This is a genomic window from Aestuariibaculum suncheonense, assembly GCF_014596935.1.
GTDB lineage: Bacteria > Bacteroidota > Bacteroidia > Flavobacteriales > Flavobacteriaceae > Aestuariibaculum > Aestuariibaculum suncheonense.
Genome location: NZ_JACVXC010000005.1, coordinates 133964 through 191634 on the forward strand (window position 1 = coordinate 133964; position 57671 = coordinate 191634).

General features: G+C 35.7%; 55 protein-coding genes and 1 tRNA gene (2 of these 56 running past the window's edge). 19 read left to right on the forward strand and 37 right to left on the reverse strand.

Going from position 1 to position 57671, the window contains the following annotated elements; genetic code table 11:
* A protein-coding gene (locus ICJ84_RS13275; protein ID WP_188216898.1) for a M48 family metalloprotease crosses the window boundary here: on the reverse strand, nt 1-463 show its 5' portion. The gene continues 311 nt to the left of window position 1, outside the view; the window shows 463 of its 774 coding nt (coding positions 1-463); it begins with the start codon at nt 461-463; its stop codon lies beyond the left edge, outside the window.
* Nucleotides 464-511: 48 nt separating this feature from the next.
* A complete protein-coding gene (locus ICJ84_RS13280; protein ID WP_188216899.1) occupies nt 512-967 on the reverse strand; it encodes a GNAT family N-acetyltransferase in 456 nt (151 codons plus the stop codon).
* 321 nt (nt 968-1288) lie between these two features.
* Between ICJ84_RS13280 and ICJ84_RS13285 the strand changes: the two genes are divergently transcribed.
* Nucleotides 1289-1361: transfer RNA gene (locus tag ICJ84_RS13285), tRNA-Gly, on the forward strand.
* 135 nt (nt 1362-1496) lie between these two features.
* On the opposite strand, the gene pepE is transcribed toward ICJ84_RS13285, so the two are convergent.
* Entirely contained in the window at nt 1497-2204 is a 708-nt protein-coding gene (gene pepE, locus ICJ84_RS13290) for a dipeptidase PepE (RefSeq protein WP_188216900.1), read from the reverse strand.
* Nucleotides 2205-2461: 257 nt separating this feature from the next.
* Here pepE and ICJ84_RS13295 point away from each other — a divergent pair, with 257 nt between their 5' ends.
* From ICJ84_RS13295 to ICJ84_RS13320, 6 genes are all read left to right on the forward strand, one after another.
* Nucleotides 2462-3259, forward strand: coding sequence for a hypothetical protein (locus tag ICJ84_RS13295; protein WP_188216901.1), 798 nt, complete (start codon nt 2462-2464; stop codon nt 3257-3259).
* A gap of 139 nt (nt 3260-3398) precedes the next feature.
* Nucleotides 3399-4154, forward strand: coding sequence for a hypothetical protein (locus ICJ84_RS13300; RefSeq protein ID WP_241748763.1), 756 nt, complete (start codon nt 3399-3401; stop codon nt 4152-4154).
* Between the two features lie 72 nt (nt 4155-4226).
* The gene (locus ICJ84_RS13305; protein WP_188216903.1) at nt 4227-4730 is read left to right on the forward strand and encodes a DUF6702 family protein; all 504 of its coding nucleotides are present in this window, start codon (nt 4227-4229) and stop codon (nt 4728-4730) included.
* 108 nt (nt 4731-4838) lie between these two features.
* Nucleotides 4839-7145 carry a M1 family metallopeptidase gene (locus tag ICJ84_RS13310; protein ID WP_188216904.1) on the forward strand — a complete coding sequence of 769 codons (2307 nt, stop codon included), beginning with the start codon at nt 4839-4841 and terminating at the stop codon, nt 7143-7145.
* Nucleotides 7146-7259: 114 nt separating this feature from the next.
* Nucleotides 7260-7550, forward strand: a complete 291-nt coding sequence (locus ICJ84_RS13315) for a Sec-independent protein translocase subunit TatA/TatB (protein WP_188216905.1) — start codon at nt 7260-7262, stop codon at nt 7548-7550.
* Nucleotides 7551-7849: 299 nt separating this feature from the next.
* The gene (locus tag ICJ84_RS13320; RefSeq protein WP_206688705.1) at nt 7850-8776 is read left to right on the forward strand and encodes an endonuclease/exonuclease/phosphatase family protein; all 927 of its coding nucleotides are present in this window, start codon (nt 7850-7852) and stop codon (nt 8774-8776) included.
* A gap of 7 nt (nt 8777-8783) precedes the next feature.
* Here ICJ84_RS13320 and ICJ84_RS13325 read toward each other — a convergent pair whose 3' ends face one another.
* Nucleotides 8784-9425 carry an O-methyltransferase gene (locus ICJ84_RS13325; protein WP_188216907.1) on the reverse strand — a complete coding sequence of 214 codons (642 nt, stop codon included), beginning with the start codon at nt 9423-9425 and terminating at the stop codon, nt 8784-8786.
* A gap of 148 nt (nt 9426-9573) precedes the next feature.
* Here ICJ84_RS13325 and ICJ84_RS13330 point away from each other — a divergent pair, with 148 nt between their 5' ends.
* Together ICJ84_RS13330 and ICJ84_RS13335 are read left to right on the forward strand one after the other, a co-directional pair.
* On the forward strand, nt 9574-11532 hold the full coding sequence (locus tag ICJ84_RS13330; protein WP_188216908.1) for a sensor histidine kinase: 1959 nt from the start codon (nt 9574-9576) through the stop codon (nt 11530-11532).
* A gap of 1 nt (nt 11533) precedes the next feature.
* Nucleotides 11534-12289: a LytR/AlgR family response regulator transcription factor gene (locus ICJ84_RS13335; RefSeq protein ID WP_188216909.1), complete on the forward strand. Its 756-nt coding sequence runs from the start codon at nt 11534-11536 to the stop codon at nt 12287-12289.
* Nucleotides 12290-12315: 26 nt separating this feature from the next.
* Here ICJ84_RS13335 and ICJ84_RS13340 read toward each other — a convergent pair whose 3' ends face one another.
* The 7 genes from ICJ84_RS13340 to kynU all read right to left on the reverse strand — a co-directional run bounded on the left by ICJ84_RS13340 (nt 12316) and on the right by kynU (nt 19512).
* Nucleotides 12316-13401 (reverse strand): amidohydrolase family protein, encoded by a 1086-nt coding sequence (locus ICJ84_RS13340; RefSeq protein WP_188216910.1) that lies wholly within the window; start codon nt 13399-13401, stop codon nt 12316-12318.
* 71 nt (nt 13402-13472) lie between these two features.
* Entirely contained in the window at nt 13473-14009 is a 537-nt protein-coding gene (locus tag ICJ84_RS13345; RefSeq protein WP_188216911.1) for a 3-hydroxyanthranilate 3,4-dioxygenase, read from the reverse strand.
* Between the two features lie 93 nt (nt 14010-14102).
* Nucleotides 14103-14885: an SDR family oxidoreductase gene (locus tag ICJ84_RS13350; RefSeq protein ID WP_188216912.1), complete on the reverse strand. Its 783-nt coding sequence runs from the start codon at nt 14883-14885 to the stop codon at nt 14103-14105.
* An 86-nt stretch (nt 14886-14971) separates the two neighbouring features.
* Nucleotides 14972-16411: an aldehyde dehydrogenase gene (locus tag ICJ84_RS13355; RefSeq protein ID WP_188216913.1), complete on the reverse strand. Its 1440-nt coding sequence runs from the start codon at nt 16409-16411 to the stop codon at nt 14972-14974.
* A complete protein-coding gene (locus ICJ84_RS13360; protein WP_188216914.1) occupies nt 16412-16816 on the reverse strand; it encodes a RidA family protein in 405 nt (134 codons plus the stop codon).
* Between the two features lie 10 nt (nt 16817-16826).
* Nucleotides 16827-18248 (reverse strand): FAD-dependent oxidoreductase, encoded by a 1422-nt coding sequence (locus tag ICJ84_RS13365; RefSeq protein WP_188216915.1) that lies wholly within the window; start codon nt 18246-18248, stop codon nt 16827-16829.
* Nucleotides 18241-19512 (reverse strand): kynureninase, encoded by a 1272-nt coding sequence (gene kynU / locus ICJ84_RS13370; RefSeq protein ID WP_188217009.1) that lies wholly within the window; start codon nt 19510-19512, stop codon nt 18241-18243. The genes ICJ84_RS13365 and kynU overlap by 8 nt, the downstream gene beginning before the upstream one ends.
* Nucleotides 19513-19627: 115 nt before the next feature.
* Between kynU and ICJ84_RS13375 the strand changes: the two genes are divergently transcribed.
* Complete coding sequence (locus tag ICJ84_RS13375) at nt 19628-20047, forward strand: (4Fe-4S)-binding protein (RefSeq protein WP_188216916.1); 420 nt, start codon at nt 19628-19630, stop codon at nt 20045-20047.
* A 135-nt stretch (nt 20048-20182) separates the two neighbouring features.
* On the opposite strand, the gene msrA is transcribed toward ICJ84_RS13375, so the two are convergent.
* The 3 genes from msrA to ICJ84_RS13390 all read right to left on the reverse strand — a co-directional run bounded on the left by msrA (nt 20183) and on the right by ICJ84_RS13390 (nt 22841).
* Nucleotides 20183-20839, reverse strand: coding sequence for a peptide-methionine (S)-S-oxide reductase MsrA (gene msrA, locus ICJ84_RS13380; RefSeq protein WP_188216917.1), 657 nt, complete (start codon nt 20837-20839; stop codon nt 20183-20185).
* 121 nt (nt 20840-20960) lie between these two features.
* Complete coding sequence (locus ICJ84_RS13385; protein WP_188216918.1) at nt 20961-21743, reverse strand: zinc ribbon domain-containing protein; 783 nt, start codon at nt 21741-21743, stop codon at nt 20961-20963.
* 3 nt (nt 21744-21746) lie between these two features.
* A complete protein-coding gene (locus ICJ84_RS13390) occupies nt 21747-22841 on the reverse strand; it encodes a Nif3-like dinuclear metal center hexameric protein (protein ID WP_188216919.1) in 1095 nt (364 codons plus the stop codon).
* Between the two features lie 143 nt (nt 22842-22984).
* On the opposite strand from ICJ84_RS13390, the gene lpxK reads away from it, so the two are divergent.
* Nucleotides 22985-23989 carry a tetraacyldisaccharide 4'-kinase gene (gene lpxK / locus ICJ84_RS13395; RefSeq protein WP_188216920.1) on the forward strand — a complete coding sequence of 335 codons (1005 nt, stop codon included), beginning with the start codon at nt 22985-22987 and terminating at the stop codon, nt 23987-23989.
* Here lpxK and ICJ84_RS13400 read toward each other — a convergent pair whose 3' ends face one another.
* From ICJ84_RS13400 to ICJ84_RS13430, 7 genes are read right to left on the reverse strand one after another with little or no spacing between them, the layout of a single operon-like run.
* Nucleotides 23990-26227: an ATP-binding response regulator gene (locus ICJ84_RS13400; RefSeq protein WP_188216921.1), complete on the reverse strand. Its 2238-nt coding sequence runs from the start codon at nt 26225-26227 to the stop codon at nt 23990-23992.
* Nucleotides 26228-26260: 33 nt separating this feature from the next.
* Nucleotides 26261-27271 carry a type I glyceraldehyde-3-phosphate dehydrogenase gene (gap, locus tag ICJ84_RS13405; RefSeq protein WP_188216922.1) on the reverse strand — a complete coding sequence of 337 codons (1011 nt, stop codon included), beginning with the start codon at nt 27269-27271 and terminating at the stop codon, nt 26261-26263.
* Nucleotides 27272-27274: 3 nt separating this feature from the next.
* Complete coding sequence (lipA, locus tag ICJ84_RS13410; RefSeq protein ID WP_188216923.1) at nt 27275-28153, reverse strand: lipoyl synthase; 879 nt, start codon at nt 28151-28153, stop codon at nt 27275-27277.
* Between the two features lie 46 nt (nt 28154-28199).
* Nucleotides 28200-29444: an Nramp family divalent metal transporter gene (locus tag ICJ84_RS13415; RefSeq protein WP_188216924.1), complete on the reverse strand. Its 1245-nt coding sequence runs from the start codon at nt 29442-29444 to the stop codon at nt 28200-28202.
* Nucleotides 29445-29447: 3 nt separating this feature from the next.
* On the reverse strand, nt 29448-29993 hold the full coding sequence (locus ICJ84_RS13420; protein ID WP_188216925.1) for an RNA polymerase sigma factor: 546 nt from the start codon (nt 29991-29993) through the stop codon (nt 29448-29450).
* Nucleotides 29984-31096: a glycosyltransferase gene (locus tag ICJ84_RS13425; protein ID WP_188216926.1), complete on the reverse strand. Its 1113-nt coding sequence runs from the start codon at nt 31094-31096 to the stop codon at nt 29984-29986. Before ICJ84_RS13425 ends, ICJ84_RS13420 begins: the two co-directional genes overlap by 10 nt.
* A 6-nt stretch (nt 31097-31102) precedes the next feature.
* On the reverse strand, nt 31103-31306 hold the full coding sequence (locus ICJ84_RS13430) for a membrane or secreted protein (protein WP_188216927.1): 204 nt from the start codon (nt 31304-31306) through the stop codon (nt 31103-31105).
* A gap of 148 nt (nt 31307-31454) precedes the next feature.
* Here ICJ84_RS13430 and aqpZ point away from each other — a divergent pair, with 148 nt between their 5' ends.
* Nucleotides 31455-32147: an aquaporin Z gene (gene aqpZ, locus ICJ84_RS13435; RefSeq protein ID WP_188216928.1), complete on the forward strand. Its 693-nt coding sequence runs from the start codon at nt 31455-31457 to the stop codon at nt 32145-32147.
* A 93-nt stretch (nt 32148-32240) separates the two neighbouring features.
* Here the strand turns inward: aqpZ and ICJ84_RS13440 are convergent, their stop codons facing one another.
* From ICJ84_RS13440 to ICJ84_RS13455, 4 genes are all read right to left on the reverse strand, one after another.
* Entirely contained in the window at nt 32241-33029 is a 789-nt protein-coding gene (locus ICJ84_RS13440; RefSeq protein WP_188216929.1) for an anti-sigma factor, read from the reverse strand.
* Between the two features lie 11 nt (nt 33030-33040).
* Nucleotides 33041-33571, reverse strand: a complete 531-nt coding sequence (locus tag ICJ84_RS13445; protein WP_188216930.1) for an RNA polymerase sigma factor — start codon at nt 33569-33571, stop codon at nt 33041-33043.
* Nucleotides 33572-33635: 64 nt separating this feature from the next.
* Nucleotides 33636-34649 carry a UDP-N-acetylmuramate dehydrogenase gene (gene murB / locus ICJ84_RS13450; RefSeq protein ID WP_188216931.1) on the reverse strand — a complete coding sequence of 338 codons (1014 nt, stop codon included), beginning with the start codon at nt 34647-34649 and terminating at the stop codon, nt 33636-33638.
* A complete protein-coding gene (locus ICJ84_RS13455; RefSeq protein WP_188216932.1) occupies nt 34649-35839 on the reverse strand; it encodes a pyridoxal phosphate-dependent aminotransferase in 1191 nt (396 codons plus the stop codon). Before ICJ84_RS13455 ends, murB begins: the two co-directional genes overlap by 1 nt.
* Before the next feature lie 126 nt (nt 35840-35965).
* Between ICJ84_RS13455 and ICJ84_RS13460 the strand changes: the two genes are divergently transcribed.
* Nucleotides 35966-37306, forward strand: coding sequence for an aspartyl protease family protein (locus tag ICJ84_RS13460; protein ID WP_188216933.1), 1341 nt, complete (start codon nt 35966-35968; stop codon nt 37304-37306).
* A gap of 48 nt (nt 37307-37354) precedes the next feature.
* On the opposite strand, the gene ICJ84_RS13465 is transcribed toward ICJ84_RS13460, so the two are convergent.
* On the reverse strand, nt 37355-37780 hold the full coding sequence (locus ICJ84_RS13465) for a DUF1573 domain-containing protein (protein ID WP_188216934.1): 426 nt from the start codon (nt 37778-37780) through the stop codon (nt 37355-37357).
* A 309-nt stretch (nt 37781-38089) separates the two neighbouring features.
* Here ICJ84_RS13465 and ICJ84_RS13470 point away from each other — a divergent pair, with 309 nt between their 5' ends.
* A complete protein-coding gene (locus tag ICJ84_RS13470; protein ID WP_188216935.1) occupies nt 38090-40726 on the forward strand; it encodes a valine--tRNA ligase in 2637 nt (878 codons plus the stop codon).
* A gap of 57 nt (nt 40727-40783) precedes the next feature.
* On the opposite strand, the gene ICJ84_RS13475 is transcribed toward ICJ84_RS13470, so the two are convergent.
* From ICJ84_RS13475 to ICJ84_RS13485, 3 genes are all read right to left on the reverse strand, one after another.
* Nucleotides 40784-43087, reverse strand: coding sequence for a TonB-dependent receptor plug domain-containing protein (locus ICJ84_RS13475; protein ID WP_188216936.1), 2304 nt, complete (start codon nt 43085-43087; stop codon nt 40784-40786).
* A 40-nt stretch (nt 43088-43127) separates the two neighbouring features.
* Entirely contained in the window at nt 43128-44021 is an 894-nt protein-coding gene (locus ICJ84_RS13480; RefSeq protein WP_188216937.1) for a FecR family protein, read from the reverse strand.
* A gap of 69 nt (nt 44022-44090) precedes the next feature.
* Nucleotides 44091-44606, reverse strand: a complete 516-nt coding sequence (locus ICJ84_RS13485; RefSeq protein ID WP_188216938.1) for an RNA polymerase sigma factor — start codon at nt 44604-44606, stop codon at nt 44091-44093.
* A 116-nt stretch (nt 44607-44722) separates the two neighbouring features.
* On the opposite strand from ICJ84_RS13485, the gene ICJ84_RS13490 reads away from it, so the two are divergent.
* The 3 genes from ICJ84_RS13490 to folD all read left to right on the forward strand — a co-directional run bounded on the left by ICJ84_RS13490 (nt 44723) and on the right by folD (nt 48929).
* Entirely contained in the window at nt 44723-46474 is a 1752-nt protein-coding gene (locus ICJ84_RS13490) for a hypothetical protein (protein ID WP_188216939.1), read from the forward strand.
* A 198-nt stretch (nt 46475-46672) separates the two neighbouring features.
* Nucleotides 46673-48001, forward strand: a complete 1329-nt coding sequence (gene ffh, locus ICJ84_RS13495; protein WP_188216940.1) for a signal recognition particle protein — start codon at nt 46673-46675, stop codon at nt 47999-48001.
* A gap of 49 nt (nt 48002-48050) precedes the next feature.
* Nucleotides 48051-48929: a bifunctional methylenetetrahydrofolate dehydrogenase/methenyltetrahydrofolate cyclohydrolase FolD gene (gene folD / locus ICJ84_RS13500; protein ID WP_188216941.1), complete on the forward strand. Its 879-nt coding sequence runs from the start codon at nt 48051-48053 to the stop codon at nt 48927-48929.
* 55 nt (nt 48930-48984) lie between these two features.
* Here folD and rluF read toward each other — a convergent pair whose 3' ends face one another.
* The 6 genes from rluF to ICJ84_RS13530 are packed head-to-tail and all read right to left on the reverse strand — an operon-like array spanning nt 48985 to nt 54168.
* A complete protein-coding gene (gene rluF, locus ICJ84_RS13505) occupies nt 48985-49800 on the reverse strand; it encodes a 23S rRNA pseudouridine(2604) synthase RluF (RefSeq protein ID WP_188216942.1) in 816 nt (271 codons plus the stop codon).
* A 39-nt stretch (nt 49801-49839) separates the two neighbouring features.
* Nucleotides 49840-50664, reverse strand: coding sequence for an alpha/beta hydrolase (locus ICJ84_RS13510; protein ID WP_188216943.1), 825 nt, complete (start codon nt 50662-50664; stop codon nt 49840-49842).
* Nucleotides 50665-51036, reverse strand: a complete 372-nt coding sequence (locus ICJ84_RS13515) for a cupin domain-containing protein (protein WP_188216944.1) — start codon at nt 51034-51036, stop codon at nt 50665-50667.
* 18 nt (nt 51037-51054) lie between these two features.
* Complete coding sequence (locus ICJ84_RS13520) at nt 51055-52029, reverse strand: YitT family protein (RefSeq protein WP_188216945.1); 975 nt, start codon at nt 52027-52029, stop codon at nt 51055-51057.
* Nucleotides 52030-52035: 6 nt separating this feature from the next.
* Nucleotides 52036-52587 carry a hypothetical protein gene (locus ICJ84_RS13525; RefSeq protein ID WP_188216946.1) on the reverse strand — a complete coding sequence of 184 codons (552 nt, stop codon included), beginning with the start codon at nt 52585-52587 and terminating at the stop codon, nt 52036-52038.
* Nucleotides 52588-52632: 45 nt separating this feature from the next.
* Complete coding sequence (locus ICJ84_RS13530; protein WP_188216947.1) at nt 52633-54168, reverse strand: helicase HerA-like domain-containing protein; 1536 nt, start codon at nt 54166-54168, stop codon at nt 52633-52635.
* Nucleotides 54169-54355: 187 nt separating this feature from the next.
* Here ICJ84_RS13530 and ICJ84_RS13535 point away from each other — a divergent pair, with 187 nt between their 5' ends.
* Both ICJ84_RS13535 and ICJ84_RS13540 read left to right on the forward strand, forming a co-directional pair.
* The gene (locus ICJ84_RS13535; RefSeq protein WP_188216948.1) at nt 54356-54985 is read left to right on the forward strand and encodes a 7-carboxy-7-deazaguanine synthase QueE; all 630 of its coding nucleotides are present in this window, start codon (nt 54356-54358) and stop codon (nt 54983-54985) included.
* Between the two features lie 64 nt (nt 54986-55049).
* Complete coding sequence (locus tag ICJ84_RS13540; RefSeq protein WP_188216949.1) at nt 55050-55361, forward strand: DUF202 domain-containing protein; 312 nt, start codon at nt 55050-55052, stop codon at nt 55359-55361.
* Nucleotides 55362-55409: 48 nt separating this feature from the next.
* Here the strand turns inward: ICJ84_RS13540 and ICJ84_RS13545 are convergent, their stop codons facing one another.
* Nucleotides 55410-55937 carry a DUF2911 domain-containing protein gene (locus tag ICJ84_RS13545; protein WP_188216950.1) on the reverse strand — a complete coding sequence of 176 codons (528 nt, stop codon included), beginning with the start codon at nt 55935-55937 and terminating at the stop codon, nt 55410-55412.
* A 173-nt stretch (nt 55938-56110) separates the two neighbouring features.
* Nucleotides 56111-57671 carry the 3' portion of a bifunctional amidotransferase subunit GatB/aspartate--tRNA ligase AspS gene (gene gatB/aspS, locus ICJ84_RS13550; RefSeq protein WP_188216951.1) on the reverse strand. It continues 1775 nt past the right edge of the window, so the window shows 1561 of its 3336 coding nt (coding positions 1776-3336); the start codon falls outside the window, past its right edge — the gene reads right to left on this strand; it ends in the stop codon at nt 56111-56113.

Here is a 57671-nt window from a genome sequence, read left to right on the forward strand (position 1 = left end):
TTTCAGCAATACGTTCTGCGCTATGTCGGCCAAGCACATGACCAATTTCATGACCTAGAACACCGGCGAGCTGATCTTCATTTTCCAATTTAGAAAACAGAGCGTAAGTAATAAATATTTGTCCACCAGGTAAAGCAAAGGCGTTAATGGTGTTCTGGTCGTTAAGCAAATGAAATTCGTATTGATAGGGCGTTTCATTGGCAATGCTGTTTTTTACCAGTTTATTTCCCACATTATCTACCAAAGCCTGATATTGGTTGTTGGGGTGTAAACCTCCATATTGTTGCGCCATTTGCGGAGCACTTTGTAAACCTATGGCAATTTCTTTGTCGGCAGACATGGATATGGTTTGTTTTCTGCCGGTAAACGGATTCACCTCTTGTTGACTGCAGCGTTTTACAACAAAAAACAGGGCAATAGCCACACCTATAAGTAATCGGAATTTAAAATTTCTACTTCTCATGGTTTTAGGAAAATTGAAACTAATTAAAGTTACAAAAAAGTTGAAACATTACTCTAATGATTTATACATCACATAATGTAAGCCAATATCACCAATATTGAAGGGCTCTCCAATAATATTGAAGTTGTTTTTTTTGTAAAAGGGTATAGCAATTTCACGGGCGTTACACCAAACGATATTGGTCTTTTTCGCTTTTAAAAGAATATCACCATGTTGTACTAGCAGGTTGCCTAATCCTTTGCCTTGATATTCGGTTAGCACAGCCATGCCCCGTAACTGGTATTGCGAGGTTTCAGTTAATAAATTGGTTGAACTTTTAAAATACGATACCACACCAACAATTTGCTGGTTTATATAAATACCTAAATGAAATGTGGTGTTCAGGTTGTCTCCTTCAAAATTACAGGTTTCAATAGGTTTTCCGGGGCGCAAAACCGGATGTCTAACCGGAATGGTTTCTTGAGCTGAAATGATTTTTATTTCGTAATTAAAAATATCAGACATGTTTGTAAAATAATGTGATGAATTAAACTTAATCAAAAATATGAATTCGTCTATTAGTTAAAACGGAATTCTTTTAAATAGATTAATTATTCTAACCGTTTACAGGAATCGAGGATTTACAAGGAATTTTCGAATGAGTTTTCAATAGGGAAATCGGAATAAGCCAAATATAATTGATATTTGAAGCAGAAGATGAAATTTTTTTATCCAGCAAATTTATTCATAATCAACAGCTTATTTTTTTATTCGAAAAATTTTTAAAAAAGTTGTGTTTTTTTCTTGTAGAATACTCGAAGGTTTTTATATATTTGCAACCGCAATGCGGGAGTAGCTCAGTTGGTAGAGCGTCAGCCTTCCAAGCTGAATGTCGCCGGTTCGAACCCGGTCTCCCGCTCAAAAAAAAGTCTCATCGATGTGATGAGACTTTTTTATTTAAAATTTTATAAGGGAAGTTTGGTTTTTTAAGTGTTAATCGAAATTAAAAAGATAAAGCCCCTTAAATAGAAAAGCATCCAACTGGATGCTTTTCTTATTTTAATGAGTTTAATTCGGTTTCAGGGTCCACTTCGTAAGGTGTTTTGCCTTTTTCAAATATTCGGGCGGTTAAACTTCCTTTTAAAACAATAGAATCGCCATTGACATGTAACCAGCTGCCTTCGCGTAGACCAACAACAGGTTGTGGATTAAAACCATGAAATTCTTTAATTCGCGTTTCTCTGGTTTCTCCCATGTGTTTGCTGTTATTGTCCGGATCTAAATAATGTGGATTTAGATTGAACGGTACCAAAGCTAATGCGTTAAAGCTTGGCGGATATACTATAGGCATATCGTTTGTGGTTCTGATGGTTAAACCACAAATATTGCTTCCGGCACTGGTGCCTAAGTATGGCGTTCCGTTTTTCACTGCTTTCTGTACGGCTTCAATTAGGTTATTTCTGTATAATTGGTCTGTTAACACAAAAGTGTTACCGCCACCAGTAAAAATTGCCTGAGCATTAGCAACGGCTTCAACAGGATTTTCAAATTCGTGAATGCCATTTACGGTTTTATTAATTATAGCAAATGCTGTTTTAACAGTGTTAGTGTATTCATCATGCGAAATACCACCGGGTCTGGCATAGGGAATGAATAGAATGGAATCGGCGTTTTTGAAAAATGTCTTTAATTCGTCTAAAATATATTCTAAATATCCGCTGCCATGTACGGTTGAGGTACTGGCTATAATTATATTCTTCATCGATTGATAAGTGTTTTATAAGTGTTGTGAAATTTGCCTAAAAACAATTTAGTTTAGATCATATACATCTTAAGGCGTATTTCATTCTGATTATATTCAAGGCAAAACTACATAAAATATTCTGTTGGTTTTCGTAGTAGAATTCAAGCTAATGTCTTATTTTTAAGAATGAAATGTTATTTGGGGGCTGTTCGATGGATTCCAGAACAATTCTTTTAATGTTTCATTCATTTTTAAAGAACCATAATTTTCAACCCATGAAAAAATTTTTGTTTTTCCTTTTTATTGCTATAAGTTTTACTACTTCAGCTCAAGATTTTAAGCGCATTGAGGTGGAAGGGAAGATTATTGTAGAAAGTAATGATGTTTATGGTATTACCATTTTTAATGCATCGTCAAATAAAGTGGCTATTACCAATGAAAAAGGGGAGTTTAAACTGGATGTGCGTTTGCATGATCGCATAGAAGTAAGTGCCTTGCAGTTTGAAAATTTAAAGTTCGAAGTGAATGAAGCCATTATGGCATCTAGGCAAATGAAAATCTTTTTAATTGAAGAAATTAACAAGTTGGATGAAATTGTACTCTTGCCAAATAGTCTGTCGGGTGATTTGCAAACCGATATAGAAATGACACAAAATTTCACACCAAAGTTGGATGCATTATATTTTGGCATAAAGCATCAGGATGATTTCGATTTTCAGAGAGATAATAAAACACAGGTTGATAATATTGCTACACCTACACAGCATATTACTATGATTAATGGACTTAATATTGTTAATGTAGTCGATCAGTTATTATTGCCTTTATTCCGTTCGAAAACGCCAGAAAAAGCAGAGAAAGGTATTCCCGAAGTGCCTTTAAAAGCTGTTAAATACTATTTTAGTTCGACTTTCTTAACCGATAATTTTGGTATTCCAGAGCATCGCGTTGAAGAGTTTATTCATTATGTACAAGCCAGTGATTTCGATTATTCGTTGCTGAGTTATGGTAAGGAAATGGAATTTTTAGAGCATCTTCATGATAAAAGTGTGGAATTTCTAAACGCGAAATAGCCCTAATTTTCTTTTTAACAAAAGTTTAAATCCGTTTTTTAATTTATTTAAGAGATGATAGGCGTTATTTATGCTTTTAAACAAACCAATGCCAATCATTCAAAAGTTTATTGTTCTAAGTTTTATACTCTCATCTTTTTTGAGTTTTTCACAAGTTGTGGAAATCTCAGGTGTGGTGAATAGTTTGGTTGAGGTTGAAAATATTCATGTGCTTAATAAAGCAGAACAGGATTTTACCATAACCAATGCTAAGGGAGAGTTTAAAATAAAAGCTAAACTGAATGATACGATTCGGTTTTCATCATTGGTTCATCAATCAAAATATGTTATTGTCGATAAGAACATTATGTTGTTTAAGGCGATGCGGGTGATGTTGGAAGAACAGGTAAATGAATTAGATGAAGTTGTTGTAGGTAAGGTGTTGACAGGAAATTTATTTTTAGATATTAACAGTGTTGATAGTAAAGCGCCGATTAATTTCTTCGATGTTGGTATTCCTGGCTATACCGGTAGAATTAAAACACAAAGCGAACGCCGATTGAGTCAAGCATCAGATTTAAATCCTACAGCAGGAGGCTCTCTTGGCGGTTTAGGAGGTTCTGTTTCGGGGGATGCTCTAATTAACGCCATTACCGGACGTACCAAAATGTTGAAAAAGCGTGTTGCACATGAAGAAAGTGAGGCTTTGATGCGAAATATTAAAGCTCGTTTGGCAGCCGATTTTTTTAGGTCGAATCCGTTAGAAGAAGAATTTAGAATGGAGTTTTTATATTTCTGTGCCGACGATCCTAATTTTGTTAAACGCTGTAAGAACCAAACCGATTTTAATATCCTGTTATTTTTACGAAGCAAGTACCAGGATTATATGCGAAATAGAAGTGAAACCAAAAACTAATCTATTTTGGTACAGGTTTTGAAATCAATTTAATATGTACTTTCGTAATTTATTAAAATATTAAATACATAAATGAAATTTTTAAAATTATCACTTCTGGTCTTAGCTTTTTCACTTTCTGCATTTACGGCGGATCATAAGTATTATATAAGTGTAACTCAAATAGATTATGTAGAAGATAAGCAGTCTGTGCAAATTATTTCCAGAATTTTTATTGATGATTTTGAGAAGTTACTCAGAGAACGTTACGATGAAAATATAACACTTGCAGGACAAGAAGAATCAGCTTCGGTGGACGTTTACATGGACAAATACCTTAAAGAAAAGTTGATGATTAAAATCAACGGCAAGCCTGAAAATTTGAAATTTATAGGCAAAGCTTACGACGTAGATATTGTAAAATGCTACTTAGAGATTGAAAAGGTAAAACACATAGAGTCTATAGAAATAAGCAATGAAGTGTTATTCGATGTCTTCAGTGAACAACAGAATATTGTTAAGACGAATATTAATTCCAAACAAAAAAGCGTCATACTATTTCCACAAAAGTCTAATGTATTGTTAAAATTTAACTAAATAATTGTTGTTTATTTTATTATTCATTGCAGTTTGGCGTTTTTTGTGATAATCATTTAATGATTTTTTAACGCAACTAAGATTCATTTAAAAATTAACATTAATCACATGGTGAGAATTAAGTATTATTTACTATCTGTGTTTTTTGTTTCGGCTGCAGCTTTTGCGCAGGATCAAGAAAAACAGGACATTAAAAAGGGGCATACAAATACCAATAAGTTCAGACAGTTGTATGACGAGTTTTCAACGCCCAATATGTATAGAGCTGCATCAGGAGCTCCAGGAACGGCATACTACCAACAGCAGGCCGATTATAAAATGGATATCGTTTTAGACGATAAAAATCAGAAGATTTCTGGATATGAAACTGTAACTTATACTAACAATTCACCAGACGATTTAAAATATTTATGGGTTCAGTTAGACCAGAATATGAGAGCCAAAGATTCTAAAACACCGCTAATTGAAGCAAGTGGGGTGTCTGAGGTGTTTCGTCCATCTCAGTTTGTGTCTCAATTTATGAAAGACCCGTTTGATGGCGGTTTCAATATTCAGGAAGTTAGCGATACCAGTGGGAAACCGTTAACTTACATGATTAACAGAACCATGATGCGTATTGAGTTGCCTGAGGTTTTAAAATCGGGTGGTAAATTTTCATTCAACGTAAAATGGTGGTACAACATTAACGATCACGTTGATGGTCGTGGACGTTCAGGATACGAGTTTTTCCCAAAAGATGGAAACAGAACTTATATTATCGCGCAATTCTTCCCAAGAATGGCGGTGTATAACGATGTTGAAGGTTGGCAAAATACACAGTTCTGGGGACGTGAGGAGTTTGCTTTACCATTCGGAAATTACGAAGTAAACATTACCGTACCTGCAGATCATATTTTAGATGGAACTGGTCGATTAATGAATCGTAAAGAGGTATTCACCAAACAGATGATGGAGCGTTACGAGCAGGCTAAAAAGTCGTACGACAAGCCTGTTGTAATTGTAACACAGGAAGAAGCTACTGCAAAAGAAAGTCAGTTTGCTGAAACGACAAAAACTTGGAAGTTAAAAGCTGAAAACGTTCGTGATTTTGCTTTTGCAACCTCAAGAAAATATATCTGGGATATGATGGCCGTTAAAATTGGCGGAAAAGACGTTATGGCGGTATCATTATATGCTAAAGAAGGAAACCCGTTATGGGGTGATTGGTCGACTAAAGTGGTAGCAAGTACTTTAGAGTCTTATTCAAGAATGACGTTTGATTATCCGTATCATAAAGCGATTTCTGTTCATGCAAAAGAGCAAGGTATGGAATACCCAATGATTTGTTGGAACTATGGGCGTCCTGACGAAGATGGAAGTTATAGTGATCGTGTAAAATATGGGATGATGGGCGTTATTATCCATGAAGTTGGACATAACTTTTTCCCAATGATTGTGAATAGCGATGAGCGTCAATGGACATGGATGGACGAAGGATTAAATACTTTTGTACAGTATGTAGCCGAGCAGGATTTCGGTAAAAAACATCCTGAAGCATTATCAGCTGGTCATGACAATTTTCCATCAGATCGCGGACCTGCAAAAATGATTGTGCCTTACATGGGCGGTGATCAAAATTTCATTGCGCCTATCATGAGTAAAGGTCTTAACGTATATCAGTTTGGTAACAATGCTTACGGAAAACCGGCAACGGCCTTAAATATTTTAAGAGAAACCGTAATGGGACCAGAGTTATTCGATTATTCATTTAGAGAATATGCACGTCGTTGGATGTTTAAGCACCCAACTCCTGAAGATTTCTTTAGAACCATGGAAGATGCTTCAGCATTCGATTTAGACTGGTATTGGAGAGGTTGGTTCTATACTACCGATTGGGTAGATATAGGAATTAAAGATGTTAAAAAATACTATGTATCTTCAAAACCGAATAAATATATTAAAGATTACATGGCAAAAGTTGGTAGATCGTTAGATAACTTAGTGCCATTAGTATTTATGGTTGAAGAAGGTAGCGAAGATTACAGTGACGATTTAAAATCTGGTACTGTAGTAGAGAATTCAACGCCACTTAAAGAATATTTAATGGATAACTTCACACCTGAAGAACGTAAACAAATCAAAGAGCCTAAATACTTTTATAATATTACTTTCGAAAAACCAGGAGGGTTAGTGATGCCAATTATTGCGAAGTATACGTATGCCGATGGGACTTCTGAAACCGTTACTTATCCGGCGCAAATCTGGAGACTTAACGATAACGAAGTAAGTAAAGCCATTGCTTCCGATAAAGAAATCGTTAGCATTGAAATCGATCCGAAAGAAGAAACTGCCGATGTAGATACTACAAATAATATCTGGCCAAAACAGGAAGTTAAAAGTGAATTTGATCAGTTTAAACAACAGATAAAATCATAAATCATAAGAAAAGCCAACGCGAAAGTGTTGGCTTTCTTTTTTTAACGAAACTCTTAACATATTTTCCTTCTATAATATTTTTTAATCTGCTTAACAACTCACTATATTTGTATCGTGATACTACAAACAACATTTTTATTCATAAGCGGAGCAGAGATAGCATTCATCTTATTTATTGCTATCATGGTTTTTGGTGCTGATAAGCTACCAGAGATTGCTCGTGGTTTAGGGAAAGGTATGCGTACCATAAAAAATGCCACTAACGATATAAAGCATGAAATCACTAAAAGTGCCGAAAGTAATGGTATCGACACTTCCTTTGTAACCGATATTAAAAAAGAAATCGACAGCGTTAAAGACGATGTTGAAGATTTCGCGGGTTCGGTAAAACGTAATAATCGATAAAGTTTACTGAGTGTTCTTATTAATTTGTTCAGTTTTATTTTAGAACTATTTGCTTTTTTCGAATTGATTACTAAAATTTTAGAGGTATAACATTAGCATTAGTTTATTTCGGTTTTTTCTTTTAAAATATTACATTAGGGTAACAAAAACATATGCTTACCTTTTTCTATATATTATCGGGCTTCTGTATTCTGGTATCACTGCTTCCTTTAAGTAGAAATCAACATTGGTTGGTTAGAGGTATTGACTTTATGAAATTCCATTTGTTTATTTTTATATGTTTAACCATAATTTTTGGAATGTTCTTATTAGGAAAATCTCAATATGTAGCATTATGTGTTTTCCTTTTGGTTTGTGTTAACAGTTATCATATCATTAGTTTCTTGCCATATACTACATTTTATAACATACATAAACCGAAACATCAGCAAAAGTCAAAACCTATTTCAATTGTTACGTTTAACGTATATCAGTTTAACAAGAATTATCAAGGTTTAACAGCTTTGATTAGAGAAGTTAATCCAGATATACTTTTAACTATGGAATCGGATATAGCATGGGAGCAAGGAATGAAGTCAATAGAAAAAGTGTACGAGAATCATCATAAAATTCCGTTATCAAATACCTATGGTATGCATTTTTACACGCATTTAAAGGTAGTTGAAATTAAAACCAATTTTTTTGTATCTGATGATATTCCAAGTATTGAAGCCTTGCTTGAGACTAATGACGGTTATCGGTTTTATTTTTTTGGAGTACATCCACCTCCACCAAGTCCCACGGAGGAACCTACCTCGAAAGAACGTGATGGCGAACTTATGAGTGTTGCAAAGCGAATCAGGCAATTGCAGGGTTCGGTAATTGTATCGGGCGATTTTAATCAAGTGACTTGGGGGTATACAAATCGGTTATTCCAAAAAGCATCTCAGCTTATCGATACACGAGTAGGGCGCGGATTTGTTTCTACCTTTCATGCCAGATACAAATGGTTTAGAATTCCTTTAGATCAAATTTTCCACTCACCAGATATTATTGTTTTTTCGTTTAAGACCTTACAAAATATAGGCTCCGATCATTTGCCTTTGTATTGTGAGTTTTCGGTAACCACTAATAAAAGAGTGTTAAAGGATAACAACTTAGAACAAATAGATAATGCCGAAAGAGCCGAGATGAATACTATGATTAAAGAAGGAAAAGAAGAAACAGGCGATAGACAATTTACTTAATAAAGAATTATTTTTTTCTGCTAATGGTTAACCCATCTCTTATGGGTAATAAAACCGTTTCAACTCTGGGGTCTTCTTTTAAAAGCGTATTATATTCTAAAACAATTTTAGTCGAATGGTCTTTCGGGTCTAATGGTTCTACCACTTTGCCGTGCCATAACACATTATCAGAAATGATAATCCCACCCGGATTTAATTTCTCAATTATTAGATGAAAATAATTCACATAATTAGGTTTGTCGGCATCAATAAAAACCAGATCGAAGGTTTTATCAAGCGTTGGAATAATATCTATAGCACTTCCTAAATGTTGAATAATTTGATGGCCGTACACCGATCTATCAAAATATTTACGCTGAAAATCTACCAGTTCTTCATTCACATCAATAGTATGAACTTCACCGTCTTTTTGGATGCCTTCCGCCAGACACAACGTCGCATAACCGGTAAATGTGCCTAATTCTAAAATGTATTTAGGGCGCACCAGTTTTGAAATCATACTTAGTACACGACCTTGGTAAGGGCCGCTAAGCATAATGGGTTGCAATATTTTTTGGTAGGTTTCACGAGTGAGTTGTTGCAATAATTCCGGTTCGTTTTCAGAATGGGCAACGACGTAATCATCTAAATCTTCAGGTAAAAAATACATATGGGTGTGCTTTTAAAACAGATTGCAAAAATAGGATATTTTAAATGAAAATGCAGTTTAATAACCGTATTTGCAGTTCGCCCGAATATCCTTTTTATTTCTGTACCTGTAAGTTTTCTTTGATGCAGAAATATTTAAATTTACTACCATGAAGAAACTTATCGTACTACTCGTTATCATGATAGCGATTCCTTTAATTATTGTTGAAGATTCCTATAAAAATTATGAGTATTGGTATAATAATTATCCAGACTTACCCAAAGACGACAAATGGGAGTTTTTTAAGCAAAGAGTTTTTGGTACATGGGGTAAAACTCCAATGCATGTTAATAAATACGAGGGACCTATTTTATATGAATTGTATGGGGCTTCAAAGCAAGACAGTTTGGCGTTTAATGAGATGATAGGTGAACTGAAGGAATTAATACCTAATAAATATATAGGTGGTTTTAAAGTTTACACTGGTTTTGATTTGTTATCTGATAGTTTAAAAGAAAGTACTATTATGGTAAAGGAATTTAAGTTGAAAGATTTAAAAACGATAGCCATACCAATTCATTTTACTAAAGATTCAATTGATCCTAAAGGCACAGTTGTAGCTAAATCATCAGGTTTAAGTTTAGTAAGTTTTCGATCTATAGCCAACCCTCTTAAAATTATTTCGGGTTATACAAAATCTGAAATGTTTTTTCGTTTTCCAAAGAAAGCTACTATAATTGAACGAAAAGAATCCATTCAAAAGGAATTTATTCGATTAATAACCTGTGCTTCTTTTTTCGATGGTAGTATAAAAGATACTAAAATAGATGTAGAAAGTTCAATGTTAAATAGTAGAGAAGATAAAAACAATGGGAATCAATTTACTGAGTTTGATAGGTTTTTAGTGCAAAAATTATATTCGCCAGATTTAGAAAAGGAATTTTCGGATTATATGTATAAAACTTATCCTTGGCGACATGCAAATAATTATTTAAATAAAGAAAAAACAAAGATTTTTGCCGTTTGGAGTGTTGTGCTACTTACTATTGTGTTAACATGGATTGGTTTTGGTTTGTTGTACAAAAAGGACTTAAAATATCTTTTTTTAAGCTATTTTTTACCCGTGTTGTTTTTTATGTTAATTATACTTTATGGATATAAGTTATACAATTATTTAACTAAACCGTATGATTTTGAGCATTTGCCACAATATATTGGTATTCATATTATTTTTGCAATAATAGCTTCTATTGTATCCTTGTTTTTGATGATGTTTGATAAAAATGTCTTAATCGACAAGACTAATTTTACGAAACAATTTGTTTTAAAAGAGTTGTCGACTTTTATAATAGCTCTGAGTCCTGTTATTGCTTTCTTTTTATTAGAAAACAACCCAAATAGTTCTTGGTTAAAATTAAATCCACTTTTATTAGTTGTTTTTGCCTTTACTGTTGGAAGAGGCCTCCTAATCTACCTAAATCACTTCTCTGAAAACTTAGTCAAACAAAAAGATTTAGAGTTAACTAAGTTAAGGGAACTCAATGCAAACGCTCAGGTAAAATTATTACACTCGCAAATCAATCCGCATTTTTTATACAATGCATTAAACTCTATTGCCGGATTGGCAACCGTAGATGGTGAAAAAACCGAACACATGGCCTTAGCGCTTTCCGATTTGTTTAAATATACCATAAACCGAAAAGGTGAAAAGTTTAGCACCATTAAAGACGAACTAGAAATGGTTAATAATTATCTGGAAGTGGAGCAAATTCGGTTTGGTGACCGACTTCAATTCAAAATTGAATGCGACGAAAGTTTAAAAGGTTTTGAAATACCTCGATTTTTGATTCAACCTTTAATTGAAAATGCCGTAAAACATGGCGCATCTAAAGTTCAGAAAAAGGCTTGCATTGGTTTGTCCATAAAAAAAGAAAATCATCAAATCATTATAAAAGCAACTGATAATGGCCCCGAATTTCCAGAAGGATTGGTTAGTGGTCATGGCTTGCAATCGGTTTACGATTTGCTGGAACTCAGTTATGGCAATAAAGCCCAGTTAAGTTGGAGTAATACTCCGGAAAAGCACATTAGCATAACCATTAAACAAAAGGATTTAAATGATGAATAGCATGTTTAGAACCATAATTATAGACGACGAACCACCAGCAAGAATCCGTTTACAAAAGCTGTTATCAAATTTTTCAAACGTTATTGAAATTATAGCCGAAGCCCAATCGGGGGTAGAAGCGCAGGAGCTTATCAATACTTTAAAGCCAGATTTAATTTTTTTAGACATTGAAATGCCGGGGTTGACAGGTTTTGAACTCTTAAAAAATCTTGCGCATATGCCTATGGTGGTTTTTTGTACGGCTTACGACCAGTATTCGCTTCAGGCGTTTGAAACCAATAGTGTCGATTATTTGGTAAAACCAGTGCGTCTGGAACGTCTGGAAAAAACTATTGAAAAATTAAAACGGTTTAGAACAACCCCATATGAAACACATCAACTTTTAGACTTGGTTAAAACTTTAACCGAAAAGAAAGATGAAAAAGTCATGACGTCTATATCTGTTAAAAAGGATGATAAATTAGTGTTTATAAAACTTGAAGATGTCACGTATTTCGAATCCGATGAGCGCTATGTGTTCGTCTATAACTCTAAAGGGAAATTTCTAATAGAGCAGTCTTTGTCTAAACTGGAAGAAAAATTACCTGATTATTTTTTACGTGTTCATCGTAGTATCATCATCAACACCGAATATGTTGAAGAAATTCAAAAGTATTTTAACAGTCGATATAGTATAAAACTTAACAATAAAGGTATAACCCAAGTCACTTCAGGACGAAGTTATTTGCAGGTTATAAAGGATTGGATTGAGGTGTAAAACAAAAGGCTGGTTTATCCAGCCTTTTATGTCAATATTCTATCAATTAATTTTTGTTTAGCGATTTCATCATCACCATGCAACCATTGAATTACATTATTTTGCCAGATGGCATCACGGTCGTTTTCGTTAATGATTTTCCGTTCAATAGCTAAATCTAAAATTTTTCCGGGGTAAGAGGATTGTTTAATACTTTCCATTTCTCCTAACGGATACGGGTCATCTAAACCCATAAGTACCTGCTTGACGCCTTGGTTTTTAATAAGTAATTCTAGAGAACCGGTATCGTGTACCAAAGTATCGAAAAAGATGTTTTTATGGCCTACAGCTTTCCTTGGGTGATGTTTCCCTTCAAATAAGTCTGGTCTGCCGTCAAATCCTTGAATGCGACGTCCGAGGTTAATTTGGGCTAACTGTCCGCCATGAGCAAAACAGGTACGCATATTCGGGTATTTTTCCTGATAGCCGTTTAAGGTTAAAAAATGATAAGCGTCGGCACATTGGGCCAGCATCCAGATGAGGTGAAAACGCCAGGAGGTGTTTTCCAGTTTTATAAACTTTTCGCCATCGTAGGGGTGAATTTCTACCGCCAGATTGTATTTGTTGGCCAGCTCAAAAATAGGTTCGTTTTCTTCATCAAAAATACAGCGCCATGTTCCAATGGTATCCATATAATGGGTTGGTAAGCATAACAAACTCATGCCATTTTCTTCCACGCAACGCTCCATTTCCCAGCAGGCACTGCGAACAAATCCAGGGTGAACCACAAATCCGCAGGTAAATTTACTAGGGTATTGCTGCTGAATACGGGCGTTAAAATCGTTTTGAAAACGTAGGGCCTGTTTCATTTCTTCAACTCGCAACCCATTACCATAGAGCTGAGACAAGTTTAAAACCACAGCGTGATCAATTTTAAAACGCTCCATCCACTCCAGTTTTTCATGCAGGAAGAAACTGGAATCGGTTACCGGACGTTTCCAATCTTTTTGCAGCATAAATTTCCGGTCTTTATCGACCCAGAAAATGCCTTTTTCACGCATAAAATCCGGAATTTCTTCCGGGTAGGGTAAAAGGTGCGAGTGTCCGTTTATGCGAAGTTTACGTTGTTCCATAAGTGTTATTCTGGATTTACTTCAGAATATAAAATCATTTTGTCATTCTGAGCTTATTTCAGAATTTATAATTAATCTTCAATTTTTACTTTTTTAGGCGGTTCCATGGTAGCTCCGCAATTCTGGCAAGTACGTTTTTCGAGGTCGCTGTAATACTTATCAAAGATTTTAGGCATATCAATTTCAATATTCTCTAGAGCAAAATCTTCTTCATATAGTTTGGTGGTACACGATTCGCAAAACCAGAGTAAGGCATCTTTCATGCCTTCTGGTCGTTTGTATTCAATAACCAAACCAACTGTATTGGCACCACGCTGTGGCGAATGCGGTACTTTGGGCGGAAGTAAATAAATGTCACCTTCCTTAATATGCACATCTTTAGGTTCACCGTTGTCAATAATTTTCAAAACAATATCACCTTCCACCTGATAGAAAAATTCAGGCGTTTCGTTATAATGGTAATCTTTTCTGCTGTTCGGTCCGCCAACAACCATCACGATAAAATCACCATCTTTCCAAACTACTTTATTGCCAACCGGCGGTTTTAAAAGGTGTCGGTTTTCTTCAATCCAGGCTTTAAAATTCAAAGGAGAAACTAATTTACTCATGGTTTTATATTTTGGGCGTGCCCCTTCGGGTCAGGTTTTTCGCGCTACATGGTAGCTTGCTTTAATCCTTCACGCAATAATTCTTTTCTAAAGTTACAAACTTTTTGTGCGTCCGCCATCAACAGGAATGTTAATTCCGTTAATATAACTGGCCGCTTCACTAGCTAAAAACACGATGGCATTAGCTGTTTCTTCAGGTTTTGCAAAGCGTTTGGCAGGGGTATAATTTTTCATGATTTCCGCCATATCTTCAAACGAACGATCTTCGTTTTTGGCCTTAATCTGAATAATTTCGTGAAGTCTTTCGGTTTCGGTAAATCCCGGCAAGATATTGTTTACCGTAATTCCAAAAGCAGCGACTTCGGTAGCCAGTGTTTTGCTCCAGTTGCCTACAGCGCCTCTTATGGTATTGCTTACGCCAAGTCCGGGAATAGGTTCTTTAACCGATGTAGAAATGATGTTTACAATGCGCCCAAAACCTTGGTCTTTCATGAATGGAATGGTAGATTGTGCAAGCACATGATTACATTTTAAATGCTGAACAAAAGCATTGTCGAATTCATCCAGACTCGCATTAATAATTTCACCACTTCGTGGCCCTCCGGTATTGTTTACAAGAATGTGAAAGCCGTGGTGTTTTTCAATGTACTTAATCACTTGTTCCTGCAAATCTCTTGGGTTTGAGAAATCGGCAACAATAAAATCGTGTCTATCACTATTGGGTAATTCGGTTATTACTTGTTTAAGCTTGTCTCGGTTTCTGGCGACTAAAGTCACAATGGCACCTTCTTCGGCTAATGCTATAGCAGTTGCTTTGCCAATTCCAGCGGTGCTGCCACAAACTAAAGCGTATTTGTTTTTTAGGTTTAAATTCATAGGCTTTCCTGCTAAAACAGGAATCTTTTAAAATTAATTATTTAGTTTATTTAGATGCTGAAACAAGTTCAGGATGACACTTTGTATCAGTATTTTATACATACATTTTTAGTTTCGGTAAAAAATCGCAAAACGTCAAAACCACCTTCACGACCAATACCGGAAGCTTTTACACCTCCAAAGGGTGTTCTTAAATCACGAAGCATCCAGGTGTTCACCCAAACAATTCCAGCTTGAATTTGATTACTTAAACGCATGGTTCGTTTTAAATCGTTAGTCCACAAGGTAGCCGATAAACCGTACTTTACCTGGTTTGCCATTTGTAGAACGTTATCTTCAGTATCAAACGGCATAAGGGTAACAACAGGTCCAAAAATTTCTTCCTGATTGAGTTGGCAATCATTACTTTGAACTTCAATAATAGTTGGTTCCAGATAATACCCATTTTCACTTTCTTTAACAGTAATTTTATGGCCACCCAATAGAACGGTATGTTCTTTTTTTGCAATATCGATATAACTCAATACTTTTTCAAGATGTTCTTTTGAAACTAGGGCTCCAATATCGGTATCGATGTTTGATGGGTGTCCTACTTTAAGTTGTTTTACTTTGGTTATAAAATCAGTTTTAAATTGTTTGTAAATGGAATTCTCTACAAAAATGCGACTTCCGCATAGACAAATCTGTCCCTGATTGGCAAACGACGACCTCACTGTTGTTTCCAGCATGTCATCATAATCACAGTCAGCAAAGATGATATTCGGATTTTTCCCACCCAGTTCTAAGGATAACTTTTTAAACAAAGGAGCTGCAGTTTTTGCAATATGTGCCCCTGTTTTTGTGCCTCCAGTGAAGGAAATAGCTTTAATATCAGGATGTTCAATAATAGCTTGCCCAGTAGTAGAACCTAACCCATGAACAATGTTTAAAACGCCTTTTGGTAAACCAGCTTCATTACAAATGTCTCCCAGTAAATAGGCGGTTACAGGTGTAATTTCACTAGGTTTGGCAACCACACAATTACCAGCGGCTATGGCAGGAGCAATTTTCCATGTGAATAAATACAGAGGAAGATTCCATGGCGAAATACACCCGACCACACCAAGAGGTTGTCTCAGCGTGTAGTTTACAGCATCAAGACCAACACTCTGGTGGCTTTCACTTGAAAATTGTGTGATGGCATGCGCAAAAAAGCGAAAATTACTTGCTGCTCGTGGAATATCAACAGTTTTTGCTAAGTTAATAGGCTTACCATTGTCTTTACTTTCAATTTCCGCAAGGCGATCTAAACTAGCTTCAATGAGTTCTGAAATTCTTATTAAAATACGGCTACGTTCCTCTAAAGTAGTTTGTGACCAACTAGGAAACGCCGATTGTGCCGCGATGTATGCATTGTCGACATCTTCTTTAGATGAATTTGGTAAACTGCCATAAATTTCACCATTTGCAGGGCAGTAATTGTTTAGCCATTTATTTAACAATGGATCGTGAAAATTACCGTTTATGTAGTTTTGAACCTTAAGCATTTACTGTTTTTTATAAGCTATCACTTTTATTTCAACAACTAAATCGGGGTGAGGTAATTGATGTACAGCAACCGTTGTTCTGGTTGGTCCGGTTTCCTTATCGAAAAATTCAGCGTAAGCTTTGTTGTAGCCAGCAAAATCATTCATATTGACTAAAAATGTTGTTACGTCAACTACATCCTGAAGTGTAGCACCTTCTTTTGCTAAATTTTTTTCAATGTTTTTTATAACCTCACGAGTTTGAACTTCAATGTTTAAGTGCTTTGTGCCCATGTTGTCAACAATATCAACGCCAGCAATGGAATTATTAGGGCGTCGGGAACTGGTGCCAGAAACAAAAATGAAATCGCCCACGCGTTTGGTATGCGGATAGGCACCTCGGGGTGTTACTTGTTCGTTACTCATAGTTTTGTTTTTAGTGATGCATGTTTTTTGCAACACGGTCTTCTTCCAGAATATTTTCAGTTTCAGTCTGAACTTTTTTTAAGGTGTTCTCAAGCCAGTTTTTATTATCTAGTTTAAGGGGTGTTTCTATGTCTCCATCAGCAAGCATATTTAAAATCGCCTTGTCTTGTGCACGTCCTTTTAGCATGGCTTCACGATAGCCCATATTTTCATTAAAAGTTACTAAGGCATATTTTGAAGCGTAGCTATTCGGGAAATTTTTTTCGAAAGCCATTTCTAAGTTACGTTTTTCTCGGAAAATAGCATTGTTAACATGACCTTTCATTTCGTGAAAATTATCTATAGCTAAATCGGCAATCGCATCGGTGTCTTTTTTACGTGTTTTTTCAAAAGCTTTAAACAGACTTTCCCAGTCTTCATAATCTTGGTCCAACAATTTATCAAATTCAGTGACATCTTCAAAAGAAGCATTCATTCCTTGTCCGTAAAACGGAACGATGGCATGCGCAGCGTCACCTAGCAATAAGGTGTTGCCTTTATAATGCCAAGGTGAACATTTTACAGTACCTAAAGGCGATGTGGGATTTTTAAAAAAATCGTCTGCCAGATTTGGCATTAATTCCAGAGCATCTTTAAAGTAAGTTGAAAAGAATTCAATAACCCGGTCTTTGGTCGTTAGATTGTTAAAATTATACTCACCATCGTCATAACTTAGAAATAGGGTGACGGTAAAACTACCATCTAAATTAGGTAATGCGATAAGCATAAACGAATCGCGTCCCCAAATGTGTAAAGCGTTTTTGAAGGTTTTGTATGCCCCATTTTTAGTGGGGAGAATGCTTAGTTCTTTGTAGCCATGGGTTAGATAATCTTGTGAAAAACTGAATAAAAATTTCTTTCCCAGATAATAGCTTTTTCGAAGTACAGAGCCAGCACCATCTGTCCCAATAATAACATCGGCTTGCTTTGAAAACTCCGTTTTGTCTTCATATTTATAAAAATAAGAGGTGTTATTTTCGAAATCTACGGAAGCGCATTTATGGTTAAACTTAATACTAACATTTTCTAAACTTTCGGCTTCATCTAAAAGAAGTGCGTTTAAATCGGTTCGGGAAATGGAGTTGATGTATTCGTGCTTCTTTCCGCTATATGGTGATAATAGGGTATTGCCTTCCATACCATGTAACATGCGACCATGCATAGGAATACAAAGCGGTTCGACTTTATGTTGAATACCCACCAGATTCATGGCTTTAATACCTCGGTTTGAAAACGCCAGATTTATGGAACGTCCGGCACTGATATCAACTTTTCTAAGGTCGGGACGTTTTTCAAAAACTTCAACATTAAAACCACGTTGCCCAAGACGTAAGGCAAGTAACGAACCACAAAGTCCGGCACCAATAATTTGTATGGTTTGGTTGTTATTCATTCAAAATACTTTTTAAAATTTCAACCATGCGATATACGTCTTCAAAGGAATTATAAAAAGGTGTTGGCGCACAACGAATAACATCGGGTTCACGCCAGTCACAAATAATACCAGCTTCTGTTAACTTATTATGTAATGTTCTATCTGCATTTTTAACCTGAATCGATAACTGGCAACCACGTTCTTTACTGTTTTTAGGCGTGATGATTTTAATATGTTGGTTATTTAGCTCATTGATTAAAAATTCAAAATAGCCGGTAAGTTTTTTTGACTTTTCGGTAAGTTTCTCAATACCAACTTCATTAAATAAATCTAACGATGCACGAATGGCAGCCATGGAAAGAATAGGCGGATTACTTAATTGCCAGCCTTCGGCACCCGGTAGTTGGTCAAATTCATCACGCATATTAAAACGTGTTTGCTTATTATGGCTCCACCATCCTGTAAATCGGTTTAAACTTTTGTTGTAAGCATGACGTTCATGAACAAAGGCTCCGGCTAAACTTCCAGGGCCTGAGTTTAAATATTTATAGGTACACCATACGGCAAAATCGGCTCCTGAATCATGTAAATTTAGTTGTACATTTCCTGCGCCATGGGCACAGTCAAAACCAACCATACAACCGTGTTGATGTCCGAGTTTAGTTATACGCTGTAAATCGAAACATTGTCCGGTATAGTAATTTACACCACCAACCATAATGAGCGCAATCTCATCACCATGTTTTTCTAAAATAGCTTCCAAATCTTCATAACGTAACAATTCTTCGCCTTCTCTTGCTTTCCAGAGGATAATGCCGTCTTTGTCGTCAAATCCATGATGACGTAATTGCGATTCTACGGCATATTTATCTGAAGGGAATGCATCGGCTTCTATTAAAATTTTATAGCGTTCAGGTGTTGGTTGGTAAAAGGACACCATCATAAAGTGCAGATTAGCCGTGAGGGTATTCATAACCACGACTTCGATAGGTTTTGCGCCAACGACATTAGCCATACTTTCAGTAAGGAATTCATGGTAAGGTAACCAAGGATGTCTGGCTTCAGTATGACCTTCAACACCTAAATTAGCCCAGTCTTCCAATTCCTGATTAACATAAGATTTGGTGATTTTTGGCTGTAAGCCTAAGGAATTTCCGCAGAGATAAATTAAATCATTTCCCTTATTATCCTTTGGAATATGAAACTGATTACGGTATGGTGCTAAAACATCGTTTTGATCTAATGTTTTAGCAAAATCGAGTCCTAATTTATAATCGAACAAAATATTTTCCTTTGAGTTTTTGTAAAAGTTAATTCTCCTAAATTTAGGAATAAAGTTGCTAAAGTCGTTTAAATTCAACTTGTAAATTTTGTATATTTAATGAAACACATTAGTTATGAGCAAGATAAAAGAATATACAAATGGAGAAGTGACGATTGTCTGGAAACCTGAAAAATGTATTCATTCGGGTATCTGTGCCAAAGGTTTACCACGGGTGTTTCAGCCAATGGTACGCCCTTGGATAAATATTGATGCTGCAGAAACAGAGGCTTTGGTGAATCAGGTGAAGGCTTGTCCATCGGGAGCTTTAAGTTATTACATGAATGATAAAACAGATAAAACGGCTGAAATTTTGGAAACTCAGGTTGAGGTTTTAGAAAATGGTCCATTATTGATTTACGGCACTTTGCATATTACACATAAGGATGGAAGCAAAGAAGAGAAGAATAGAACGACGGCCTTTTGCAGGTGTGGGCATTCGAATAATAAACCATTTTGTGATGGTTCGCACGCCAAAGAAAATTTTAAAGGATAAAAAAGAGAAAGCGCTTCAACTATATAATTGAAGCGCTTTAAATATATAGAGACGCATACGCGGAATATTTTTTTAAACTGTTTTAAAATATATACGCTTTTAAAATGATTTTGGATGATAGCTTTTTTAGAAAATTTAATGCTTTTCTTTGAGTAATTCCGGGAATTTAGCTTTAAAACGATTCAACCTCGGAATCGATACATTACGCACGTAAGGATTGTTAGGGTGCAGACGTTCGTAATTTTGGTGGTAATCTTCTGCCTTCCAGAATTTTTGAAACGGATAAATTTCAGCAGCTATTTTAGCATTAAGCTTTTTAGCTAATTCGGTTTTCTTTTTTAAAATGATTTCCTTTTGAGCTTCATTCTGATAAAAAATGATAGAACGGTATTGTGAACCAATATCATTACCCTGTCCGTTTACCTGAGTCACATTTTGAGAGCCAAAATACACATCAACGAGCGTTGAAAAACTGACAATGTTCGGGTCGTAAATTACTTCAACCGATTCGGCATGACCAGTTTTCCCGGTGTTATTAGTTTCGTAAGTAGGGTTTTGGGTGTGCCCACCTGAATAGCCGCTAATCACTTCGTCTACGCCTTTTATGCTTTCATAAATAGCTTCAACACACCAAAAACACCCACTGGCAAAGTAGGCACGTGCTTTACCATTTTTAATAGGCACTTCAACAGGTTTGGAATTAATAATAGCTTCCTGTGCTTTAGGATTTTGAGCTGTGTTTTGGCAACTTATGAGTAAGGTAAGCGTGAAAGTAAAAATAAGGTGTTTCATAGTTTAGAGTTGTCATGTTTTTGATTTAGACGTAACTGAATGAAAAACCTTAAATTTAGAGGAATAAAAAAGCCTTTACACAAGATAGGTAAAGGCTTTTTGATATTTAGTTAGAAAATTATTAGCTTATTTTAGCGAATAATTTTTCCATTTTTTCTCTTTGTTCTTCAGCTAACTGAGCGTCAACTAAGATACGTCCACTGTGCTCATCGGTGATGATTTTTTTGCGTGCTGCAATTTCAACCTGAATTTGCGGTGGAATTGTAAAGAAGGACCCTCCTGAAGCACCTCTTTCGATTGGCACAACAGCTAAACCATTTTTCACGTTTTGACGAATTCTGGTGTAAGCAGAAACTAAACGCTCTTCAATTTCGTTTTTGTAATCTTCAGATTTTTGAATTAACGCCTGTTCTTCTTTTTCAGTTTCAGCTAAAATATCGTTTAACTCACTCTTTTTGTGTTTAAGGTGTGTTTCACGTTCTTTTAAACGTTCTTTAGTTTCAGCGATTACTTCTTTTTTCTGCTCGATTTGCACTTTAAATTCTTTAATGTGCTTTTCAGCTAATTGAATTTCTAATTCCTGAAATTCAACCTCTTTAGTTAAAGAATTATACTCTCTGTTATTTCTAACGTTTTTTTGTTGTTCGGTGTACTTTTTAATTAAAGCTTTAGCTTCTTCAATAAGATTCTTTCTAGATGTAATATCGTTGTCGATAACCTCTAAACTAGAAACTAATTTTTCTAATCTGATGTTTAATCCGGCAACTTCATCTTCTAAATCACGAACTTCTAAAGGAAGTTCTCCTCGAACATTTCTAATTTCATCTATACGAGAATCGATGAGTTGTAAATCGTATAAAGCTCTTAAGCGGTCTTCAACAGTTACTTCTTTATTTTTAGCCATACTTTAAAAATACTTAACAGGATTGGTATTTGTCTTTGATAAAATGATTGCAAAATTAGTAATTTTTTTTGTAAGATGAGCTACTAAACCGTTTTTTGTGAACTGCTCACTTTCGTAATGTCCAATATCGGTGAGTAGAATGCTATTTTCAGCTGTAAAAAAGTCATGATATTTTAAATCGGCTGTGATAAAGGCATCAGCAACAGCGGCTTTCGCTGCATTGATGGCAAAACTTCCGGATCCACCAAGCACCGCCACTTTTTTAATATTTTTATTTAAAAAGGCTGAATGTCGAATGCATTCGGTATTCATTTTGTCTTTTACATAGCTTAGAAAGCTTTTTTCGTCCATGGCTTGTTCGAATTCGCCAACCATACCTATGCCAATATGCTGATTTTTGTTTTCAATGGTAATGACTTCGTAAGCCACTTCTTCGTAAGAATGGGTGTCTAATAACGTTTTTAGAATTTTAGATTCTAAATGTTTCGGAAAGGTAATCGTAATTTTGGTTTCGGCTTCGGTATGCGTTATGCCGCGTTCGCCAATAGTAGGATTGGCGTTTTCGTTACCGTTAAAGGTACCATAACCTTCAACATTAAAACTACAATTACTGTAATTACCTATGGTTCCGCCGCCGGCTTTAAATAAAGCAGCCCTTATTTGTTCGGCTTCGTTTTTAGGAACATAAGTAGTTAGTTTTTTTATCGTCTGTGTTTGCGGAATTAAAACCTGTTTATTGGTTAATTGCAGTTGATTACAAATCATATCATTTACACCTTGAAACGCATTGTCTAAAGCTGTATGCATGGTGTAAATGGCAATGTCGTGTTTTATAGCTTTTAGGACGACACGCTCTACATAGGTTTTTCCAGTGATTTTTTTTAGTCCTTTAAAAATGATAGGGTGGAAGCTAACAATTAAATTACAGTTGTTTTCCATGGCTTCATCAACGACGGCTTCTAAAGTGTCGAGTGTAACTAAAACCCCAGTTAATTTAGCATTTTTATCACCAACTAAAAGACCAATGTTGTCAAAATCTTCAGCATAGGCTAAAGGCGCAAGAGTTTCCAAGTGGTTAATAACATCTTGAATGATCATGAAATTGTTTTGTTTATTTCAAAGATAAAATTTTATGTCATTTAGAGGTAATATTTATTGAGTTTTAGAAAAATCAAAACCTTCTTTAATACGATGAAAAATTCTTATATTGCCACGTTAAAATGAAACTAGATTGGGGCCTGATGAAGTTAATTAGAAAAATAGTCTTTCCGTTTGTACCAGTTTATTATTTAATTACACGTTTAAGAAATATATTGTACGATAAGGGTTTAAAAACATCAACATCGTATGACTTTCCTGTAATTTGTGTCGGGAATTTAAGTGTAGGTGGCACAGGGAAAACCCCCATGATTGAGTATTTAATTAATTTGCTGAAGGATGATTATTTGGTAGCGACTTTAAGTCGTGGTTATAAACGTAAAACGGAAGGATTTCAGTTAGGAGATGAACAATCTATTGTTGAAACTTTGGGTGATGAACCTTTTCAGTTTTATAACAAGTTTGGTAGCGATATTTTAGTGGCTGTAGATGCTGATCGCAGAAATGGAATTAAGCAATTACAGGCTTTAGATAAAGTACCGGAGGTTATTTTACTGGATGATGCCTATCAGCACCGAAAAGTAAAAGCTGGTTTTAATATTTTGTTATCTGCATATAATAATCTTTATACTAAAGACTGGGTGCTGCCTACCGGAAACTTGCGAGAACCTAGAAGTGGTGCAACACGAGCTAATGTGATTGTTATTACCAAGTGTCCGGACGATTTAAGCGAGGTTAGAAAGCAACATATTATTAAGGCTATAAAGCCAGAATCTCATCAGGAAGTGTTTTTTAGTTCGATTGATTATGATGCCAATGTGTATTCAGCGAAACAAACGATGTCTTTGGAGTCTTTAAATAATTTTACTTTGGTAACCGGAATTGCCAATGCGAATACGCTGGTAAAATATTTAAAAGGTAAACATTTGAATTTTGATCATTTGAATTTTGATGACCATCATAACTTTACCGATCAGGAGATTTTACTATTGAGTACAAAATCCAAGCTTTTAACCACCGAAAAAGATTTCATGCGATTAAAACAGTATGATATTTTAAAGGATAGGTTATACTACTTGCCTATAAAAATAAAGATTGACAGACCTGAGGTGTTCGATAAACTGGTTAAAGATTTTGTTCAGGCTTGATTAAGCTGTTGTTGATCTCCCTTTTTTTGAAGCCAGAGCATTATAAAGTTTTTTCTCAAATTCTTCCTGTTTAAATGGTTTTGGGATGATGTCTGTAAATCCGGCTTCCTCAAATTCATGCATTTTATCTTCTATGGTAACGGCAGTAAGTGCGAAAATCGTTAATTCTTTATCGAATGTTCTAACTATTTTAGTAGCTTCAATACCGCTAATGCCCGGCATGTGGATGTCCATTAAAACAATATCATATTTATTGGTTTTAATCATATCAACAGCAGATTCACCATTGTCTACAATTTCGCAATTCAGTTTCATTTTCGTTAAGATTTTCTTGGTAATCATTTGGTTGATTTTGTTGTCTTCAACAACTAAAACCTTAACATGTTCTAAATCTAAATCGTCTGGGTTGCCACTAAAGTAAGTCGTTTTGTTTTCTAGGTTTTCTTCGGTAGCCGTATATTCTAAAGGAATTTCAAAGTAGAAAGTCGTCCCTTTTCCAAGTTCACTCTTCACGTAAATTTTTCCTTTAAGAATTTCAATTAAACCTTTAACGATAGAAAGACCTAAACCTGTACCGCCGTATTTACGGTTGATTTGTATAGAGCCTTGCGAGAAACTTTCAAACATATGGTCTTGTTTCTCCTGACTGATTCCAATACCGTTATCTTCGACTTCAAAACGCAGGGTATAAATGTTGCCTTCTTCTTCAATTTTGTAAATACGAATCCAAATGTCACCGTCTTTGGTAAACTTGATGGAATTACCGATGAGGTTAATCAGGATTTGAGAAATTTTAATTTGATCGGCAATGAAGTTTTCACCAAGATTGGTGTCGTATTCCAAATGAATGTTTACGTTGTTATCCTGAGCAGAGTTGTTTAATGCCAGGATAATGTTGTTGATTTTCTTTTTCAGATTGAAGGGCTCTGGTTCAATATCAACTTTGTTCGCTTCAATTTTATTGATTTGAAGAATATCGTTAATGAAGGTTAACAGATAGTCTCCCGAAAATTTTAAAGATTTTAAATGCTGAATTTGTTCAGGTTTTGGGTTTTCTTCAAGCAACATATTACTCAATCCAGTAACGGCGTAGAGTGGTGTACGTAATTCATGTGTTACGGTTGAAAGAAAGTTTGCCTTGGTTTTTGATGCTAATTCAGCTTTTTCTTTAGCAATAATAAGCTCTCCATTTTTTTTGTGGAGCATATTATTGGTTTTTAATCTGATGTTATTGTTTTTGTATAGCGATAGCGTCAATAGGGATAAGATGGTAATTAAGGCGACACTTAAAATAGAAATTAAAGTTCCTAAGTTTTTATCGTCTTCGGCCTTTTCTTTGTCTTCCGATAATTTGGCATTTTCCTGAAGGGCATAGTCTAATTTGGCCTGTGTTTCTTGCGCTTTAGAATAGTTGGCGCGTTTAATGCCGGCTAGAGAATCTGAAATTTCAATGTGGTATTTTAAATTTTCTCTCGATGCTTTGTAGTCTTGAAGTTCGTTATAAATGTCGCTTGTAATTAAATAGCCTTTATCAAGAATACTTAAATAGCCTTCTTTTTTGGCTATGGTTACGCCTTCATTTGCAAGAATGAGTGCTTTATCGTTGTTTTTAAGTTTATTGTAAACAATGGCGTGATAAACTAAGTCTTCACTTTGTGTTTTTAGTAAATCGTTTTTTCTGGCTAGGGCTAAAGACTGTTCGATGACGTCTCTGGCTCTGTTATAATTCTTTAAAAGTAAATAGGTTTTACCTTCTGCAAGGAGCACATCGGCTAAATCGGCATGCAGTTCTTCTTCTTCAAATTTTGATTTTGCAGCTCTGTAAGAATCTAAAGCCTGATAATACATTTTCTTAGCGACATAAACATCACCAAAAATTTTGTATGATTTACCAAGATTGATATTGTCGTTTATGGTACGTTGAATTTCAACCGCTTTGTTAAGAGAATTAATGGCCTGTTCCAACTCTTCTACATACAACTGAAGCTTACCTTTTAAAGCATATATTATGGCAATATTTTCTTTGTTATTGGTGTTTTCTGCAATTTTTAGGGCAGAATCGAGGTTTTTCTGTGCTTCATAATAGCTGAAGTTTTCCAGATTGGTTTGAGCATTTTCAATATGATAATTGATTTCATTTTGAATTAACTCTGGATCTTCATCGGCAGAAGTCTGCGACGACACACACATGCTAAAGAGCAATAGTAGTAGGACTATGTAACTTTTGATTTGAAGCATTATTAGATATGTTTACCGACAAATATAAATAATTTATCGATAAAATGCATTTTTTTTCGACAAATTACATATTAAGTCAATGATTCTTTGGGAATAACCACTTTCATTATCGTACCATCCTATAATTTTTACCATGTTTCCAATAACGGAAGTCATCCCTGAATCAAATATACAAGAATGTGTGTTACCAACAATATCAATCGACACAATTGGGTCTTCGGTATATTCTAAAATGCCTTTGTAATCTCCTAAGGCGGCTTCCCTAAAAGCGTTGTTAACGTCTTCAATACTAACCGTTTTCTTTACATTGAAAGTAATATCGGTTAGTGATCCGTTAATTACAGGAACCCGAATACCACAACCACCAATAACATCAGACAGTTCAGGAAATATTTTGGTTAATGCTTTGGCAGCTCCTGTTGTTGTTGGCACAATGGATTGCCCGGCAGCTCGCGAACGTCTTAAATCGCGATGCGGCTGGTCGTGTAAACTTTGATCGGTAGTGTAGGAGTGTACCGTGGTTATATAGGCTTGATTAATACCACAAAGTTTATTGATGATGTCAATCATTGGTGCGGCATTGTTTGTGGTACAGGAAGCATTGGAGATAATAGTTTCTGTACCGTCAATGCTATTATCATTAACACCTAAAACAATAGTTTTTATATGATCGTCTAAGGGAGGAACACTTAAAACCACGTGTTTTGCTCCATTATTAATATGGTATTGTAATTCACTTTCGGTTTTAAACTTTCCGGTAGATTCAATTACAAAATCAATATTAAACGGTGTCCAGTCAATATCTTTTGGGTGTTTTTGATTCAGAAGGGTAACTTTTTTATCATTAACAATAAAGTTGTTGTTCTCAAAAGAAACCATACCGTTAAAACCACCATGGATACTATCATATTTTAGTAAGTGACTTAAGGTTTTAATATCAGCTAAATCGTTAATCGCGACCACCTGAACGTTTTCATATTGTTGTAATAATCTGAAAACACGTCTGCCTATTCTACCAAATCCATTGATAGCTATGTTAATCATATCTTAGTTAATATGTTTTTGAGCTCTGTAAGACGAACGTACTAATGCACTACTTTCAACGTGGCGGAAACCTAATGCTTTTCCAATCTCTTCATATTCTTTAAACTGGTCTGGCGTAATAAACTGCTGAACCGGTAAATGTTTTTTACTTGGTTGCAGGTATTGACCTATAGTCACCACATCAACATCGTTAGCTTTTAAATCGTGAAGGGTTTCAATAACTTCTTCGCGAGTTTCCCCTAAACCTAGCATGATACCCGATTTTGTACGACGTTGTCCTTGTTGCTTTAAGTATTTTAAAACACCCATACTCCGATCGTATTGCGCTTGAATACGAACTTCACGGGTTAATCGGCGAACGGTTTCAATATTATGAGATACGACTTCTGGAGCCACATCAATAATTCTGTCGATGTGTTGTTCGATACCTTGGAAATCAGGAATAAGGGTCTCCAGGGTTGTTTCAGGATTCATTCTACGAACAGCCTTAACCGTTTCAGCCCACATAATGCTTCCCATGTCTTTTAAATCATCACGATCTACACTGGTTAAAACTGCGTGTTTAATATTCATGATTTTTATAGAGCGCGCTACTTTTTCTGGCTCATCCCAGTCTACCGTTTCCGGACGTCCGGTTTTTACACCACAAAAACCACAAGAACGTGTACAAACATTACCTAGAATCATAAAGGTAGCGGTACCCTCACCCCAGCATTCACCCATATTCGGGCAACTTCCTGAAGTACAAATCGTATTCAGTTTATATTTGTCAACTAAGCCTCTTAATTCGGTGTATTTTTTCCCTGTTGGAAGTTTAACGCGTAACCATTTTGGTTTTGGTTTTCTTTCCGGTAATATATTTGAAGTGCTTTCTGTATTCATATCGAAAAATAAAGCACAAAGATACAAAGTATTCTTTTAAAAGCGGCTATAATGTGGTTAGATACCAAATGCTAAAACCTATAAGGAATATGATACCCAGCCAGCTTAAAATATGTAGTTTTTTTGATGGTCGCCAGGCGACAGGTGTATGTTTACTGCTTATTAATTTGTAGTTGATAATCGAAAAAAAAGGAGCTGTTACAAAAGAAAGAATAGTTGCCAGTTGAATAAGTAAACCCATTTCCGAGGCTAAAAATAAAAAGATGCATATCGAGCCAATAGTTAGTATACTAATCCAAAACGTGTAGTTTAACTTGTCTGCCTTTTTAAAAAGTAATTGTGTGGCTTTAGACATAGCTCTGGGAGATGCGTCGAGTGTAGTTAGCGTGGTGCTAAACATGGTTGTAAAAGCAGCAATGCCGATAATAATATAAGCCCAGTTTCCAAGGTTTTTAGTATACATGTTAATAAGTTGTCCTGAAAATACACTAGCCGACGAACTAAAACTTTCACCACTTTTGTACATCACCAAAGTGCCCAAAAGTAAAAAGCCAATACCAATAATAATCGTGCTTAAATACCCGATATTAAAATCGAAAAGTGATTTTTCCGGGGTATATGTTTTGGTGTCTTTATGTTTTTGAACTGCCCAAAGCGATTGCCATACTGAAACATCTAGAGGCGCAGGCATCCAACCCATGAAAGCTATTAAAAAGGCGATATCTAAACTGTTGTCGGGAATGATTTGAATTAGTGAAACGGGTTGATGTGTATTAGAAAGCGCAATGGAAACTGCTGTAAAAGTGCTAATGGTTAAGGTAATGACAATAACTTTCATCAGGCGGTCTAGAAGCTTATATTTCCCGATAGTTAGTAAGGCAACACAAACCAAAAGAATAACCATGGTCCAGATCTCGGTGCTTGAAATGATGGTATTCCCGATACTGAAACTATCAAAGTGTCCAAATAAATTAGCGGCCAAACCTGCCGTAACAATGGTTACTGCGGTTTGTATGGTAAACATGGTTGCGAGATTCAGGATATAATAAATCAAGAGAACACCTTTTCCTAGTTTTTTATAACCATCAAGTAAACTTTCACCTGTGGCTGTTGCGTATCGTGGGCCGAACTGAAAAAACGGATATTTGCACAAGTTTACTAATAGTAAAGCCCAAAGTAGTCCCATGCCAAAATCGGCGCCAGCCCTTGTAGATTGAACTAAATGTGATACACCTATTGCTGCACCAGCAAATAATAAACCCGGACCAAGATTTTTAAGCTTTGCAATCATTTTTTATTTCGACTGAATAATTTCTGCCAAAAGCTTTTTTGCCCGAAGTAGTTTTACCTTCACGTTATTTATAGGTTCTTTAAGCTGAACAGAAATCTCTTTATAGCTTAATTCCTGAAAGTAACGCATGTTGATGATTTCCTGATAGTGGGGCTTCAGTTTTTTGATGTCGCGAAGCAACTTTGCTAAATGCTGATCGGTGATGAGTTTGTCTTCCGGCGTTGGCGATTCGTCTAAAATTTGATATACCGATTTATCGTCGTTAGACATGATCTGCGAAATGGAATGTTTTTCCTTCCTCAGTAAATCGATATGAATATTTTTAGAAATGGTAATTAACCATGTTTTGAATTTATACGAATCATCAAAAGTTTCAATGCGATCGAATGCTCTGGAAAAGGTCTGAATGGTAATATCTTCAGCGTCATTTTCGTTTTGAATGTGTTTTAATTGAAAACCGTAAACGTCATCCCAAAAGGTATCTAACAAAAAATTAAATGCTTTTTGGTCGTTTTCCTTAGCGCGTGCAATGGCCTCTTTTATTTCCAATGGTTAGGTTTTGATGTAAGATTTTTTATAAATATAACCAATTGTACACTAATTAAAAAGATTTCCAATAAAGGAAGTAAGGCTAAAAGATCTTTTTCGTTTAGTTTTTTTGCAGAAGCACCGTAAACGGAATATTGCACAGCAAATCGCAAGACAATTAATCCAACAACAAAAGGCCACATGAAGGTGGTTATTGATAAACTAATGGCTAATATCCAAAATAAAACCTGGCAAATGTATAATAGGCCTAAGGCTAATTTATGGTTGAATTTATAATGTTTAGCAGTTGAAATATGACGACGTTTTTGTCTAATCCAGGCAGTCCACTTGGTTTTAGGAGCAGATTCTGTAAAGCTGTCTGGTGTAAAACAAATGGCCGTATTTTGTTTAGTCGCCACTTGATTTACAAATAAATCATCGTCACCAGAACGTACTTTTATATGTTTGATAAATCCATTTGCTTTAAAAAACTCCTTTTTAGTGTAAGCCAGATTTCTGCCAACACCCATATATGGATTCCCAGATTTTGCAAACGAAAAGTAATTAATTGCTGTTGCTAAAGTTTCGAAACGGATAAGTTTGTTTAAAAAAGACTTTTTAATTTTAGTGTAAGCACCATAGCCTAATACAATGGATTTTTTATCATTGAAATGTGAAGTCATTTCCTGAATCCAATGTTTTGAAGCCGGTTTGCAATCGGCATCAGTAAAGAGTAAATACTCATGACTAGAGGCTTTAATACCTAAGGTTAAAGCATATTTTTTATTGCCCCAAAAGGCTTCGTTGTTTTTTACATCAACAATTTTAATGTTGCTATGCAGATTTTTGAAATCTTCCATAACTTCAAGCGTATCGTCGCTGGAAGCATCATTAATCAGGACGATTTCAAATTCGGGATAGTCTTGTGAAATGATGGAAGGCAGAAAGGTTTTTAAATTTTGAGCTTCATTTTTGGCACAAACAATGACCGAAACAGGAAGGTTTTGCAGACGTTTATTTTTAGGTTTTGAATAGGCAAATTTTCCTAAAACTACTAAATATGTTATAACTTGAAGAACTACTACAACAGCAAATGTGTAGAACACAAAATCAAGTACGCTCATGTAAGACTATGAGTGTTGAGGTTCGTTACAGGTATCGAATTGATCAGGCGTTTTTCCACAAAACCCACAAGCTTCACCATTTTTGTTTAATACCGGGTTCTGGCTGGCACATGTTCCGGCAAATTTACCGTCTTTTTTAGCCCAAATTTTAATGGCTATACCTGCGACACCTAATCCTAGCAATGCTAATGTTATTAATACAAGTTTCATGTGAAATTATTTTATGCAAAGATAATGCTTTTTAAAGAGAATTGTACAATGAGATTTAAAGATAGTAAGACTTTAAATTTAAATTTTGGACTACATGGCGTTGTAAAAATTCTTATCTTTAGATAGTTAACCTTTAAACTATTAATTCATGAAAAAATTATTTGCAGAATTTTTTGGAACATTTTGGCTGGTTTTTGGCGGATGTGGTAGTGCGATTTTCGCTGCCGGATTCCCGGAACTGGGTATTGGTTTTGCCGGTGTGGCATTAGCCTTTGGTTTAACCGTGCTCACCATGGCTTATGCTGTTGGGCATATTTCTGGGGCGCACTTTAATCCGGCGGTTTCTATTGGGCTGTGGGCTGGAGGTGTATTCCCGGCTAAAGATTTATTAGGATACATTATAGCTCAGGTTGTTGGTGGTATTGCCGCGGCTGGTGTTTTGTATTTGATAGTTTCCGGAAAATCAGATTTTGTTGATATTGGCAGTTTTGCTGCAAATGGTTATGGAGAGCTGTCTCCAGGAGGTTACGGTATGGTTTCGGTGCTGATTGCTGAATTTGTACTGACCATGTTTTTCTTATTAATCATTTTAGGAAGTACTTACCCAAAAGCGCCTTCTGGCTTTGCTGGAATAGCCATAGGTTTGGCTTTAACCTTAATTCATTTAATAAGTATTCCAATTTCTAATACGTCGGTAAACCCCGCACGTTCTACAAGTCAGGCGTTGTTTGCCGGAGCCGATTTTACATCGCAATTGTGGTTGTTTTGGTTGGCGCCAATTGCCGGAGCTTTAGTAGCCGGATTGCTACATAAAATGCTTTTGAATAAAGAAGAAGCTTGATTTATGAATTGATATTAGCGCTTAACAGAAAGCCTTATTAAGTGGTCTTAATAAGGCTTTTTTCTGTTTTGAGATTCGGGGCTATTAATCAATTTACTTCAAATCTATTTCTGCTACCGAATTGTCTAAAGAAGCTGTTGTATTTCCGCCTTTAGGCTCTATGGTAATATTTAATCCTAGAGCATTTTCGGTGTATGGGATTTTTCTAAGCTGTCTGTCGGTTTCGTTTAAAATACCCAAGCTTACCATTTTATCTTGTAACTCAGCCCAGATTTGGTAACATTGTTCTTCTGGTAATTGAGGTAAAGAAACGACATCTATCATTGATGTTTTATCTTTAGGATTAATGTAAGCAACAGTTTTTAAGTTTTTTGCACGGTTGTTACCCTGCATAATGTACTTGTAGGTTTCCGGATCGTTAAGCTGCTTAAACTGCTGCATTAAATCGTCTAACCTTTTGTTGTTCATTTGAATGTCACTTCGTAAATCAAAAATTTCATCAACTACAACTTGATTTTCTTTGCTTAATTTTTTATTCTGATTGTAGAAAATATAGGAGGTTCCGGCAAATAGTAAAGCAGCAACACTGGCCGCGATACTGTATTTATACCATGATTTGTAATTTCTAGCAGGTTTCATCGCCACAACAGGGGCGTCGTCAAGTTCATCTAAAATACTATTTAAGATGCTTGCAGGGGCTTCTACTGCATGACTTTTAGCTACAATTTCCAAATTGTCTTGTAACTCGTTGTATGCATTTTGAACTTCTGGGTATTTTGAAATATAGGTTTCAACCATTTCTGTTTCGGCAACAGTAGTTTCACCTAATAGATATTTTTCTAATAGGCCAGAATTTAAAAAAGTAGTTATTTTCGCATTCATGACTTTTTAAGTTAAGGATTATAAATTTTTTTCAATTCTCGTAATCCAATTTTTAATCTCGATTTTATAGTACCCAACGGAATATCCAATTCGTCGCTGGCTTCTTGCTGCGTCATGCCCTCAAAAAAGAGTGCATTTAATACGATTTGATATTTTTCATCTAAACTCCCTAGATGTTTTTTTATATCTAATACATCCTGATTTAACTCTGATGCTGATAATTTATATACGTATGTGGCTTCTATTTGGACTTCGTTTCCATCTTTATTTTTTAAAGAACGAACTTTGTCGATGGCTGTGTTATAGGCAATACGGTATAACCAGGTAAAAAGCTTGGCTTTACTGGCATCGTATTTTTTAGAATAACGCCATATTTTTACAAAGCTTTCCTGAAGCACATCTTGGGCAGTATCATCGTCTGATATTATTTTTTTAATAACACCAAATAAAGAATCTGCGTAGTTCTCGTACAGAAGGGAAATGGCTTTTTTGTCGCCGCGTTCCAGCAGATTAACGATTTCTTTTTCTATAGATGATATCAACTTTTATGGTTTTAAAGTGAAAATTGGGGGCAAAATATCGCCAAAGTTAGAAATTTCTTTTGTATTAAATAATGTTTACTTCGGCTTCTATGTTAATATTAAATAGTCGGTTAACAGTGTTTTGTATTAGTTTAGATAATTTTAAGATGTCTTCACCCTTAGCATTTCCGTAGTTTACTATAACCAGAGCCTGATTTTTATGTACCCCATAATCGCCAAAACGTTTGCCTTTAAAACCCGCTTTTTCAATAAGCCACCCCGCAGGCACTTTTACTTCGGTTTCTGAAACCGGGTAATTTGGCATATCTACAAAATTGGCTTTCAGTTTATCAAATAAGGTTTTAGAAATAATCGGGTTTTTAAAGAAACTACCGCTATTTCCTATCTCTTTAGGGTTTGGCAATTTACTTTCTCTAATGGTAATAACCGCTTTTGAAATATCCTGAATTGTGGGTTGTTTTACTTGCATGTCTTCTAGTTGGGAGGCTATAGTCCCGTAGTTGATATGAAGTTTATGATGTTGTTTACTCAGTTTAAAGGTTACACTAGTAATAATATATTTTCCTTTGGCGTGTTGTTTGAAGATGGAATTTCTATATCCAAAATCGCAGTCTTCATTAGAAAAATGAACCAGTGAACCATCATCGATACTTATGGCTTCACAGGAATAAAATACATCTTTAAGCTCAACGCCGTAAGCACCAATATTTTGAATAGGTGCTGTACCTACATTTCCTGGAATTAAAGAAAGGTTTTCAACGCCGCCATAATTGTTGTTAATACACCAAAGCACAAATTCGTGCCAGTTTTCACCTGCATTGGCTTTTATATAAACCCACTGTTCATCTTCATTAACAACGTCAATACCTTTTAAATTTATATGAATTACTAACGCATTGACATCTTGAGTTAATAGCATATTGCTACCGCCACCCAGAATCAATTTATTCGGGTAGTCTTTAACCGTTAAAACAGATTTAAGTTCCTCAACCGTATTAATGGAAACAAAATAATCTGCGAGAACATCAATACCAAAGGTATTAAAAGGTTTTAATGATATGTTTTCTTGAATTAGCACTAGTCTTTATAAACTTTTAAAGCTTCTTTTATTATGTTAACGGCTTTTATTAAACTTTCCTTATTAAGTACGTAAGCAATCCTAACTTGGTTTAGACCTAAGCTTGGTGTTGAATAAAATCCACCGGCAGGGGCAATCATTACCGTTTCGCCATTTACATCAAAATGTTCTAAAAGCCACTGCGCAAAATCGTCGGAATTTTTAATTGGTAATTCAACAATGCAGTAAAATGCGCCTTTCGGACTTCCTACTTTTACGCCTTCAATGTTTTGTAATTCTTTAATTAAAGTGTCACGTCTATCAACATATTCAGCAATCACATCATCAAAATAACTTTGAGGGGTGTCTAAAGCAGCTTCACTGGCAATTTGTGCAAAGGTAGGCGGACTCAAACGTGCCTGAGCATATTTTAAGACGGTTTGTAATACCGTTTTATTTCTGGAAACTAAACAGCCCACGCGCGCACCACACATACTGTAACGTTTAGAAACCGAATCAATTACAATGGTGTGTTCATCCAATCCTTCTAATTGTAAAATAGAGTAATGGGTTTCGCCGTCGTAAACGAATTCGCGATATACTTCATCAGCAATTAAAAACAAATCGTGTTCTTTTGCTAAATTGGCTAGTTGCTGAATTTCTTCTTTGGAATATAAATACCCTGTTGGGTTTCCCGGATTACATATTAAAATGGATTTGGTCTTCGGGGTGATAAGTTTTTCAAAGGTTTCAATAGATGGTAAGGCAAAATTATCATCTATATGACATATCGCAGGAACAACATTTACTCCTGTCGCAGTTGAAAAGGCGATGTAGTTTGCGTAAAAAGGTTCAGAGATAATCACTTCATCTCCCGGATCCATAATACTGCTGAATAAAAACAATAAGGCTTCACTGGCACCTGTAGTTACCACAATATCCTCCGGCTTAACTATAATATCGTGTTTTTTATAGTAGGCGGCTAATTTTGTTCTGTAGGTTTCCGATCCTTCGGATCTGGAATACGAAAGAATTTCAACGGTGTTATTTTTTACCGCTTCTAAAGCGACCTCAGGTGTTTTAATATCGGGTTGTCCAATATTTAAATGGTAAATATGTTTACCTTCTTTTTTTGCTTGCTCAGCATAAGGTACTAATTTACGGATTGGTGATTCGGGCATTAATCGCCCTTTTTTTGATATAGTTGGCATTATGTTTTTATTACAAGGCGTAAAGTTGAGAAAATTATATTAAAGTTTTTTTAAAAAACGGACTAAAATAAGTATTGTGTTTCAAAGATTTGTAAATTGAATAGTCAAATATTCGAATAAATTCTCATGAAAAAATATGTACTTTTTAGTGTATTGCTTTTTTTCTTGAGTTTTCATAATTTTTCTCAAAACAGGTTCGTTGTTCAAAACAAAAAACAATCTGATAAAGTCAAATTTAAACTCATTAATAACTTAATTATTGTTCCTGTTGAAATAAATGGGGTGAGTTTGTCTTTCCTTTTAGACACTGGAGTAACCAAACCCATTCTGTTTAATTTTTTAAATGTTTCCGATTCTTTAAAAATTAAACATACCGATACTATTTATTTGAGAGGGCTCGGAGATGGCGAACGAATTATGGCGCACCGCTCTTTAAATAATGTGTTTAAAATTGGAGATGCGGTTAAGTTGAATCAGGATTTATATGCGATTTACGATGCGAATTTAAATCTAGCTCCTAAGTTGGGAGTGCCGGTTCACGGCATCATCGGTTTCGATTTGCTTAGAGATTTGGTTGTAGAAGTAAACTATTCAAAAAAGGTTCTGAAACTCACCAGTCCGGAAACGTTTCACTATAAGTTATGCCGAAAATGTGAAGAATTCAATCTTGAATTTTATAATAACAAGCCCTATTTGAACGCCGTGGTAGATGTTCGTGAGCAAAAAATTCCCGTGAAATTATTAATTGATTCGGGAGGAAGTGATGCCTTGTGGTTGTTTGAGGATGAAGAGCGGGGAATAGCCTCTGGAGATTATTTTTTTTATGATTTTTTAGGTCATGGCCTAAGTGGAAGCGTGTATGGAAAACGATCGAAAATAGAGGCTCTATATTTAAAGCGTTTCGTTTTGAAAAATCCGAATGTAGCTTATCCCGATTCTTTGTTTATTACCCATGCCAAACAACATCGCGAACGTGCAGGAAGTTTGTCGGGAAATGTACTAATGCGCTTTAATGTGATTTTTGATTATTCGAATGCCAAGGTAATTTTAAAAAAGAATGGCAATTTTAAAGATGAGTTTCAATATAATAAAAGTGGAATAGAGTTGGTTCACGATGGAATGCGGTTAGTTAGGGAGTCTAATAATCGATTTAGTTTTGATAACAACCAACAGAATAGAGATAGCGATTTAGAAGGAAAACAGATATTTTTTGAGCCTCATTATAAACTGGTGTTAAAACCTGTTTATACAATTGTGGAGCTTCGCGAGGAATCTCCGGCTCATATTGCCGGCTTACAAATTAATGATATTGTATTGTCAGTAAACGGAAAGCCTGCGAGTCACTTTACGCTTCAAAAAATTATGGAAATGTTTTATGACGATGCGGGAAAGCATATACGATTAAAGGTCGAGCGTCAGGGAGTAGAGCTGACTTATAATTTCCTCTTAGAAAATCCTTTGAAATAAAAAAGGCAGCGTTTACGCTGCCTTAAGTATGTTTATATTCTGTAATTCTTATTGTTCTACAATACTTTTTTTCTTTTCAAGCATTTTATCAGCCGATTTAGTGTCTACAACTTCCCCTTTAATTTTTAAGGCTATTGTAGGTGTTTCAGCATTAGAAATCACAGTAATGGTTTTTCTAATTGGGTTTACACGATTCGTATCGTATTTAACTTCAATAACACCAGTTTTCCCTGGTAAAATTGGTCCGTCTGGTTTTTTAGGAATTGTACAACCACAGCTAGACGATACTTTAGAAATGATAAGTGGCGCATCACCAGTGTTTGTAAATTCGAACTCACGAACGCCGTTAGATCCTTTTTCAATCGTTCCGTAGTCAATGGTTTCAGACTTAAATTCAATTTTAGCTTTTTTATCTTGTGCATTAATCGAAAAACTAATTAATCCGACAAATAAAATGGTTAATAACTGTTTCATGGTTTATTATTTTATTGTTTTATATTCTTGTTTTACATCGGTTTAATGATGAAGTGTACTGTTTTCAGTGGCTAAAAAGCCTTAAAAACTTAATCAAACATACTTACTTTTTAAATATTCTACAAAATTTTTAGATGTTTTACACTAATGTTTTATTCAAATTACAATTAAAAGTACGTAATACTTTTCATTAATTTTTTCGAATTTAGTTAAATTAAGTACTTCTGCTTCTTACTTCTCAATATAGCTTTCACAGAAAAAGAAATATAAGTACTTTTGCACTTCAATATTCAAAAACTATTCCAAAGTATGCAAATACCTTCAAAATATGAAGCCAGTCAGGTAGAAAGTAAGTGGTACGATTACTGGATGAAACACAATTATTTTCATTCAGAACCCGATGAAAGAGAACCTTACACTATTGTAATTCCTCCACCTAACGTTACCGGAGTGTTACATATGGGGCACATGTTAAATAACACAATTCAGGATGTGTTAATTCGTCGTGCACGTTTACAAGGTAAAAATGCGTGTTGGGTGCCGGGTACCGATCATGCGTCTATTGCAACTGAGGCAAAAGTTGTAGCGAAATTAAAAGAGCAGGGGATTGATAAAAACGATTTATCGCGTGATGAATTTTTAAAGCATGCCTGGGATTGGACCCACGAGTATGGTGGTGTAATTTTAGAGCAGCTTAAAAAATTAGGATGTTCTTGTGATTGGGACAGAACCAAGTTTACGATGGATGACGATATGTCTGAAGCGGTAATTAAAGTGTTTGTTGACCTTTATAATAAAGGTGTGATTTACCGCGGATATCGTATGGTAAACTGGGATCCGGAAGCAAAAACCACCTTGTCTGATGAAGAGGTAATCTACGAAGAAAAGCAAGGGAATCTTTATTATTTAAACTATAAAATTGAAGGAAGTGACGATGTGTTAACCATCGCCACCACACGTCCTGAAACCATTTTTGGAGATACTGCAATTTGTATTAACCCAACCGATGAACGTTTTACACATCTAAAAGGTAAAAAGGCTATTGTGCCAATTTGTGGTCGTGTTATTCCAATTATTGAAGACGAGTATGTAGATGTTGAATTTGGTACCGGATGTTTAAAAGTAACACCGGCTCACGATGAAAACGATAAAGTTTTAGGTGATAAGCATAACCTTGAAGTGGTTGATATCTTCAATGATGATGCTTCTTTAAATAGCTATGGATTACATTATGAAGGTCAGGATCGTTTTGTGGTACGTAAGGCGATTGCTAAAGAATTGGAAGATAGTGGTGTTTTAATTAAAACTGAAACACACGTAAATAAAGTAGGAACTTCTGAGCGTACTAAAGCTGTAATCGAGCCGCGTTTAAGCGATCAGTGGTTCTTGAAAATGGACGAATTGGTAAAACCTGCTATTGAAGCGGTTTTAGGTGAAGGTTCTGAAATTCAATTATTTCCTAAAAAATTCGAAAATACGTATCGTCACTGGATGGAAAACATCCGCGATTGGAATATTTCACGCCAGTTATTATGGGGACAACAAATTCCAGCCTATTATTATGGTAATGGAAAGGAAGATTTTGTAGTGGCTGAAACTTCAGAAGAAGCTTTGAAATTAGCTAAGGAAAAAACTGGAAATACCAATTTAAGAGCTGAAGATTTACGTCAGGAAACCGATGCCTTAGACACTTGGTTCTCTTCTTGGTTATGGCCAATGAGTGTATTTGATGGGATTCGTAATCCAGAAAACGCGGATATTAAATATTACTACCCAACTAACGATTTAGTGACCGGACCAGATATTTTATTCTTCTGGGTAGCACGTATGATTATTGCAGGGTATGAATATAAAGGAGAGAGACCTTTCAATAATGTGTATTTAACCGGACTTGTTCGCGATAAGCAACGTCGTAAAATGAGTAAATCCTTAGGGAACTCGCCAGACGCTTTAAAACTTATTGAAGAGTACAGTGCCGATGGTGTTCGTGTGGGATTATTGTTGAGTAGTGCTGCGGGTAACGATTTATTGTTCGATGAAGCGTTGTGTCAGCAAGGAAAAGGTTTTGGAAACAAAATATGGAACGCTTACCGTTTAATTGATGGTTGGGAAATTGATGAAACGATTTCGCAGCCAGAATCCAGTAAAATTGCTTTAGACTGGTATGCTTCTAAATTCCAAAAAGCTTTAACTGAAATCGAAGATCACTTTAGTAAATACCGTTTAAGCGATGCTTTGATGGCGATTTATAAATTAATAATGGATGATTTCTCAGGCTGGTTACTTGAAATAGTGAAGCCAGCATATCAAAAACCTGTTGATATTGAAACTTATAAAGGATTAATCGCAGCGTTTGAAGATAACTTGAAGATTTTACATCCGTTTATGCCATTCTTAACAGAAGATATCTGGCATTACATCGCCGAGCGCACGCCGGAGGAAGCCCTAATTGTGGCAAAATGGCCGGAAGCGAAACCCGTAAATGAAACCTTAATCACTGAGTTTGATTTTGCTTCAGAAGTGGTTTCAGGAATCAGAAATATTAGAAAAGAAAAGAATATAGCCTTTAAAGATGCTATTGGTTTTTCAGTAATTAATAATGGAAATACCCCAACAACTTTCGATTCTATAATTCAGAAATTAGGAAACCTTGAAGCGATTGAATATGTTAAGGAAGCTGTTGATGGAGCTTTAACTTTCCGAGTAAAATCGAATGAATATTTTGTGCCTATGGCAGGAAGTATCGATGTAGAAGCGGAGATTAAAAAGTTAACCGAAGAGTTAAACTACACCGAAGGTTTCTTGAAATCGGTTCAAAAGAAATTGTCTAACGAGCGTTTTGTAAATGGTGCGCCAGAACAGGTAATTGCTAACGAACGTAAAAAGGAAGCTGATGCTTTGGCTAAAATTGAAACTATTAAATCAAGTTTAGCGAGTTTAAGTTAAGGACGTATTTAATACATATATTAAAAGGCACATTGAAAAATGTGTCTTTTTTTTTGTTTAAAAACGCATCCTGAAACTCACATTTGGTGTGATACCCAGCGAGAGATTTTCTACTCTGTTAACTGTGTTGTCATCATCTAAAGTATAGTAACTGTTAATAATGTTGGAACGATTTAAAAGATTCCAGATGGAAGCGCCAACTGTCGCTTTTACAGTATCTGAAATATTAAACGAGTAGGTCGTCGAGCAGTCGGTTCGTAAATAATCTTTAAGGTTAGAACTATTCGGACTGGCGTAAGTAATAAAATCGTCGTTAGGGCTATCGTTAACATCAGGTTCTGTAGTTGGTTTTCCTGAGTGCCAGTTAATCCCTAAAGCGAATTTAAAATTATGATTGGTATAAGCTCCGGCAAATGAAATGGCGTGTCTGATATCGGTATTGTTAGGAAACGCTTTACCATTATTTAAACTATCGAAAGTATAGTTGTTTGTGCAGTACGAATAAGAAACCCATGAGCTTACGGTGTTTCCAAATTGCTTGTTGATTAGTAAATCCAGTCCTTTAATATCGTAGTTTCCAATAGCGTGTACAAACTGATACTGGTTTTGGAAACCTTGACTTCGAGTAGTGATTCCATCTACTTTTTTTAAGTAGGCTTCTAAACTAATTAATAAATGATTTTTGTCGTAATGAATCCCGGTAGAAAGCTGTTTGCTCTTTAAAATAGGTACAGGGTAAATGGTTTGGTTCTGCTTTTCAATAATCTCTGTATAATTGTTTGATAATACCCAGCGGCGTTTTTCAATCCCTAAAAAGTCATTTTGTAAATCGATGATTTGTGATGTACTTTGACTTTTTAATTCAGCCAATATTTCAAGTCGGAAGTTGTCTGAAAATCGTCGACTAAAGCTTAATCGTGGTTCAATTAAAACCCTATCGAACTTAGGGAAATAATTTAAACGTGTTCCGAAATTAACCTTGGTTTTGGCATTATTAGACAGAAACTGAGTTTCGGCGTAAGTGGCATGTGTTCGAAGTACTTCTTTAATATAACTTCTAAAATACGGTCTGTTAATATCCTCCAAATTACTGATGCCGACTTCGGTAAATTGGTAGCCACTGTTGAATTTAAAGTGATAATTTGGACTATAATTAAGGTCGATTTTTGCTGTGCCATCATATACTTCATTTTCCTGAATAAGGCGTTGGTTGTTTGTAATGTTGAAATTGGTGGCATCTAAATCGTAGTTAGAGACATAGATTTGTGAGGTTGTCGATAGCTTTTCGTTCCAATCTCTGGTGAATGTAATGCTAGTCGCTAGATTTTCCTGTCTTAAATTACTATTTAAGGCTTCATTTTTATTGTTAACGGCCGATTGTTCGTCATAATTCAAGTAATTATTCACATTTAAAAAATGAAATCGAATTTTATCTTTTTCAGTAATATCATACAGAAATTTTAAAGCGACATCGTAGAAATAAAATTTTTCATTTTGAGAAATGGAATTTGAGTTTTGGGTTTTTGTTAAATCAGAATCCTGAAAGATGCGTTTAAAATACTGATTGTAAGTAGGTGTGGTGATTAGATCGGTTAGAGAACGTCTCGAAGAGAGTTGTAATTCTGTTTTTTTTGATAATGGTATTTTAGCAAAGCCGTCGGCGTTAATTAAATTAAATCCTACCCCGGCTTTAAATTCATTATCGATGTTATCAGGTAATTTCATGTCAATTACACTCGAAATACCATCGCCGTATTTGGCACTGGTGCCGTTTTTGTACACGTTTATTTTTTCGGTAGTATAAGGGTTGAATGCAGAAATTAACCCGAAAAAATGTCCGGATTGATACATTTTGATGCCGTCCCAAAGGATGAGGTTTTGGTCGTGTGTACCCCCACGTACATTAATATTGGAAACGGTTTCATCGGTACTCATAATTCCGGGTAATGCTTGAATGGTTTGTAAAACATCGGGTTCAATTAAACCAGGTAAAATACCGAAGGCTTCTGTATTAATGGTAATAGCACCATCGTTTAATTTGTTGATGCCGTTGGTCAGGTATTTCGAGACAATAACTTCATCAAGTCGTTGGGTTTTAAAAGCAGATTTTTCTGTTAAGATTTGTTCTTTTATAACAACAAAACGGCTATCCAGAACTTCAAATTCCAGTTGGGTTTCCGAAGCTAAAAGCTCTAGAATTTCAGACAAAGTTAGATTGGTGTTAGGGAAAGCGGCTGTTTTGTTTTTTATTGTCACATCGGCATACGAAAAGCTAATGTTGTATTGGCTTTCAAGCGTTTTTAAAATTGAAATAAGCGATTGCTTTTCTTGATGTGTTTGCCCGTTCAAGGGAGGAAACATCAAAAAACATATTCCGTAAATAATAGAAAAAATAAAATTTCTATTCACCTTTTAATATTATGGCATCGTTTGTTTTACTATAGGTGATATGTAACGGTAGCGTAATAGACTTTAGTGCAAGTTCCAGATTATTGTGGGTGAAACTACCTGTAAACAGTTGATTTTTATCTACGTTTATTAGTGTCGTATTAACGCCGTATTGTCTTTCGAATTCTGCAATCACTTGTTTATAAGGTAAACTTTTAAAGGAGCTTTCATTATTTAACCACGAAGGTTCTAGGTTATTTTCTTTTTCTTTAGCAATAAATTTCCCGTCTAGAATTAAAAAACTGTCGCCAGGTTTTAATTTAGTTTCTTGTGAGTTGTAAGTCACTCCAACTAAACCTTCGTAGCAAATAATTTCAAAAAATTGTTCACGTTGTTTCACGTTGAATTCTGTTCCATATACGGTGACCACACCGGTTTTGGTTTTTACCAGAAACGAAGACCCTTTTGAAACCTTAAAAAACGCTTCACCGGAAAGATTGACTTCCCGTTCTTTTTTCCAATCACTTTTATTAAAAATCAGGGTCGATTGCGCATTCAAGTTTACAATAGATTGGTCAGGGAGTTCTATAAGGCTTTTTTGAGCGACATCTGTTGAATATTTAGTGTCTAATGTGGTTGTGTAATAATAGGGCCCAAATGAGATGACTAAAACGGCTGCAACACGGATAATGTTCTTTATCCAGGATGTTGAAGTCTTTTTAGATTTGATGGTGTTTAAAACCAGATCTAAAGCTTCAGCAGTATTGTATTCTTCAGATTTAAATGTCTCTAAAGCGTTATTCAACTGTATTAAATCATTGTAATCTTCAAGTTTTTTAAAAGCTTTAAGTTCTTCATGATTTAGCTCGTTCTTCAGCCATTTTAATATTAATTGTTCTCTTTCCATAATTTCTAGTACACTTATATAACAGGTGTCTATAATTTTTTCCTACCCATAAGCTTTATTTTTTATAGGCTATAATTCTTTAATGTCTTTTTTTAGTTTTTCCAAAGCGCCATAAATACGTTTTTCAACGGCCTTGGTAGAAATATCTAAAAGTTCAGCAATTTCCTTAAAGCGTTTGCCTTCAACTCGATTCATTAAAAAAGCTTCGCGTTGAGCATCGGTTAAATTCGCCAGAGCTTGCTGGAGTTTTTTACGGTATTCGTTCTCCTGCATTAAAAACTCAGGATTTTCGTTGGTGTGGGTTTTGGGTTTTGTTTGCCTGTATTTTAAAATCACTTTTTGGTGGGCCGCTTCGTTAAGCATTAAATTATTCGCTGTGGTAAAGACAAAACTTTTGGCTTTTTCGGGAGTCACTTTAGCGCAGTTTTCCCAAAGTTTGACAAAAGCTTCCTGCACCTTATCTTTAGGATTTAATTCTTCGCCAAATTTGTAGTATAAAAAGTTGTGTAAATCTTTAGCGTATTTATTAAAAATGGAAGAAAACAATCGTTCTTCGCAAATATTTTCCTGTATTGATTTTGGCATAAATTCATGAGGTTGCAGAATCTAAAATATAAAAAAAGAATACACAGGGTAGGAATTTTTAAGGAGAACTTGTTCTATAATCAAATACTAACAAAAAACCCAAAAATCAAAGGATTATGAAAACTAAACTAAAACCGTTTTTTCTATTACCTTTTTTTGCCTTTATCATGTTGACGTCTTGTCAGGATGAGGTTGTCGATATAAGAACGATAGAAGATTCAGAGACTATAACGGCAAACTCAGAACTTGCGGTTTTAATTGAAGCAACTTCAACTAAAGACGGCTCTATGGATAATATTATAGATCGAGCAAGTTGTTTAACTGTTGAATTACCTGTAACTGTTTCGGTTCATGGCTTGGAAGTTACCATTGATTCTACTGAAGATTACAAGATTATTGCCGCTTTATTTAAGGAGTTCGATTACGAATACAGAGACTTGGGGATTTTTTTTCCAATTGTTGTGACGACTTCCGATTTTACAGAAATAACCATTGAATCTAAGGAGGGATTAATAGAATTAGCACAAGAATGCCGAGGAGATAATGAAGACGACGATGATATTGAGTGTATCGATTTTCAATACCCGATTTCGTTTTCTGTTTACAATAGCAAGTTTCAGGTGATGGATGTCGTGAATATTGAAGGCGACCGTGCTTTGTACAGATTTATACATCGAGTGAGGGAAGGAGAAGTTTTTGCCAGTTTAAATTTTCCGGTATCCATGCTGTTGGGTGATGGCTCAAAAATTATAGTGAATAATAATTTAGCCTTACAAAATGCAATAAAAGAAGCAAAAGACACCTGTGATGAAGATGATGATAACGACTATGGAGACCATGATTTCACTAAAGAACGCTTAGATCATTTATTACAAATTTGTCCTTGGGTGGTCTATGAATTCGAAAGAAATGACGATGATTTAGATGATAAATATCGTGAATATGCCATTGTGTTTAAAGCAGAAAATGTGGTTCAGGTTCGCACGAGAGGTGGAGATATGTTAACAGGAACTTGGTCTACCCGAGTAGTCGACAATGGTGCCTTAATAAAATTAGAGTTCGATTCGTTAGTAGATTTTACTTTAGAATGGTTTGTCTACGACCTAGAATATGGTAGAATTAAATTGTATAAGGCAGGTGGTAACCGTGCGATTTTAAAGAAGAATTGCGATATCGTAATTGATTATTCAAAAGAACGCATTGAAAATTATTTGCAGGAGTGTTTTTGGCGTGTTGAGCGATTAAATATTGATGGGGTAGATAATGAAACTGAATATATAGGTACGCCGTTAAAGTTCAATGCCGATAATGGGGTGAAATTACGGGTTAATGGTGAACTGCTTGAAGGAACCTATCAGGTTAATCAGGTTGACGCCGGGTTTATGTTGCAGATCGTGTTTGAAGGCCGACCAGATTTAAATCTGGAATGGTTAGTAACATTCCTAGAGCCAGGAATTATTAAGCTTGAAAATGCAGATAATAAAATGGTATTAAAAAGATATTGCCCGGAGTTGGACGACGATCTAAAATATATTAACGGGTTGTTGATTCTCGGAGACTGGGAAGTTGCCAAATACCAAGACGGCGAGGTCGAGAAAACTTCAGATTATAACGATTTCACGCTGAATTTTATGGCTACAGGGCTTGTAACAGCAACCGATTTGGAAGCTAATGTCATTAATGGTTCTTGGTTAGCTTACCGAAATGAAGGCTTGTTTATGGGAATGCGCTTCGAAGAAACCGATCCGTTTACCGTATTAAACCACCGTTGGAGAATTAAAGACGTTTCAACAACTCGAATAGAATTAAAAGACTTTAGTGCTTCAGGGGAAGTGGAACGCATTTTAGTATTGGAAAAGAAAAACTAATTCTGCTACCGGTTGAAAGCTAAATCTATTTGTTCTAATTAGTGGGTTAATTATTTTAGGGAAGCTTTCACCTGAAAAGGGCTGTCAAACTAATGATTTTGATAGTCCTTTTTTTTGTTTCACTTTTTATAGTTCGTATACTTCTATAATACACAGCAAATCACTAAATTTGCACTTCTTAAAATTTCAATAACAATTATGTTTAATAATTTAAGCGATAAATTAGATAAAGCCTTACACGTTCTTAAAGGTCACGGAAGTATTACCGAAGTCAATGTAGCAGAGACTTTAAAGGAAGTAAGACGTGCTTTATTAGATGCCGATGTTAACTTTAAAATAGCAAAGCAATTTACAACAACCGTTAAGGAAAAGGCCCTTGGTCAGGATGTATTAACAACATTACAGCCAGGACAGTTAATGGTTAAAATCGTTAAAGACGAGTTAACCGAATTAATGGGTGGCGATGCTGAAGGTATTAACCTGTCTGGTACGCCAAGCGTTATTTTGATGTCAGGTTTACAAGGTTCTGGTAAAACAACATTCTCAGGTAAGCTTGCTAATTATCTTAAAAATAAAAAGACAAAGAAACCGTTATTAGTTGCCTGTGACGTGTATCGTCCTGCAGCTATTGACCAGTTACATGTGGTAGGTGAGCAGATTGGTGTAGAGGTATATAGCGATAAAGGAAATACAGATCCGGTCGCGATTGCGCAGGCAGGTATTGCTCATGCAAAAGCCAACGGACATAATGTTGTGATTATAGATACCGCGGGTCGTTTAGCTGTTGATGAAGCCATGATGACCGAGATTTCTAATATTCATGCAGCTATTAAGCCACAGGAAACCTTATTTGTTGTAGATTCTATGACAGGTCAGGATGCGGTTAATACAGCGAAAGCCTTCAACGATGTGTTAAACTTCGACGGGGTTATACTTACCAAGTTAGATGGTGATACGCGTGGTGGTGCGGCTATTTCAATTAAATCGGTAGTTAATAAGCCTATTAAGTTTATTGGTACTGGAGAGAAAATGGAAGCGATTGATGTGTTTTATCCTTCACGTATGGCAGACCGTATCCTTGGTATGGGAGACGTGGTGTCGTTAGTAGAGCGTGCACAGGAACAGTTTGATGAAGAAGAAGCGCGTAAACTTCAAAAGAAAATTGCTAAAAACCAGTTTGGCTTCGACGATTTCTTAAACCAGATTCAGCAGATCAAGAAAATGGGTAACATGAAAGACCTTATGGGCATGATACCTGGAGCTGGAAAAATGTTAAAAGATGTCGATATTGATGATGATGCCTTTAAAGGAATTGAAGCCATTATTTATTCTATGACACCAGAAGAAAGAACCAACCCGTCAATTATTAATGCGAGTAGAAAAAAACGTATAGGTAAAGGATCTGGTACTTCGGTACAACAAGTGAATCAGCTTTTAAAGCAATTCAACCAAATGAGCAAAATGATGAAGATGATGCAGGGAGGTGGTGCTAAAAAGATGATGAGCATGATGAAAGGCATGCGTTAGTATTAAATTTTAGAACAATTATAATAAACAAGCAAGCAAAATCTGAAATATGACAATTTTAGACGGTAAAAAAGTAAGTAACGATATTAAAGAGGAGATCGCAGTCGATGTACAAAGCATGATTGCTAATGGGGAAAAGGTCCCTCATTTAGCGGCGATTTTAGTTGGAACAGATGGGGCAAGTATGACTTACGTAAATGCTAAAGTTAAAGCTTGTGAAAAAATAGGGTTTCATTCTACTTTAATTGATTTACCTGAAGAAACGACTGAGGAAGTTTTATTAGAGAAAATCAATGAATTAAACACGAATGATGATATTGATGGTTTCATCGTGCAGTTGCCATTACCTAAGCATATTGATGAGCAAAAGGTATTAATGGCTATCGATCCCGATAAAGATGTTGATGGTTTTCATCCGACAAATGTGGGAAGAATGGCTTTAGATTTACCAACATTCCTTCCGGCAACACCATTCGGAATTATGGAATTATTAGAGCGTTACAATGTAGAAACCTCTGGTAAGAATGTGGTGGTTATGGGACGTAGCCATATTGTTGGTCGCCCTATGAGTATTTTAATGAGCCAGAAACGTAAAGCTGGTGATGCAACGGTTACAGTTGTGCACAGTCGTACTAAGAATTTAGCAGAGATTACACGTGAAGCCGATATTATTGTAGCTGCGATTGGTATCTCTGAGTATTTAACCGGTGATATGGTTAAAGATGGTGTAGTGGTGATTGACGTAGGAATTACTCGTGTACCAGACGACACTAAAAAAGCGGGTTACCGTTTAGCTGGTGATGTCGATTTTGCAAGTGTAAGTCCAAAAGCAAGCTTTATCACTCCTGTTCCAGGAGGTGTAGGTCCAATGACGATTGCGATGCTTCTTAAAAATACCTTATTGGCAAGAGAAAGACACAATAAGTAAGAACTTGATATTATAGAATAAAAAAAGCAGCATTTTTAAATGCTGCTTTTTTTGTTTACCGTTTTCTGCGTTTTGGTTGTCTTTTGTTGTTTGGTTGCGATCTTTCCGAAGAGGTAACCGAGCGTCGGTCGGTTTTTGGTTTAAAGACTTTGGTTGAGGTGCTAATTAAATTGTTAAGTTCTTTAAATTCTTCTTTTGTTAATTCGCGGTATTTCCCAATGGGCGTGTCCAGCTTAATGTTCATAATACGAACACGCTTCAGGGTTTGTACTTCGTAATTTAAATAATCACACATACGACGGATTTGTCGGTTCAGGCCTTGAGTCAATATAATTTTAAACTCGAATGTACTAAGCTTTTCAACTTTACATTTGTTGGTGGTTTTCTTTAAATCTTCTAAATAAATACCACCTGCCATGCGCTCAATAAAGGTTTGAGAAATAGGCTTGTCTACCGTTACAATATATTCTTTTTCGTGGTTGTTACTTGCGCGAAGAATTTTGTTTACAATGTCACCGTCATCGGTTAAAAGAATTAACCCTTCACTTGGTTTGTCTAAACGACCAATAGGGAAGATGCGTTTCGGATAGTTAATATAATCAATAATATTATCTTTCTCTACACTGGTGTCGGTAGTACAGACAATACCAACCGGTTTGTTAAAGGCCAGATAGACGAAACTGTCTTTGGTGTTTTTTACTACCTCACCATCTACACAAACCACGTCACCCGGGGCTATTTTAGTTCCCATTTCAGGAGCGCTACCGTTTATAGTTACACGACCGGCATCAATAAGCTTATCGGCTTCTCGGCGCGAGCAGTATCCAACTTCACTTAAATATTTGTTTATTCGTTTTAATTCTTCCGACATGTAGAGGTAATTAGTGTTGTGGGCAAAAATACAATAAATCTAAGCGTTTAAAAATTCTAAAATATGATTGTAAACAATTTCATTTTTTAAGCCGTGTCCAAAGCCTTGTGTTTTTACCAGCTTAGAGTTTTTATAGTATTTCGAAATTTGCAAAGCATCACGATACGAGATGATACGGTCTTTTTTATCGTGAATAATCAAACCTTCGGCAGTAATATGTTCTGAAAAGTTTTTGAAGGCGTAAAAGCTGGGAAGTTTTCCAAAGTGCTTCATGTAATAGTCGTTCATGGCTTTGATAACTCTCTTATTGTAGCCCATAATGTTGACGTAGTTTTCAATAACTTCATCAAAATTTGAAGGAGCACCTAACATGATTAATTTTTCAATAGGAAGTTTATTATTGTTAGTCGCTAATGCGGAAGCAGTACCACCAATAGAATGCCCGATAATGACGTCTGGTTTAAATTCTTGGGCGACCATATTAATGCATTCTGAATATAAAACCGCGTTAAAGGTTTTATGCCCTGAATTTCCGTGTCCTGGAGCATCTAAAGCCACAATATTGTAATCTTCGGCTTGTAAAAGTTCGATTAAATCGTTCCAGCGGTAGGTGTTGCTTTCCCAACCGTGAACTAGTAAAATGGTTTTGTTAGCTCCTTGCCATTGATAGGTGTGAATATTAATACCATCATATACAAAAGTCTTTTGTTTTGCAGATTTAAGGTATTTTAATTCTTCGGTGTGTAATTTTCCTTTTCTTGGTGTTGAAAATAAATCTACAGCTATTTTTGCTGCATAACTTGGCGATAAGTAGCTTGCTGTATTAATAAGCTTACCTATGGTTTTTACGAGGGTATTGTTCATTTAAATGTCTTCTCGGTGAACTAAATCCATTGAAAATGCAGGCGTGCAAATGGCAATGTATTCGCAGACTTCGGTAAAAGGATTCGAGTATTGCACTCGGGTATTTCGTTCTATTTTTATGGATTGTCCGGCCTCTAAAACAACGGTTTCGTCGTCAATAATAAATTGTTTTTTTCCACTGATGATGAAGGTGTATTCGTCGAACTCAGGTGTTTGAAAGGGTTCGCTCCAGCCGGCAGGTGCTTTCATATGGGCTATGCTAATGGTGCTGTTGCCGTCGGTAGCAACGCCAAAATGTTCTTTAATAACTTTGCCATCGGTCGTAGGTACAACAAATGGACTGTTTTGTACGGTGAATTTTTTATTGGCCAAAATATTTTGGTTTTCGTGTTAATGTCCTTGTAAGGGTTTCTTCTTAATCATGCCACCTTTAAGGTCTTTTACAATTCCCATAATAATAAAGGCGTTTCGGTCTATTTTGTCAATTTCAGTTTGAAGTTTGGCGAGTTCTAAACGGGTAACTACTGTATAGATAATGTCTTTTTCGTAGCTTTTACCGGAAGAACCAAAACCACCTTTACCAGCATAAATGGTACAGGCGCGATGTAGTTTTTCGGTAATCATAACACGTAACTCCTCATGGTGTATTGATATTATGGTAACACCTACATATTCTTCAACACCATCAACAACAAAATCTACGGTTTTTGCGGCTGCAAGATACGTTAAAATAGCGTAAAGCGCCGTTTCAATGGAAAGGATATAAGCCCCAACGGAGAATATTAAAATATTAATAAGAAGTAAAACGTCTCCAATAGTTAGCGATAATTTACGACTTAAGTAAATGGCGAGTACTTCGGTACCATCTATAACACTGCCACCTCGCACAGACAATCCTATACCTAAACCCAAAAAGAATCCTCCAAAAACAGAGATTAGAAGTTTGTCTTCTGTTATAGTGGGATAATCTACAAAATGAACCACAAAGGCTAAAAAAGCAATGGCAGCTATACTTTTAATAGCAAACTTCATACTAATGGTTCTTGATGCTAATATTAAAAACGGAAGGTTAACCAGAATTAAGAATATACTTAAATCGAGAGACGTCACATGGTTTAGTAATAACGAAATACCAGTGGCGCCTCCGTCTATGAAATGATTGGGTAATAAAAAACCTTTTAATCCGAATCCAGCAGAAAACACACCAATGATAATAAAGATGTATTCTTTAACGGCGTGGGCTAATTCTACCTGAAATATCCTTACCAGTGGTACGATTTGTCGTTTACTCACAGGCTGATCGCTTTGGCTTTTAAGCCTTTTTCGAGCAACATCGACCAGTAATTTGGATAAAAACGGATTCATAGAGGTTTACCAGTTTATAAAGAAGTATTTTATTTTTGCATTATCAGGAATATGCATCGCTTCAATATCCAGATTCATGTCAAATCTAAGATTTGCAGGAAGTTCTTGCTTATCAATGGTGAAGCTTGCATTTAGTTCGTTTACAGTCACGACCACCGAGTTGATCAGGTTGTCTATTCTCGAAATCTTATAATTACTGTTAATATCTTTAAAGGTACTTGACGTTGTAATATTTTTATCGGTTTTAAAACGCGGATCGATAATTTGTACACTTCTCACCACAGCTGTGGTATCCGATTTGTATTCCGGGTTTAATATTAAAAGTTTTTTCCCTGCTTTATCGAATACTTCAATGCTTTTACTGACCCCCATAAACCCATTATCATTAAATGCTTCGGTTATAGAATCGTTAGTAAATATGGATTTTAAGTCTTTAACACGTGTTGAATCAGTAAGTAAACCAACGTGTTGTTTTGAGATTTCAAAGGGGTCTTGCGCTTTGTTACAACTAGCGAAAAGTAGCGACAACACCGAGATGCTTAAAATTAGTTTTTTCATGTAATGATAGATAGGTTTTTTATTTATTAAGCGACAAATGTCGTATTATTTTTTCATGATTTTAGTTAAAATACCAAAAACACTTCTAATAAAAGTAGCGCTGGTTAAAACCTTTACCACAGGATTCATTGCCGTGCTTCGGCGTCTGGATGTTGACGAAGATGTTCTTGCTTTTTTTAGGGCTTCTTTTTCCTTTTCGGCTTGTTCTTTAGCTTCATCGGCTTCAGCTTCGGCTATTTTTTTGTTAAGCAATTCGTAAGCACTTTCGCGGTCTATGGTTTCGTTATATTTTTTAACAAGTTTAGAGGATGAAAGTAGGGTTTTTAACTCATCTTCGGTTAAAATATCCATGCGACTCATTGGTGCGCGCATCATGGTTGCTGCCAAAGGTGTCGGACGTCCTTTTTCATCTAAAGCCGATACCAGAGCTTCTCCGGTTCCTAAAGATGTTAAAACGTTCTCGGTATTGTAATATTCAGAATCCGGATAGTTTTGAGCTGTTAGTTTAATCGCTTTTCTATCTTTTGCTGTGAAGGCTCGTAACGCGTGCTGAATTTTTAATCCTAACTGACTTAATACTTCTTCGGGAACATCGGTAGGGTTTTGCGTTACAAAATATAAACCAACGCCTTTACTACGAATTAGTTTAACGATGCTTTCAATTTGATTAAGTAAGGCTTTTGATGCTTCATCGAAAATTAAATGTGCTTCATCAATAAAAATAACAAGTTCTGGTCTTCCGCTATCGCCTTGTTCAGGAAAGGTAGAATAAATTTCAGCCAGTAAACTCAGCATAAAAGTCGAAAATAGTTTAGGACGGTCCTGAATATCGGTTAAACGGATAATGTTAATATAGCCTAGACCATGGTCATTAACGCGTAACAAATCCTGAACATCGAACGAGGTTTCTCCGAAAAATAAATCGGCGCCTTGTTGTTCCAGTTCTACGATTTTACGCAAAATAGCTCCAGTTGAAGATGTTGAAATCCGTCCGTAAGCTTCGGTGAATTCAGCTTTGCCTTCTTCGGTTGCGTACTGCAAAATCTTTTTAAAATCTTTTAAATCTAATAGAGGGAGTTTGTTGTCGTCGCAATACTGAAAAATAACAGCGACAATACCGGCTTGTGTATCGCTTAAATCTAAAATTCGGGATAACAAAACAGGGCCGAATTCACTAACGGTCGCACGAAGTCTAACACCATTTTGTTCTGATAAGGTAAGTACTTCAACAGGAAATCCTTTGGCTTCAAATGGCAGACCAATTTGTGACATACGCTCATCAATCTTCACATGGCCATGGCTAGGTTGCGCTAAACCACTTAAGTCGCCCTTAATATCCATAAGTAAAACAGGTATGCCACGTTCGCTTAGATTTTCAGCCAGAACCTGTAACGATTTGGTTTTTCCAGTTCCGGTAGCACCAGCAATTAAACCGTGACGATTTAATGTTTTTAAAGGGATTTTTACATGGGCTCCGGTAATGGTTTCGCCGTCAAGCATGGCAGCTCCAACCGGAATAAAATCGCCTTTGGTAGTATTGCCTTCAGTAATGTGTTTTAAAAAATCGTCTGTTCTACTCATACCTTTAATTTTGGTTAAAAATACATGAAAATTGATGAAGAAAAAAATAGCGAACTTTTGGAATCAATAACGTGGTTTTTCTTGTTTTTCTAGGTTGTTGAATGTCTTTGTTCTAATAGAATTGGCAAGACGTTAAATGAACGGTAAAAAAAGTGAAATAAGTAAATGAATATGTATCTTTGCACCCATGAAAAGCGAAATACAAACATTAGTAGATAAAGGCGAAATGCTGCCTTTAATGGAGGAATTTTACACCATTCAGGGTGAAGGGTATCATAAAGGAACTGCGGCGTATTTTATTCGTGTTGGTGGTTGCGATGTGGGATGCCATTGGTGTGATGTGAAAGAAAGCTGGAATGCCGATTTACATCCGCCTACCGAAACGACTAAAATTGTAGAAAACGCTAAAAAGTACAGCGATACTATTGTAATAACCGGAGGAGAACCTTTAACTTGGGATATGACGGCTTTAACAACACAGTTGAAAGTTGAAGGCATGCAGGTTCATATTGAAACTTCGGGTGCTTATAAGTTAACCGGAACCTGGGACTGGATTTGCTTATCACCTAAAAAAATGAAATTACCTACCGAAGAAGTTTATGCTAAAGCAAATGAATTAAAGGTAATTATTTATAATAAAGATGATTTTCGTTTTGCCGAAGAACAGGCCGAGAAAGTGAATAAAGATTGTATTTTATACATGCAGCCGGAGTGGAGCAAACGTGATAAAGTGATTCCTGAAATTGTGGATTATGTAATGAAACACCCAAAGTGGAAGGTGTCGTTACAAACACATAAGTATTTAAATATTCCTTAAAAAATAACGTAATTTTAGGAAACGTTTAAAACCAAAAGCATTGAGAATAAAACGAAATAAGATTATGTCTTCACGTCGGGAGTTTAAACCTGATGGACGCATAATTTTACGTGATCAGTTAGCTATTGAGCGCACGCGTTTAGCAAATGAACGCACTTTGATGTCCTACATTCGGTCGTCGTTGTATTTACTTATAGGTAGTTTTGCGTTTTTTGAATTGAAAAACGAGTATTCAAATTTTGATTATCTGGCTTACGTCTCTTTGGGGTTTTCTGTTGTGTTTTTATTAATAGGTATTTACAGATTCTATTTATTGAAAAAAAACTTACGCAGATTATTAGATTTAGCAGACGTTTCGGAAGATATACATGAATAAAAAAAGCCTTGAATTTCAAGGCTTTTTTATATAATCATAGTTTTTTAATTACTGACTGATAGGAACAGCAACTCTGGTCGTATCCCAAGCTAGGAACATCTTGTCGTTATCGAATGCGATAGAAAAAGCTTCAACAGCTTCTCCTTGAGTTACTGGAGCTGTCACGCGTAAAACATCTTTACTTTCGTTATAATTGTATGCACCCCAAACATCGGTGTCTGAGCTTAAAATAACGGTCCATTCTTTTTCTCCAGGAATAGTATATAAAGCATAAGTACCAGCTTTAACGTCTTTTCCGCCAAACTTAGAATCTTTATAGAATTTTATTTCTGAAGCTTCGTTTGCTCCGGTTCTCCAAACTTTACCATTTGGAGCTAAAGTAGCTAAGGCTCTACCGTTAAGTTGTGGTCTGCTGTAGATTACTTTAGCCATTGGAGGCGCATTTCTGTCGGTTCTGTAATAAGCAACGTCTAAAGGACTTTTGTCTAATTTAGCGAATTTTTGAGCATTAGAATTTACTGAACATAACATCACAAAAGCAAAAGCTAATGTGGTTAAAAGAGTTGATTTTTTCATAAAAAGATATTAGTTGTTTAAAGATTAATGTGTTTTTAAAGATAAACCGAAATGTTCTTAAAGTTTTTCTAAATCTTAAATAAGACTGTTAAAGTTTCAGTTTGTTTAAATTTAAGGATAAAAAAAGCTTCAGAAACCTCTGAAGCTTTTGTGGTTATTGATTAATAAGAGAGTTATTTTCTCATGATTTTTACATTCATTTCCTCTACTTTTTTATCTGAAAGTAGGGAAGGAGCACCAAATAGTAAGTCCTCACTGGTTCCTGTTTTAGGGAAGGCCATCACTTCGCGAATAGATGTTTTCTTTTCTAAAATCATCATTAAACGGTCTACACCCCAGGCAATTCCGCCGTGTGGAGGAGCACCATAATGGAACGATTTGTACATAGTGCCAACGCTTTTTAGCATTTCTTCTTTGTTATACCCCATGTTGCGATAGGTGGCTTCTAAAATCTCAGGTTTATGTGCACGCACAGAACCTCCGCCAATTTCGTAACCATTCAGAATTAAATCGTATTGCTGAGCAATTATAGTTCCGATTTCTTCGTCTTTTCCGTTCATATGTTTTTCAATGTCGTAAACAGCAGGCATAGAGAAGGGGTTGTGGGTAAATGTCCAGCGGCCTTCATCGGTTTTTTCGAACATAGGGAAATCTACTACCCATGCAGGTCTTAATTCTTTCGGATTAATTAATTTCAACATGCTACCTAGTTCCTGACGTACAGCATCTAAAGCTTTATTTGCGGTCGCATAATCAGCAGCTGAGAAGAATACGATATCGCCAACCTGAGCATGTGTCGCTTCAATAATTCCTGCAGCGATATCTTCTCCTAAGAATTTAATGATTGGTGACTGCAAATCGTCTTCATTAACGATGATATAAGCTAAACCGCCTAAACCATGTTGCTGGGCTATACCCGTTAGTTTTTCAATTTGCCCTTTCGATAAACGTTTTTTGCCTTGTTCTTCCGCGGTAACTTTAATACATTTTACAATGCCACCTTCTTCAATAGGCTTACTGAATACCTGGAATGTAGTGTCTTTAACAATTTCGGTAATATCCTGAAGCTTTAATCCAAAGCGTAAATCCGGACGGTCACAACCGTAGTTATCCATGGCTTCTTTATAAGTTAGAACCTCAAACGGATGTAAAATCCATTTGTTGCCGTAAATTTTAGTCACCACTTCATTAAACATTTTGGTGTTTAAATCGACGATTTGTTGCATGCTGGCGTAAGCCATTTCCAAGTCTAATTGTGTAAACTCAGGCTGACGGTCACCACGAGAATCTTCGTCTCTAAAGCAACGTGCAATCTGGAAATATTTCTCATAACCACTCACCATCAACATTTGTTTAAACTGTTGTGGTGCCTGTGGAAGTGTGTAAAATGCGCCGGCTTGTTTTCTTGACGGAACAATAAACTCACGAGCTCCTTCGTCGGTTCCGGCACTTAAAATAGGGGTTTCTATTTCAAGGAAATCCTGCTCGTCTAAAATATCACGAAGCAGTTTAATCACTTTATGGCGATTTACAATCGTACGACGCACATCATCATTTCGGTGATCTAAATATTTATATTGGAAACGGGTGTTTTCATTGGTTTTTGTCGCACGTTTTATTTCAAACGGAAGCGTTCTTGAAAGGTTTAAAATATCAAGAGCTTTAGCTTCTAATTCAATTCTTCCTGTGCGTAACGCTGCATTGTAATCATCTTCCTTACGTTGCACAATCGTT

Coding starts and splice junctions, on each gene's coding strand:
- ICJ84_RS13490 (WP_188216939.1), top strand. CDS start 44,723: ATGAAAACTAAACTAAAACCGTTTTTTCTATTACCTTTTTTTGCCTTT.
- ICJ84_RS13330 (WP_188216908.1), top strand. CDS start 9,574: ATGAAGAAACTTATCGTACTACTCGTTATCATGATAGCGATTCCTTTA.
- ICJ84_RS13355 (WP_188216913.1), bottom strand. CDS start 16,411: ATGCTTAAGGTTCAAAACTACATAAACGGTAATTTTCACGATCCATTG.
- ICJ84_RS13320 (WP_206688705.1), top strand. CDS start 7,850: ATGTTCTTATTAGGAAAATCTCAATATGTAGCATTATGTGTTTTCCTT.
- ICJ84_RS13390 (WP_188216919.1), bottom strand. CDS start 22,841: ATGATCATTCAAGATGTTATTAACCACTTGGAAACTCTTGCGCCTTTA.
- msrA (WP_188216917.1), bottom strand. CDS start 20,839: ATGAAACACCTTATTTTTACTTTCACGCTTACCTTACTCATAAGTTGC.
- ICJ84_RS13415 (WP_188216924.1), bottom strand. CDS start 29,444: ATGATTGCAAAGCTTAAAAATCTTGGTCCGGGTTTATTATTTGCTGGT.
- folD (WP_188216941.1), top strand. CDS start 48,051: ATGACAATTTTAGACGGTAAAAAAGTAAGTAACGATATTAAAGAGGAG.
- ICJ84_RS13520 (WP_188216945.1), bottom strand. CDS start 52,029: ATGAATCCGTTTTTATCCAAATTACTGGTCGATGTTGCTCGAAAAAGG.
- rluF (WP_188216942.1), bottom strand. CDS start 49,800: ATGTCGGAAGAATTAAAACGAATAAACAAATATTTAAGTGAAGTTGGA.
- ICJ84_RS13470 (WP_188216935.1), top strand. CDS start 38,090: ATGCAAATACCTTCAAAATATGAAGCCAGTCAGGTAGAAAGTAAGTGG.
- ICJ84_RS13375 (WP_188216916.1), top strand. CDS start 19,628: ATGAGCAAGATAAAAGAATATACAAATGGAGAAGTGACGATTGTCTGG.
- pepE (WP_188216900.1), bottom strand. CDS start 2,204: ATGAAGAATATAATTATAGCCAGTACCTCAACCGTACATGGCAGCGGA.
- ICJ84_RS13295 (WP_188216901.1), top strand. CDS start 2,462: ATGAAAAAATTTTTGTTTTTCCTTTTTATTGCTATAAGTTTTACTACT.
- ICJ84_RS13335 (WP_188216909.1), top strand. CDS start 11,534: ATGTTTAGAACCATAATTATAGACGACGAACCACCAGCAAGAATCCGT.
- lpxK (WP_188216920.1), top strand. CDS start 22,985: ATGAAGTTAATTAGAAAAATAGTCTTTCCGTTTGTACCAGTTTATTAT.
- ICJ84_RS13465 (WP_188216934.1), bottom strand. CDS start 37,780: ATGAAACAGTTATTAACCATTTTATTTGTCGGATTAATTAGTTTTTCG.
- ICJ84_RS13475 (WP_188216936.1), bottom strand. CDS start 43,087: ATGTTTCCTCCCTTGAACGGGCAAACACATCAAGAAAAGCAATCGCTT.
- ICJ84_RS13530 (WP_188216947.1), bottom strand. CDS start 54,168: ATGAGTAGAACAGACGATTTTTTAAAACACATTACTGAAGGCAATACT.
- ICJ84_RS13310 (WP_188216904.1), top strand. CDS start 4,839: ATGGTGAGAATTAAGTATTATTTACTATCTGTGTTTTTTGTTTCGGCT.
- ICJ84_RS13460 (WP_188216933.1), top strand. CDS start 35,966: ATGAAAAAATATGTACTTTTTAGTGTATTGCTTTTTTTCTTGAGTTTT.
- ICJ84_RS13325 (WP_188216907.1), bottom strand. CDS start 9,425: ATGTATTTTTTACCTGAAGATTTAGATGATTACGTCGTTGCCCATTCT.
- ICJ84_RS13510 (WP_188216943.1), bottom strand. CDS start 50,664: ATGAACAATACCCTCGTAAAAACCATAGGTAAGCTTATTAATACAGCA.
- aqpZ (WP_188216928.1), top strand. CDS start 31,455: ATGAAAAAATTATTTGCAGAATTTTTTGGAACATTTTGGCTGGTTTTT.
- ffh (WP_188216940.1), top strand. CDS start 46,673: ATGTTTAATAATTTAAGCGATAAATTAGATAAAGCCTTACACGTTCTT.
- ICJ84_RS13525 (WP_188216946.1), bottom strand. CDS start 52,587: ATGAAAAAACTAATTTTAAGCATCTCGGTGTTGTCGCTACTTTTCGCT.
- ICJ84_RS13360 (WP_188216914.1), bottom strand. CDS start 16,816: ATGAGTAACGAACAAGTAACACCCCGAGGTGCCTATCCGCATACCAAA.
- ICJ84_RS13350 (WP_188216912.1), bottom strand. CDS start 14,885: ATGAATTTAAACCTAAAAAACAAATACGCTTTAGTTTGTGGCAGCACC.
- ICJ84_RS13425 (WP_188216926.1), bottom strand. CDS start 31,096: ATGAGCGTACTTGATTTTGTGTTCTACACATTTGCTGTTGTAGTAGTT.
- ICJ84_RS13485 (WP_188216938.1), bottom strand. CDS start 44,606: ATGCCAAAATCAATACAGGAAAATATTTGCGAAGAACGATTGTTTTCT.
- ICJ84_RS13540 (WP_188216949.1), top strand. CDS start 55,050: ATGTCTTCACGTCGGGAGTTTAAACCTGATGGACGCATAATTTTACGT.
- ICJ84_RS13545 (WP_188216950.1), bottom strand. CDS start 55,937: ATGAAAAAATCAACTCTTTTAACCACATTAGCTTTTGCTTTTGTGATG.
- ICJ84_RS13400 (WP_188216921.1), bottom strand. CDS start 26,227: ATGCTTCAAATCAAAAGTTACATAGTCCTACTACTATTGCTCTTTAGC.
- ICJ84_RS13440 (WP_188216929.1), bottom strand. CDS start 33,029: ATGAATGCGAAAATAACTACTTTTTTAAATTCTGGCCTATTAGAAAAA.
- ICJ84_RS13340 (WP_188216910.1), bottom strand. CDS start 13,401: ATGGAACAACGTAAACTTCGCATAAACGGACACTCGCACCTTTTACCC.
- ICJ84_RS13455 (WP_188216932.1), bottom strand. CDS start 35,839: ATGCCAACTATATCAAAAAAAGGGCGATTAATGCCCGAATCACCAATC.
- gap (WP_188216922.1), bottom strand. CDS start 27,271: ATGATTAACATAGCTATCAATGGATTTGGTAGAATAGGCAGACGTGTT.
- ICJ84_RS13480 (WP_188216937.1), bottom strand. CDS start 44,021: ATGGAAAGAGAACAATTAATATTAAAATGGCTGAAGAACGAGCTAAAT.
- ICJ84_RS13430 (WP_188216927.1), bottom strand. CDS start 31,306: ATGAAACTTGTATTAATAACATTAGCATTGCTAGGATTAGGTGTCGCA.
- ICJ84_RS13345 (WP_188216911.1), bottom strand. CDS start 14,009: ATGAGTAAATTAGTTTCTCCTTTGAATTTTAAAGCCTGGATTGAAGAA.
- ICJ84_RS13365 (WP_188216915.1), bottom strand. CDS start 18,248: ATGAATAACAACCAAACCATACAAATTATTGGTGCCGGACTTTGTGGT.
- ICJ84_RS13535 (WP_188216948.1), top strand. CDS start 54,356: ATGAAAAGCGAAATACAAACATTAGTAGATAAAGGCGAAATGCTGCCT.
- lipA (WP_188216923.1), bottom strand. CDS start 28,153: ATGAATACAGAAAGCACTTCAAATATATTACCGGAAAGAAAACCAAAA.
- ICJ84_RS13385 (WP_188216918.1), bottom strand. CDS start 21,743: ATGGCTAAAAATAAAGAAGTAACTGTTGAAGACCGCTTAAGAGCTTTA.
- ICJ84_RS13280 (WP_188216899.1), bottom strand. CDS start 967: ATGTCTGATATTTTTAATTACGAAATAAAAATCATTTCAGCTCAAGAA.
- ICJ84_RS13305 (WP_188216903.1), top strand. CDS start 4,227: ATGAAATTTTTAAAATTATCACTTCTGGTCTTAGCTTTTTCACTTTCT.